Genomic DNA, 41,466 nt, shown 5'->3' with positions numbered 1-41,466 from the left:
CCCTCGACCCGAGTGGAGCTATGGGGATTCGAACCCCAGACCTCCTCCATGCCATGGAGGCGCGCTACCAACTGCGCCATAGCCCCGTGAGACGTGGATAAGCATATAGGAGTCAGGGGGTCGGTGATGCCATTGATGCGTTCCGCGTCGGCTCGGCTACGGCGGGCGACAGGCTTGGATACTTTGCCTGCTCATGAATGCTGTTGCGGCTCGGCCGTTGACTGGGCGGTGTTCGGGGATCTTCGAGGGTCGCGAGCATGCTTTGTTCGGGGTGAGCGCGTTGAACGGTTTTTTCAGTCGGGGGGCGGTGACGGCTTTGTTGGGGTGGGGGTTGTCGGTGTTCGGGCGGGTGGATGTGTTGGTGCCGGGGGCGGGTGAGTTGGCGGGAACGTTGGTGGCGAGGGGGTGGGATCCGGTGAGGGCGTCGGCTAAGGCGAGGGCTGCGGCGGGTAACACCCGTAATCGGGTGGGTCGAGCGTTGTCGGATCTCGGGGTGGGGGCGGGGGATGTCACGGTGTTCTCGTGGGACGACTTGGCAGGGAATGTCGGCTACGAGCGGCTCCGGGGCGAGGTGGAGTCGCTGTACACGGGTGATCGCCAGTTCGGTGAGGAGTGCATGCTGGCGGTGGCGGCGGTCGTCGGCGGCGCCGAGGCGGACAGGTCTCGGCGCGAGGCGGCGCTGCCGTTCCTCTTCGCGGAGCTACCGCTGGTCTTGGATACTCCCGCGATCCTCGGGGTGGGGTCGTCGCTGTTCTGTTATCCGCGCCCCATGCCCATGGTCGATCGTCTCTACGCGGGCACGCTTCCGGTGGCTCCTTCCCCCCGACAGGGGTTCCTCGTCACTCGTTTGACATAGCGAGTCACACACCGCGACCATTGGGCGTCGAGGGGGTAGACGATGGCTTCGGCGACTGATCCTTTCGTCGCACAGCTGGCGCGCAATGCGGGCAGCGCGTTCGACACCAGCGACATGGACCACGACGGCTATCTTGATCATCACGATATGAGCGTGGCGGCCGAGGCACTGTGTGATCGTCTCGGGCTGGCCGATCCCTCTCCGCAGCGTGATCTGGTGCTTTCGGCCTATGAGCGGTCGTGGCGCAGCGCCGCCGAGGTGATCGATTTCGATGGCGACGGCCGGATCAGCCGGGATGACTACATCCAGCACGTGCATTCGCCCCATCTTGACCGCACGGCCTTTGTGGCGCAGGTGGTGTGGCCGATCACGGACGCACTGTGGGATGCGCTTGACGCCGACGGCGACGAGAAGCTCAACCGACCTGAATATCTCAGGCTGTGGGCGGCTTTCGACGTGGAAGGCCCTTCGGCTCGCGAGGCGTTCGAGATGCTCGACGCCAATCGCGATGGGCGTCTCTCGAAGGACGAGTTCGCCCAGGCTATGTACGACTTCTACTACAAACCCGAGAGAGCCACCGTCCCCATCCTCGGCAGGCCCTGACGCGCGCAACCGCCGACGAACCCCCGTCACCGATGAACACCGGACCCACGGCCGATCACACGCGCCGGCCGTACGCCGCCGCGCGGCGGCGGCTCTCCAGGGGCTACGCCCGCCAGGCGGGGTCGCGTCCGCTGAGCGCGAGGGCACGCTCGAAGGTGCCGGCATGCGGCGAAGCGGGCACTTCATCGCCGAAGACCCCCGTCTGGCGGCCTTGAGGGGCCATCATGGCGACGAGGTCCATAGTCAGATGGGCGGTCTCCTCGTCGACCCGGTGGTCCTGGCCGGTGGCGACGGCGAGGTCCCAACCGTGGATGACGAAGTCGAACAGCACCATTTTGGCGACGACGTCCATCGGCAGGCCGAAGGACGGGCTGGTCCCCTCGTAGGCTTCCGGGGCACGCCAGGCTTCGACCAGTTCGGCGAGGCGCGCGTCGAACACCTCAGGCGTCCAGTCGTCGCCGAGATAGTCGCCGTCGGCGGGCATGTCGGCCTTCTTGGCGAGCGCCGTGAACATCACCGTGACATAGTTAAGGTGGTTGATCAGCTCGCGCACGGTGTAGGCGGCGCAAGGGGTGGGGTCGCCGAACCGATCGGCCCGCATCCCTTGTAGAAGCCGGGCCACCTCGCCGCCGGCGTGCGATATCCGCTCATGCAATTCGATCATAGGTTCGACACTATCAGGAGTTAACACCACCTCGGGATCTTCCAATGCGTTCCACATCATGAGTTGAAACTCCGAGCACCGTAGAAAGTCGTCCTGCCCACAGGCCAGGATGTGCTCGATGACCTGCATGGACTCCTGAAGCGCACACACCAGCTCCGCCAGGTCCGCGTGGTGGCGCGCGAGCAGTTCGCCGTGCGCCCGAGTCGTCGCCCCGGAGATCACGGTCAGCCCGTAGGAGGCTGGACTACTCCCCCGTGTCGTTTAGCAGCCGCCGTCGCCACGCCGGGGCAGGCGATCGGCGGAGCCCTCGGCATCGCGGACTCACCGCACGCCTGACCATGATTGCGCCATGGGCCTTCGTAAGAGCGATCCCGCCGTGTCCCCTCTCCGCGGGGGCGCCCGCCAAGGTTCGACGGGCCCACCGGGTCACCTGGTGAACGCGTCGGCCGTACTCGCGGTCATCGGGGTGTTCTGGCTGCCGCCGGCCGTCGACGCGGCCGACGCCTGGCGGTCGGCCGCCGGGCTGGTGTCGGCCGTCCTCGCGGCGGCGGGGATGCTGTCGCGGTGGCGGCTGCCCGTCGCCTCGACGGTGACCGCCGGCGCCGCGACGGTCGGCGCGAGTGTGCTGGGCGTGTGCCAGGATCCGATGCTCGCCGCCGCGTGGTGCCTGTATCCGCTGGCTCTCACCCGCGCGGCGCGGACGCGGATGCCGCTGCTCGTCGCCGTCGGCACCGTCGCCGCGCTCGCCATGGTGACCGGTGTCCCCGCCGAGGACGTGGGCGGGTCGGGTCAGCGTCTCGTGCTCGCCGTCACGGCACTGAGCGTCGCGTGGCTACTGGGAGCCGCGGTCGGAAGGCAGGTCGAGACCGCTCGGGAGGCGGAGCGCGCCCGCGCCGCCGAGCGTACGACCCGCGTGCAGCTCGACGTCGCCCGCGATGTCCACGACGTCGTCGGCCACGCCCTCGGCGTGATCAGCGCCGAAGCCGGCGTGACCCGCGGCCTCTCCGACGCCACCGAGCAGGAGCTGCGCGACACACTCGCCGACATCGAACAGCACGCCAGGAGCGCCCTGGAGGACATTCAGGCACTCGTCCGCTCCCTGCGCACCGGAGACGGCTCCGACTCCCCCGGCCTCTCCGCGCTGCCCCCGCTCATCGCCGCCACCCGCGCCGCCGGACTGCGCATCGACACCCGGATCTCGCTGCCCGACGGCCTCCCCCCCAAGGTCGGCGCCACCGCCTTCCGCATCGTCCAGGAGTCCCTGGCCAACGCCGTACGGCACGCGCCCGGCGCCGCCTGCACCGTAGACCTCCACACCGACCACGACACCCTCGTCATCCGCATACGCGATGAAGGCCCCGGCATGCGCCCCGGGAATCACTCCTCCGGCTTCGGCCTGCGAGGCATGCGTGAACGCGCCCGCCTCATCGGCGGCACCGTAACCTGGCGCGACACCCCCGGCCATGGCTTCGAAGTCGAAGCCCGACTCCCCCTAGACCGTCGGGGTGGGAGGCCACGATGAAGGCGGCCGGGTTGCGGCAGCACGCAATCGGGCGCAGAGGAGCCTCTTCGCGGGAGCATAAATCGCAGGTCAGGGATAATTCGGTGGCTCATCCCGCAATCCCTGGCGGTACATCGGTCACCAACTAAAAAGACATCCGTACGTGCCTAACGGCAGGTGTGGCGGCCTTCTCCTGCACCCCAGGGTGAGGGCATGTCATTGATCAACATCACTCCCGCGTCGGTTCACCACAACGCCTGGTTTCCCGGGCGCTTCCTCGGAGGTGTCGCCCTGGTGCTCGGGCCGCTCCTGTGGCTCGCCGGGCTGACGCTGCGCCGCCTGGCGGGAAGCACGGCGGAGTTCACGCCGGAGCAGTACTTCGCCACGCAGCCCGACTCGGGGTGGCCCAGTTCGCCTCACTCGGCTTCCACCCCCACCAAAACCAACCGGCACCCCCAAACAAAGCACCTTCCACCCCAACCCGAACCAGCAAGCACCCCCAAACAAAGCACCTTCCACCCCAACCCGAACCAGCGAGCAACCACAACCAAGGGGGTGCGGGTGGCGAAGCCCCCGCAAAGCGAGCGAAGCGAGCACAACACGACGAGGGCGACGCGGCCAGCGCATCCTGCGCGGCACACGTCGCCCTCGACCCGAGTGGAGCTATGGGGATTCGAACCCCAGACCTCCTCCATGCCATGGAGGCGCGCTACCAACTGCGCCATAGCCCCGTGAGACGTCCGTCAGTGTATCGGAGTTGGACTGGCCGGGGGTAATGGAGGGTGTTGCCGCCGCCTCGTAGGCTCGTCGGGTGGTTTTTTTCGTGGTCGTGTTTGGTTTGACGTGGTGGCTCGGCCTCTATGTGGTTTTGCGGGGTTGGGGTGTGCCAGGGGCGTTGCGCGCGGGTTTGGGGATTGTGGTGTTCGCGCTGGCGTTGGCGGTGGATGCGCTGCGTGTGGGGTTGCCGGGTGATGTGGTGTGGCTGGGCAGGGTTGAGTCGGTGTTGATTGGTGTGCCGCTGTTGTTGTGGTCGGGGGCCTGCGTCCGTCTGGTGGGGGCTGGGGACCGGCTGGATTGGTTGTGGCGGTTCGGTGTGCTGCCTGTGGGGGTGGTGGGTCTCGCGGGTGTAGTGCTTTCTGGGGGTTTGTTCGAGGGGTGGCATCCTGCCCATCTGGGCCTGGCGGTGGTTTTGGTGGCGCCGTTGCTGGGCTTGGCCGTACTTTTGGCGCGGGTTTCGGCGGGGTGGCTGGTGGTGTTGGCGACGTTGTTCGCGGGTCTCGGCGGGGCGTTGTTCTTGCTGCCGATGCGTGTCCCGGGCTGGATGCTGTTGGGGTCGCTCGCGGTGGACATGGCGATGCTGGGTGTGGCGGTGTCGAGGTCGAGTGCTTTTCTCGCCGGCGAGGTGCTGTGGCGGGACATGTTCAGGTCGCTGCTCGGCGCTGTGGCCGCGGGGGTGTTGTTCGGCAGCCAGGTGCTGCTGCTCGGGGTCGGTGAACCGTCGGCGCTGCCTGTGGTGTTCGGGGTGGTGGCGACTGCGGTGACCGTGTTCACGCTGGCGGATCCTGTGCATCGGCTGCTGGATCGGCTGGCGTTCGCGGGGGACGGTGTCATGCGCCGGGAGCTAGCGGAGTTGCGTGATTCCGCGGCGGCGCTGCCTCGGCTGGCGGAGGCGGTGCCGGTGGACGACGAGGAGTTCGTACGGCTGACGCGCCGCGCTCTGGCCGCGTACGGCGATTTGGCGAAGTTGACGAGCAGCCCGCTTGTGCACATGCCGGTGGTCGAGCGGCGGGTGAGGGAGCGGGGCGCGGGGCAGCCTCTCGATCGGGCCGCGGAGTTGAAGCAGCTGCTGTTGGAGAGCATCACGCGGTTGAAGCCCCGTGACGGGGAGTTCGGGACGAGTGAGGAGTGGCGTTATTTCAACGTGCTCTACTTCCCGTACGTGGTGGGGTTGAGGCCGTACCGGCGGGGTGCGACGCATCACGGGTTGTCCGGCGATGAGCGCCGGGCTTTCGAGTGGTTCGTCACTCAAGTCCCCGAACGTACGCTCTATAACTGGCAGAAGACCGCCGCGAAACTCATCGCCGACGACCTGAGACGCGGGAATCGGCAGTAAATGGCAGTGGAATGTCTGCAGGTGGCACTGCTGTCCGGGGTCGGATGAGCGTGTTGGAAGGAGACACCTCATGCTCACCCGAGTACTGAAGTCAGACATGCTGCTGTGCGCCGTCAGCGGCCTGCTGCTGGCGCTGGCCGCGGATCCGCTCGGCGACCTGTTCGCGCTCCCCGCCCCGCTGCTGCGCTGGGCGGGCATCGTTCTGCTGCCGGTCGCCGCGTTTATCGGCTATGTGGTCAGCAGGACGCCGCACCCGACAGGGGCCGTCTGGGCGATCATGACCCTCAACAGCCTGTGGGTTGTCGACAGCGTGATCCTGCTGTTCACCGGCTGGGTCGACCCGAACGCGCTCGGCATCGCCTTCATCATCGCCCAAGCGCTCGTGGTGGTGGTCTTCGTCGAGCTGCAATACATCGCCCTGCGCCGCCTGCGCCGTGCGCCCCACGCCATGGCGGCGTAGGACGCGCACGCGCCTAGTACGGCTTGCGCCGCCCCCCAGTGGCGCAAGCCGTACTAGCGCTGGTCTTCCACAAAGGCGTGTCGGCCGGCGTAGAAGCCGGCGACGATCATCACCGTGACGTCGATCAGCAGGACGACGAACGGCAGGTCCCATCCGCCGGTGAACTCGTAGAGGATGCCGACGACGAGGGGGCCGATGCCGGCGATGAGGTAGCCGACGCTCTGGGCGAAGGCCGACAGGGCTGCGGTGGCGTGAGCGGTGCGGGTGCGCAGCGCGAGCAGCGTGAGGGCCAGCGGGAACGAGCCCATGGCGACGCCGAGGAGGATCACCCAGAGCCAGGCGGCGTCGGGGGCGAGCCACAGGCCGGGAAAGCCGATCAGGTAGAGGGCGCCGCACGCCGCCACAAGGCCGCGCTGGTGCAGGAGGCGTGAGGCGAGCGGGGGGACGATGAGGGCGACGGGAATGCCGAGCCCGGTGAAGACGGCGAGCATCAGACCGGATTGGCCGGAGCTGTAGCCGCCGTCGATGAGGATCTGGGGAAGCCATCCGAACAGCGCGTAGGCGATGAGCGACTGGGTGCCGAAGTAGACGGCGACCGCCCAGGCGAGGGGGTTGCGGACCAGGGCCCCGATGGCCACGGCTTCGCCGTTGCCGCGCCGGTCGCGGTCGTCGCGGAGCATCGCGAACCACGGCACCGCGGCGATCGCGGCGAGGGTGGCCCAGATGCCGATGCCCAGCCGCCAGTTTCCGCCGCCGAGGTCTTGGATGGGCACCGTGAACGCGGCCGCGATCATCGTGCCCACGGCGAGCGCGGTCGAGTAGACCGTCATCATGGGGCCCGCGCGGTGCAGGAAGTGCTGCTTGACCAGGGCGGGCACCAGCACGTTGCCGATGGCGCTACCGGCGAGGGCGAGCGTGCTCGCGCCGAGGAACAGCCAGGCCGAGTCGGCGACCGCGCGGATCAGCAGGCCGGTGCCCATGGCGAGGATCGCCGCCAGGAACAGCGTGTGTTGGCCCACTCGTCGGCTGACAGCGGGGGTGAAAACGCCGAATACGGCGAAGCAGAGGACGGGGAGGGTCGTCAGCAGGCCCAACGTGGCGCCGGACATGTGGAGTTCTGTGCCGATGCGGTCGAGCACGGGGCCGATGCTGGTGACTGCGGTCCGGAGGTTGAGTGCGGCGAGCACAATGCCCACGACGACAAGCCAGGCGGGAGACCCCTTACGGGTCCCGCTCGGCGTGTGCGCCACTGCGGTCATGGTCAACCCGACCCTCCCCAATCATGGAATCATAGGATGTTTAACTCGACTACCATAGCAATCCTTCCCAGACCACACACACCTACCTACGCGAATGCCATAGCCAGAACAATCCCACCGCTGGCAGGACAAGCGGGATGAACATGTATCCGCCGCCGAAGTTCGACCAAACAGTCTGGTCGGGGAACGAATCCGGCACCAGCCTGCTCACCAGCCCGACGACCAGTACGCCCACCATCTCGATGCCGCAGGCCACCAGAGCCGTACGGTGCGCCGAACGCGCAAGCGCGACCGTGGCCACGACGTACACCACCGCTGCGAAGGCCGAGAGCAGGTAGGCGACTGGAGCCTCGGCGAACCGCGTGGCGATCTGCACCCCCGCCCGCGCGCCGGCGGCGAGGGCGAAAACGCCGTAGATCGCGACGAGTACCCGGCCCGGGCCCGTGCCGAGGGACGCGCGCGTGGCGGTCACGCGGCCCCCTGCCAGATCTGCAGCAGCCGTCCGGTCATGGCCGCCACCGTGAACGCGCCCACCACGATCACACCCGACCCCCACCGGCTGCGCTCGGCCAGACCGAGGAAGGCCGCTCCCGGGGGGATGATGACGATGGTCGCGAGATAACCGATCAGAGTGACCTTGTCGGCCGGCCCCTCCCCGCCGATCAGTCCGACCACGACCAGCGCGGTCTGGATGAGGATCACGAGCTCGACGACACCAAGACCGACGAGGACGAAGCTCCCCATCGCACGATCGCGAATCGTGTTGATCAAGCTGACAAGCGCGAGAACCACCGCGCCGGTGATCACGATCGCGGCCAGCGCACCGTTCATCGGCCGTTACCGCGCGGGGAGTGGAACATGCACGTCAGGCTACCGCCCTGGCACGCCGCCTCCTGCCTCAGTATGGCCACGCATCGACCATCGGCCGGCCGGTGTGCCAGGTGCAGTAGACCGCCGTGCCGTGCCCTTCCCCGTCCACCAGGTCCACCCTGATCCAGAACTCCACACTGACGATCTGGGACTTGAACCCCGCCTTGGGCGAAGCCGAGATGAAGCTGCACTTGTCGTTCGCCATGTCGAAGGCGACCTCCCCGCCCTTGGCGGTGACGACCTTGACCTGGCTCCCGTCCGACCGCACCGGCAGGGAGGAGGGCACACCAGCGGGTGTTCCGCTGGGGTCCGGTGAGCCGTAGGGAAGGGCTTTCACCGTGGTGTCAGGGGACAAGACCCGCTCCGACGGCTTGCCGCTCGGCTCGGGACGGCGAGGGGGCGAGGGAGTAGAGGGAGTGGAAGGAGTGGAGGCCGTAGGGGTGTGCGGCGTAAGCCCGCGAGGTGGTTTGGGTGACTTGGGGGGTGTGGTGGATGGAGTGGCCGATGGCTGGACGGTGGGGGGCGGGGAGGTGTCCGCCAGGGCGGACTCCATATATACGTCGTCGAAGGACTCGGCCTTCAAGACGTCCCGGACACCGAACCAGGCTACGGAAACCGCCAGTGCGGTGGCACCGCACCAGATCGCACCATAACCCAGCGCTCTCCGCATGCTTGAATTATGGAGTATTGCCCCAGAAGTCGCTTCCGTTACTACGGTTATGTGACATGGCGACGGTGCTCGTGGTGGAGGACGATGACTTCGTCCGCTCAGCCATGATTCAAGAACTCAAACGGCGACACCACGCGGTGCGGAGTGCTGGGTGCGCCCTCGACGCACTGCGGGAGATCTCGCAACAGCCCCCCGACGCGGTCATCCTCGACCTCGGCCTCCCCGACCTGGACGGAGCCGAGGCGCTGAAGATGGTCCGAGGCATCTCCGACGTACCTGTGATCATCGCGACGGCACGCGACGACGAGGCCGAGATCGTCCGGCTGCTTCAAGCAGGAGCGGACGACTATCTGGTCAAACCGTTCTCCGGAGACCACCTCAACGCCCGGCTTGAGGCCGTACTCCGCCGTTCACGGGCGGTCGCGCCTCCCCGCGTGGTGCGCGTGGGCGGGCTCAACCTGGACATGGACCGCAGGGAGGCACAACTGGACGACGCCCCCCTCGCCCTGACCCGGCGGGAGTTCGACCTCCTGGCCTACCTCGCGGCCAGGGCCGACCGGGTCGTGTCCAAGCGTGAGCTGCTGGCCGAAGTGTGGCGACAGTCGTACGGCGACGACCAGACCATCGACGTGCACCTCTCCTGGTTGCGCCGCAAACTGGGTGAGAGTGCCTCCGCCCCCCGATACCTCCACACCGTGCGCGGTGTCGGAGTGATGCTCGCGACCCCGCGGTGAGGCGCACACTGGTCCTGCTGGCGGTGGCGATCACCTCCATGGTGACGCTCGCCTTCCTGATACCGCTCGCGCTGGTCGTCAGGGAGACGGCGTACGGCCGTGCCGTGGCCGAGGCCGAGCGGCAGTCCTCGGCGCTGGTCCCGGTGCTCGCCATCACGTGGCAGCCCGAGAACCTCATGTTCGCCATCAACCGCAGCGAGTCCGCCGCGGGCGGGCAGATCGCCGTACACCTGCCGGACGGCACCAGCCTCGGGCAGCCGCACGCCCCGGAGGAGGAGGTGGCCGCCGCCTTCGAACAGGCCAAGTCGATCGAGCTGGAGACCGACGACGACTACATCCTGCTGCGCCCGGCGACCTTCGACCGCAACCGGATGGCGGTCATCGAAGTGCGTCTTCCGGCCTCGGAGCTGACCCGCGGCGTCGCAAGCTCATGGGCCGTGCTGACCGGGGTGGCGACCGTACTGGTCCTCGGCTCGGTCTTCGTCGGCGACCGGCTCGGCGCGCGGGTCGTGCTCGCCTCTCAGCGGCTCAGCCAGGCAGCCACCCAGCTCGGCTCCGGTGACCTCAGCGTCCGCATCCGGCCCGCGGGACCGCACGAGCTGGTAGCCGTCGGTCTGGCCTTCAACCAGATGGCCGACCGGGTCAACCAGTTGCTCTCTGCCGAACGCGAGATGGCCGCCGACCTCTCCCACCGGCTGCGCACCCCCCTCACCGCGCTCCGCCTCACCCTCGACCACCTCGGCCCCGCGGCCGAACAGAGCATCGCGGCGCTCGGCCGCCTGGAGCACGAAGTCGACATGATCATCTCCGCGGCCCGGCGCCCGTCCCGAACCATGGGCTTCGAACACTGCGACGCGGCCGAGGCCCTCCGGGAGCGCATGGCCTTCTGGTCGGCGCTGGCCGAGGACCAGCACCGGCCGTGGGAACTGATCGGCGCGACGGGGAGCGTGCGCGCGCCCGTTCCCGCCACCGACCTGAGCGCCGTCGTGGACGCCCTGCTCGGCAACGTCTTCCGGCACACCGCCGAAGGCACGGCCTTCACCATCACCCTCCACGAGGGCTCGGACGTGATCGGCATCCTGGTGGCCGACGCCGGCCCGGGTATCCCCGACCCCGAGACCGCCCTCGAACGCGGCGCCAGCGGGTCGGGCTCCACCGGACTCGGCCTCGACATCGCACGCCGCCTCGCCGAGTCCTCCGGCGGGACGCTGCGCATCGGCACCTCGTCGCTGGGCGGCGCCCAGGTCCAACTATGGCTGCGGACCCGCAAGCAGCTCCTCCCTCCGGAGGAACGCCGCCTCGTACGGCGAAAGCGAGGCTGACCTGGGCGCACGCCAGGTTCAGCGGCCCTCCGTACACCTCCCCCGAAAGTGGATCATGGTGAAGTGGCACATAAATAGAGCTTAAGTGCGACTAAAACAGGTGATCTCAGGTTTTCTGACCCGGCAGAGTAAGCGCCATGGGAATCGCCTCATCTCCCCGTCGAAGAGCCATGGCCGCCGCTGCCGTCGCCGTGCCGTCCGTGCAGGCGATGACGCTGGTGCCGAGCTCGGCGTATGCCCACGGCACGATGAACAACCCGCCGAGCAGAACGTGGGTCTGCTTCAACGAAGGCCCTGAGCACCCCAAGACCGCCGCGTGCAAGCAGGCGGTCGCGATCGAAGGAACCCTCTGCGGCGGAGACGCGGTCAAGAGCATCAGCTCCCGCGCCTTCAACCCCCAGCGCGTGAACGCGCCCAGCGCGACGGCCCCGAACTGGTACCCCACCTTCAACGCCGTCCGCAAAGGCACCCACACCGTCACCGTCACATGTGCCGGTGGAGGGCTTGCCCGCACAGTGCTCACCGTGAGCTGAGCCCCCTGAGCCGAGAGGGCCGGGCGTCCGAGTCGCCCGGTCCTCTCACCTTTTCCAGCGAGCCGCACCAGGCGCCCTTCGCAACCTGCCGATGCCCGGACGGCATCCGCCCTTCCACGCAGTGCCGTTCATAACCGTCCCGCGTTCGCCAGCGGCCTAGCCGTATACCCGCACCGGTCAGCTGACGCCCTGGACGAGGTTGTCCATCAAGGTCTCGGCGCCAAAGCCGGCGAGCCCCCAAAACAGGGCACCTTCCACCCCAACCCACACAAGGCAAGCACCCCAAAACAGGGCACCTTCCACCCCAACCCGAACCAACGAGCAACCACAACCAAGGGGCACCTTCCACCCCAACCCACACAAGGCAAGCACCCCAAAACAGGGCACCTTCCCCCCAGCCCGAACCAACGAGCAACCACAACCAAGGGGGTGCGGGTGGCGAAGCCCCCGCAAAGCGAGCGAAGCGAGCACAACACGACGAGGGCGACGCGGCCAGCGCATCCTGCGCGGCACACGTCGCCCTCGACCCGAGTGGAGCTATGGGGATTCGAACCCCAGACCTCCTCCATGCCATGGAGGCGCGCTACCAACTGCGCCATAGCCCCTTGTCGCCGCTCGGAGTGTTCTCTTTACGGCGCTCGCAGAGCATATAGCGACCTTGAGGGGTTCGCATAATCGGTGTTGGTGTCGTGTTCGTCCTGGCTTAACCGGCGGGTTCGTCTTGGCGTGACCGGCAGCGGGAGGCGGGTGTTGCTGCTTTCGCGGTTTCGGCCGGGCCGACTGTGCCACACAAAGCCATACAAAGCCCCAGGAAGCCACACAAAGCCCCCCAAGGTCCACAGGGTCCCGTAAAGCCCTCAGGAACCAGCCAGGGAACCCATGAGACAAAGGGGGGCGAGCCGCCCTTCTAGGCGGCTCGCCGAGGGGTGGTCAGTGGGCGACTTCGGGGGCGTCGTCGCTGCGGACGGGCTCAGGCAGAGTGCCCGCGTTGTGTTCGAGGAGCCGCCAGCCCTTGCGGCCCTGTTCGATGACCGACCACGAGCAGTTCGACAGTCCGCCCAACGCGTGCCACAGCTCCTCGGGGAGGCCGAGGAGACGGGCGAGTCCGAGCCGGATCGCCGCGCCGTGGGAGGCGACGACGAGAAGGCCGTCCTCGTCGATCTTCTCCGCCCATCGGGTGATGGACGTGGCGACGCGGTCGGCGACCGCGGCCATGGGCTCGCCGTCGGGCGCCTCCCAGTTTTCGAACTGTTCCGGCCACCGCTGAGCGATCTCGGGCCGGGTCAGCCCCTCCCAGGCTCCGCCGCCGCGTTCGCGCAGCTCGGGGTCGACGGAGACGCCGAGGCCGGTGACACGACCGAGAGCCGACGCCGTGTGGTGGGCTCTCTGAAGGTCCGACGAGACGATCATGCTGGGGTTGAGCGAGGCGAGCAGGGAGGCGGCTCGGGCCGCCTGCCGTACGCCTGTCTCGTCCAACGGGATGTCAGAGTGGCCTTGGAAACGCTGTTCGACGTTCCACAGCGTACGGCCGTGGCGCCAGCAGACGACCCTGCGGCTCATGAGGTCTCCCTGGGGCCGCAGGTGGTGATCACGTGTGCGCGTGCCGGAGCGCCGCGCCGTGTGCGGCGCTCAGTCACCTGCCGTCCCGCGCCTGGCCCGCTGGGTCGCGGCCTGGGTGACGGCGTCCGGCAGGGAGATGGAGGGGCAGTCCTTCCACAGGCGTTCGAGCGCGTAGAACGTGCGATCGTCCTCGTGTTGCACGTGAACCACGATGTCGATGTAGTCGAGGAGGACCCAGCGGCCTTCCCTCTCGCCTTCGCGGCGGACGGGTTTGGCGTCGGCCTCGATGCGCAGGCGGTCTTCGATCTCGTCGACGATGGCCCGCACCTGGCGGTCGTTGGCGGCGGAGCAGAGCAGGAAGGCGTCGGTGATGACGAGCTGATCGCTCACGTCATAGGCGAGAATGTCATCGGCCAGCTTGTCGGCGGCGGCCTCGGCCGCGACCTGGATGAGCTGGACGGCTCTTTCTGATGCGGTCACGGTGTGAGTTTGTCCTCCAGTGTTCGGCACCTGTCAGGTCTGAGCCTGCCCGTTGTGGCCGGAGTTTAGTGATGACCTAGGCAAGACACTACCGGCAGCGGCCGGCATCGGCAGGCACCATTCCTCTGGTCCCCTGGCCCGCGTGACCGACCCGCACAACGTCAACAACCCCCCATGCCCTCGGATTCCCTGGGACGGTAGAGTCCGCGCTTGTTGATGTACTGCACGATGCCGTCGGGAACGAGATACCAGATCGGTTCTCCCGCGCCCACCCGTGCGCGGCACTCCGACGAGGAGATCGCCAACGCGGGGATCTCGATCAGGCTGACCTTGCCCTCGGGCAGTCCGGGGTCGTGGAGCACGTGTCCGGGCCGGGTGCAGCCGACGAAGTGGGCGATCTTAAAGAGTTCATCCACATCGCGCCAAGTCAGGATGTGGGCCAGGGCGTCGGCGCCCGTGATGAAGTAGATCTCGGTCTCGTGGCCGTAGATCTGTGACACGTCGCGCAGAGTGTCGATGGTGAAGGTCGGCCCCGGCCTGTCGATGTCCACCCTGCTGACGGAGAACCGCGGGTTCGACGCGGTCGCTATCACGGTCATGAGGTATCGGTCTTCGGGGGCGGACACCGCCTGCTCCGCCTTCTGCCAGGGCCTGCCGGTGGGCACGAACACCACTTCGTCGAGCTGGAAGTGGTGTGCGACCTCGCTCGCGGCCACGAGATGTCCGTGGTGGATGGGGTCGAAAGTCCCACCCATCACGCCCAGTCGCCGCTTTCCCCCGCGGGTCACCGCGTTCATCATGAGATGGACCATACGGCCAGCTCGCAGCTCACTTCACAGCCGGGGTCCACAGCACGGTCAAGGACCGCGCGCGACTCCCAGGACGGACGTAGCATGCCGGGCATGACGACCACCCCGGATCGCACCCGAGTCCCGCTGCCCGGCATCAGCTCTCGTGCGTACGAACATCCCGCTGACCGGTCCGCGCTGGTCGCGATGCGTTCGCTCAGCGGGTTCGACACCGTGCTCAAGCAGATGTCCGGCTTGATCAGCGAGCGACGCCTCAGACTCATCCGCCTGGCCTCGGCGGTGCGCACCGGCGACACGCAGTTCCGCGCGCTGCACGACATGGGCCGCGACAGCGCCTACATCCTCGATCTTCCGAGGGCGCCGGAGATCTACGTCCAGCAGGACCCCAAAGCCAACGCGATGGCCATCGGGTTCGACGACCCGTTCATCGTGATCACCACGGGTCTGCTGGATCTGCTCGACGAGGAGGAACTGCGCTTCGTCGTCGGCCACGAGACCGCCCACATCCTGTCGGGCCACGCGGTCTACCGCACGATGCTGCTGATCCTCACCCGTCTGGCCTCCCGGGTCGCCTGGATTCCGCTGGGCTACATCGGCCTGCGGGCGATCGTGGCCGGGCTTGAGGAGTGGTTCCGCAAGTCCGAGCTGTCCGCCGACCGCGGTGGGCTGCTGTGCGGCCAGGACCCTGACGCCGCGCTTCGCGCGCTCATGAAGCTCGCGGGCGGCTCCCGGCTCCACGAGATGAACGTCGAGGCGTTCCTCGACCAGGCCCGCGAGTACGACACCGCCGGCGACCTCCGCGACGGTGTGCTCAAGGTCCTCAACCTGCTCGGCACGACCCACCCGTTCGCCGTGGTCCGGGTCGCCGAGCTCGACAAGTGGCGGCGCTCAGGCGCGTACGACGTCGTCCTCGCCGGCGACTACCCGCGCCGCGCCGACGATGCCCACGCCAAGATCACCGAGGAGGTCAAGGCCGCGGCCGACTCCTACCGCGAGTCCTGGTCGCAGTCCCAGGACCCGTTCATCGGGGTCCTGCGCGATGTGGCCGAGGGCGCGGTCAACGCCGGCGAACGGATCTTCAACAGGTTCGCCCGTAGGGACAACTGAGGGCGACCGATGCGAGTGGGCGACCCGATCGCGCCGACGGGTCGCCATCCGCCCCTGGAGCGAGCAGCTCTCAGAGCAGAAGCGCCACAACGCGCACTGCAACCGCACAGACAGCAACAAATCCCCCCAGTACGGCAAGAGCCCGGAGCCCCTCCTTACGGAGTTCGGGCAACTGGGGGCTGACCCGCTCAAGCTCACGGCCGATGGTGGCGCCGAAGACGACGCCGAACACCACCCCGGCGATGGTGACGGGCACCGGGTTTCCCGTCCACCAGGCGGAGTCGAGCAAGGTGCCCGAGATGGCCCAGAGGGTGCCGCCCGCCGCGACGGCCGCCGGCACACCGGGCCAGGCGATCGTGGCGACGAGAGCCCCGGCCAGCGAGGCGGGAAAGCACACGATGCGCAGCGCGGCCCGCACCCTCGCGGATCTTCGTTTCCGCACCATCCAGTGGCCCATCCAGACGGCCCTGGTGATCACGCCGAAGGCGGCGGTGACGGCGAAGGTCGCGAGCGGCCAGACGACCATCGCCACCACACAGGGGACGGCCATGACGGCCAGGGTGGCCAGTGTCGCGTTCCCGGCCGGAAGTGCCCCCACGGGAGAGGCCACCGACTCCTCCTCGGCGCCGCGGCGCCTGCCCGACCGGGAAGCGGCTCCCCCGACGGCCCGTGAACGTCTCTTGGCGGGCTTGCCGGGATTGCCGGGCTGTGCCGTACTCGTTGGGCGCTGCGCGGGTTTGGGTCTACGCCCCCTCGGCGCCTCGACCGCGCGGGCCAGCCTGGCGAGGCGGTCGGCCAGGATGGCGGCGGTGGGCCGCTTGACGGGCTCCCTGTTGAGCGCCGCCCGGAGCAGGGGGAGCAGGGACGCCGGCACGCCGTCGAGGTCGGCTTTGCCGTTCACAACGGCGTACATCTGGGCCTCGACCGTGCCCCCGCCGAAGGTGGGCCGCCCGGTGGCGGCGAAGGCGACGGTGGCCGCCCAGGCGTGCACGTCGGCCGGTTCCGCCACGGATTCGTCGGCGAAGAGCTCCGGCGCGGAGTAGCCGGGGGTGCCGAGGAAGGTGCCCGTCATGGTGAGCCGGGTCGCATCCACGACCTGGGCGATGCCGAAGTCGATGAGAACCGGCCCCTCGGCCCCGATCAGCACGTTGGCCGGTTTCAGATCCCGGTGTACGACTCCGGCGGCGTGCACGATCGCGAGGGCGGTCGCGATGCCGTGGGCCAGCGCCACGAGCTCGGGGCCTTCGATCGGCCCGCGCTTTTTGACGGCGTCGAGAAGGGTGTCGCCCTTGATGTGCTCCATGACCAGATAGGGGCGGTCACCGTCGAGATCGGCGTCGAGCACACACGCCACATAAGGGCTTTCGACCCTGCGCAGTGCGGTGACCTCACGCCGGAGCCTTAATCGCGCGTCGGGGTCGTCGTCGAGCGGATCGCGCAGCATCTTGAGCGCCACTCGATCGCCCCGCTTGCCCTGGGCGAGGTAGACCTCGCCCATGCCGCCTCGGCCAAGGCGCTCCAGCAGCGTATAGGGCCCGACCCGGCCGAGCTTGCTCACGCTCCCCCTTGCCAGGTGCCTTGCGGTGCCAGGCGCACCCGTTGGGCACACAACCCTAGCGGGCAAGCACCCCCGGCACCGGACGGCACGCCGTAGGGAATTGAGTTATCTTGTCCCGGATCCCGAGTCGTGGGCGGCTGACGTCCCCTGATTCTCCTCAGGCCCGGAGGACGGCGGCCTGTCGATCGGCTGCGTGTCCCCCGGCCGCACCGCCGTCGGCGGGGTGTACGGCACAGCCGCCTCCTCCGCCCGGCGACGCTCGGCCCTGCGGCCGAAGATCAGATGGTCGAGGCTGAAGCGTCCGCCGCCGGCCGCAGCCAGCAGCAGCGCCCCCACCCCGAGTGTGGCGACCAGTTCGAAGCCCTGCTCGGAGACGAAGATCCCATGGCGTCCATGGACGAAGAGGAACGCACCCAGCATGACCACGAACAGCAGCAGCCCCGCGAGCGGGGTGAACAGCCCGAGGATCAACAGGACGCCCGCCACCACTTCGACGATCATCGCGAAGCCGGCCGAGAACCCGGGCAGCGGAATGCCCGACGCCTGGAACATCTGCGACACGGCGCCATAGCCCTTGGACACCTTCTGCCAGCCGTGGGCGACCATGATGACGCCGATCGCGACGCGCGCGATCAGGGCGGCGACGTCGTAGAACGTCCGTCTCATCGCCGGCCTCACGACCCGCGCGAGGCGTCGGCGAACAGGGTGTCGAGCTCAGCGCGGGGGGCGGCCGACAGGTCGTGCCGCCCCCGGCGCCGCCAGCGCAGGTGTCCGTGACGCTCCAGCCAGAGCATCAGCCGGTCGGCCCCGAACAGCACTGCGGCGACCGAGAGGAAGATGACCGTAATCTCCATGCCACCCAGTGAAACCCGGTGCGCCATGGCCACGCTGCGTAGCCGATGGGAACAGGGAGTAATATTCCCCTCTATCTTGCGCCAGGTATGGCTCAGCTTCCCGCCGGCGCGATCACTGTGCCGGTAGATGTCCGCAAATGCCCCTCGCCGGTGTAGACCCACTTCGTTGAGGTCAGCTCGGGAAGTCCCATCGGCCCCCGGGCGTGAAGCTTCTGCGTGGAGATGCCGATCTCCGCCCCGAAGCCGAACTCCCCGCCGTCGGTGAACCGCGTCGAGGCGTTGACCGCCACGGCGGCCGAATCCACGAGCGCGACGAAACGCCGGGCGGCACCCTGCGAGCGGGTGACGATCGCGTCGGTGTGGCCCGAGCCGTACGCCCGGATGTGCGCCACCGCCTCGTCCAGCGAGTCGACCACGGCGGCGGCGATGTCCAGCGAGACGTATTCGGTGCGGTAGTCCTCCTCGTCGGCGGGCACCACCGCGTCGGAGAGGGCGGCCACGCGCGCGTCGCCGTGCACGGTCACGCCCGCCTCCGCCAGCGCCGCGAGCGCCCGCGGCAAGAACGCGTCGGCCACCGAGGCGTGCACCAGCAGGGTCTCGGCCGCGTTGCACACCGAGGGACGCTGCACCTTGGCGTTGAGCAGGATGTGCAGGGCCATGTCGAGGTCGGCGTCGGCGTCGACGTAGACGTGGCAGTTGCCGACCCCCGTCTCGATCACCGGCACCGTCGACTCCTCGACCACCGACTGGATCAGCGACGCGCCGCCCCGCGGGATGAGCACGTCCACGAGCCCGCGCGCCTTCAGGAGATGCTTGACCGAGTCGCGGGTGATCCCCGGCACGAGCTGTACGGCTCCCGCCGGCACCTGCGTGTCCGCCAGCGCGTCGCGCATCACCCGGACGAGCGCCGTGTTGGACTCGAACGCGCTGGACGAGCCGCGCAGCAGCACCGCGTTGCCGCTCTTGAGGCAGAGCGCCGCGCCGTCCACGGTGACGTTGGGGCGGCCCTCGTAGATGATGCCGACAACCCCCAGGGGCACCCTGAGCTGACGCAGCTCCAGGCCGTTCGGCAGGGTGCCGCCCCGGACCACCTCACCCACCGGGTCGGGCAGCTCGGCCACCTCGCGCACAGCGGCCGCGATCGCGCGGACCCTGTCCTCGTTGAGGCTCAGCCGGTCGATCATGGTCTCGGGGGTGCCGTTCTCCCGGGCCCGGTCGACGTCGAGCGCGTTGGCCGCGATGATCTCGGCGGACCGCTCGACGAGGGCGTCCGCGACCATCCGGAGGGCGGCGTCCTTGGGGGCGCGCGGGAGCGGGCCGAGCAGCGCGGCGGCGTCGCGCGCCTCCCTGGCGACCTTCAGAAAGTCATCGGCTTCAGACATGGCCCCGCTCCTCGGTGCTCCCCGCCGCCGGACGGGCGGCGGGGACGGTCAGACGGTCAATGATGTGACTCAAGTATGACGATGTCGTCTCTGTGGATCAGCTCCCGCTCGTATTCCGGACCGAGGGCGCTGGCGAGCTCCCGCGTGGACCGGCCGAGCAGCTCGGGGATCTCCCCCGCGTCGAAGTTGACGAGCCCCCTCGCGACGACGGCGCCGACCGGCGCGCAGAGGTCGACGGGGTCGCCCGCCGCGAACTCGCCCTCCACCGCGGTCACACCCGCGGGCAGCAGCGACTTGCGCCGTGTCACGACAGCGTCCACGGCCCCGTCGTCCAGGTGCAGCCGCCCCCGCCCGGTGGTGGCGTGGGCGAGCCAGAGCAGCCTCGTGCCGGGGTGGCGGCCACCGGGGTGGAAGTAGGTGCCGATGTCGGCTCCGGCGAGCGCCTGGGCGGCGTGGGCCGCCCCCGTCAGCACCACGGGGACGCCTGCCCCGGTGGCGATGCGCGCCGCCTGCACCTTGGTGATCATGCCTCCGGTGCCCACCGCGCCGGACCTGCCGAGCTCCACCCCGACGAGATCGTCGGAGCCGCGGATCTCGGCGAGCCGCCGCGACTCGGGCTTGCGCGGGTCGCCGCTGTAGAGCGCGTCGACGTCGGACAGCAGAACCAGGGCGTCCGCGTGCGTCAGATGGGCCACCAGGGCGGCCAGCCGGTCGTTGTCGCCGAACCGGATCTCGTCGGTCGCCACCGTGTCGTTCTCGTTGACGACCGGCACGATGCCGAGCTCCAGCAGGCGCGTGAGAGTGCGCTGGGCGTTCCTGTGGTGGGAGCGGCGCATCATGTCGTCGGCGGTGAGCAGCACCTGTCCGACGCGCAGCCCGTAGCGTGCGAACGAGGAGGTGTATCTCGCGACCAGCACCCCCTGCCCCACCGACGCGGCCGCCTGCTGCGTGGCGAGGTCGCGGGGCCGCGCCGCCAGGCCGAGCGGACCGAGCCCGGCCGCGATCGCCCCCGAGGAGACCAGCACGATCTGCGTGCCGGTACGGCGGCGCGCGGCCAGCACGTCGACCAAGGCGTCGACGCGATCGACGTCGATCACTCCGTTCGGCGTCGTCAACGACGACGAGCCGACCTTGACGACGAGGCGTGACGCCGTACGGACACGGTCCCGGGGTGTCACCTGCGTCATCCGATCCTGTTGTCCGTCCCGCGCGGCCCGACGCGGTGGGCCTCGGCGTTGAGGGTGGGGGCCCAGTCGAAGAGGTAGCCGCCGTCCATCGGGCCGATGACCACCTCGGCGCCGGCCGTCGCCCCGGCCTTGGTCAGGGCCTCCTCGACGCCCAGCCGTTCGAGGCGGTCGGCGAGATAGCCCACGGCCTCGTCGTTGCTGAAGTCGGTCTGCCTGATCCAGCGCTCGGGCTTCTCGCCGGTCACCTGGAAGCTGTTCTCACCCGTACGGCGCACCTCGAAGTCCGCCGCGCCGAGCTGCTTGGGCCGGATCACGAGCCGGGTCGGCTCCTCGACCGGGGCGGTCTCGCGGTGGGCGGCCACCATGGCGCCCATCGCGAAGGACAGCTCGCGCAGGCCCTCGTGGCTGGCGGCCGAGATCGTGAAGACCCGCATGCCGCGCTCCTCCAGCATGGGGGTGACCAGCTCGGCCAGCTCGCGGGCGTCGGGGACATCGGCCTTGTTGAGCACGACCAGCCGCGGGCGCTCGGAAAAGTCGCCATATGCCGCGAGCTCCGACTCGATCACCTCGACGTCGCTGACGGGGTCGCGGCCCGGCTCCAGCGTCGCGCAGTCGAGCACGTGGACGATCGTGGAGCACCGCTCGACGTGGCGGAGGAACTCGTGGCCGAGGCCCTTGCCCTCGGAGGCGCCGGGGATGAGGCCGGGCACGTCGGCCACCGTGAAGACGGTGTCACCGGCGGTCACCACCCCGAGATTGGGGATGAGGGTGGTGAACGGGTAGTCGGCGATCTTGGGCCGGGCCGCGCTCAGCGCCGCGACCAGGGAGGATTTCCCGGCGTTGGGGAAGCCGACGAGCGCCACGTCGGCGACGGTCTTCAGTTCGAGGACCACGTCGAGCGCGTGGCCCGGCTCGCCCAGCAGCGCGAACCCGGGGGCCTTGCGCCGGGTGGAGGCGAGCGCGGCGTTGCCGAGCCCGCCGTGGCCGCCCTCGGCCACGACATAGCGGGTGCCGACCCCGACGAGGTCGACGAGCACCTCTCCGGTGTGGGCGTCCTTCACCACCGTGCCGTTGGGGACGGACAGCACGATGTCGGCGCCGCCTGCGCCGTCGCGGTTGCCGCCCTGCCCCTGCTTGCCGTTGTCGGCCTTGCGGTGCGGACGCCGGTGGTAGTCGAGCAGCGTGGACGTGCTCGGATCGACCTCCAGGATCACGTCGCCGCCGCGGCCACCGTTGCCGCCGTCGGGCCCCCCGAGCGGTTTGAACTTCTCCCGGTGGACGGACGCGCAGCCGTGACCGCCGTCACCGGCCTTGATGTGCAAGACCACTTGATCGACGAAGTCCGCCACCAGGTCCCCCTCTCATAGACGAACAGGGGTGGATCGCCGTCGGCGATCCACCCCTGTCGAAGAACGTCTCTCGGCGCGAACGCGGTCCTAGTTGGACACGGTCTCCGCGACGGGAACGATGCTCACCGCGCGACGACCGCGCTTGCGGCCGAACTCGACGTGGCCTGCAGCGAGCGCGAACAGCGTGTCGTCTCCACCGCGGCCGACGTTGTCGCCCGGGTGGAAGTGCGTGCCGCGCTGGCGGACGATGATCTCGCCGGCCTTGACGAGCTGACCACCGAACCGCTTGACACCAAGGCGCTGAGCGTTGGAGTCACGGCCGTTCCGGGTGGACGATGCGCCCTTTTTGTGTGCCATCTCAAAAACTCCCGATCAGGCCTGGTTGATGCCGGTGATCTTCACCTGGGTGTAACGCTGACGGTGACCCTGGCGCTTCTTGTAACCGGTCTTGTTCTTGTACTTGAGAATGCGGATCTTGGGGCCCTTGGTCTCACCGAGAATCTCGGCGGTGACCGAGAACCGGCCGGCCTCCGTGGTCACGTCGCCACCGTCGACGACGAGCAACGTGGGCAGCGAAACCGAGGAACCGACCTCGCCGGCGACCCTGTCCACCTCAAGGACGTCACCGACGGAGACCTTCTGCTGCCTGCCGCCGCAACGAACGATCGCGTACACCGCGGAACCCTTCTTCTGCCTTTGTGCTCGCTGGATGCTGCGCCCCGCATCCGGCTGCTGTCTCATTCAAGAACCGACGAACCGGGCAGACGCGCGAACGGGCACGCCACCAGACGCACCGATTGACCAGGGTACCGGATTACGGATGCCCAGGCGAACCGGACGGATCATCGGCTGTCAGCCCTAATCGACCGACTTAGCTCGGCGGGAGCGTCGCCGCCCCCTGCCTGAGATCTGTTCGGCCCGGGAGTCCTCATCTGAGACATCGCCGAGCGCGCCTGTCACGGTATCACGTCCACCCTGGTCGGTCGCCGCGGACACCTTTTCCGAGACCGCCTTCTCGACGGCCATCTTGCCCTGGGTGCCCCGAGGCTCCGGCTTGCCCTCGACCGGCTCGGTCGACAGGATCAGGCCGCGCCCGTTGCAGCACTCACAGGCCGTCGAGAACGCCTCAAGCAGCCCCTGGCCGACCCGCTTGCGGGTCATCTGCACGAGCCCCAGCGAGGTGACCTCCGCCACCTGGTGCTTGGTCCGGTCGCGCGCCAGGCATTCCAGGAGCCTGCGCAGCACGAGGTCCCGGTTGCTCTCCAGCACCATGTCGATGAAGTCGATCACGATGATGCCGCCGATGTCGCGCAACCTGAGCTGGCGGACGATCTCCTCGGCCGCCTCCAGGTTGTTGCGCGTCACCGTCTCCTCGAGGTTTCCGCCCTGGCCGGTGAACTTGCCGGTGTTGACGTCCACCACGGTCATGGCCTCGGTACGGTCGATGACCAGCGAACCGCCACTCGGCAGCCACACCTTGCGCTCCAGCGCCTTGGCGATCTGCTCGTCCACGCGGTAAGCGGCGAAGACGTCTCCGTCGTCCTCCCACCGCGTCAGGCGATCGGCCAGATGCGGAGCGACATAGCGCACATACTCATCCACCGTCGCCCACGCCTCGGAGCCTTGGACCACCAGCGAGGAGAAGTCCTCGTTGAAGACGTCCCGGACCACCCGAACGGTCAGGTCCGGCTCGGAGTAGAGCAGCTCGGGCGGACTCGCCGACCTGGTCTTGCGCTGGATGTTCTCCCACTGCGCTGACAGGCGCGCCACGTCGCGGCTGAGCTCCTCCTCCGAGGCGCCCTCGGCGGCCGTGCGCACGATCACACCGGCGTTCTCCGGCATGACCTTGCGCAGGATGCTCTTGAGCCGCGTGCGCTCCTTGTCGGGCAGCTTGCGGCTGATACCGGTCATCGAGCCGTCGGGCACGTAGACCAGGTAGCGGCCCGGCAGGCTGATCTGACTGGTCAGACGCGCACCCTTGTGCCCCATCGGATCCTTGGTGACCTGCACCAGCACCGACTGCCCCGACTTCAGAGCCGACTCGATGCGCTTGGGCTGGCCCTCCAGGCCCGCTGTGTCGAAGTTCACCTCACCGGCGTAGAGCACGGCGTTGCGGCCCTTGCCGATGTCGATGAAGGCCGCCTCCATGGAGGGCAGCACGTTCTGCACCTTGCCCAGGTAGACGTTGCCCACATACGACTGGCTCGACTCGCGGTCGACGTAGTGCTCGACGAGCACGCCGTCCTCAAGGACGGCGATCTGGGTGCGTCCGCCGTACCTCCGCACGACCATGACGCGCTCGACCGACTCGCGGCGGGCCAGGAACTCCGACTCCGTGATGATCGGCGGGCGCCTGCGGCCCAGCTCGCGGCCTTCGCGGCGGCGCTGCTTCTTGGCCTCCAGGCGCGTCGAGCCCCGCACGCTCTGCACCTCGTCCACCGAGGTGACACGGCCCACGCGGGGAGCGCGGATGCGCACGACGGTGTTCGGCGGATCGTCGGCGGCCGGTTCGAGACCGTCGTCGCCGCCCCTGCGGCGGCGGCGCCTGCGGCGGCGCGAACCCACGGCCTCCTGCTCGGACTCATCGGTCTCGTCCTCGCCCTCGGCCTCTTCGGCCTCGCCCGCGGAAGCCTCCTGAGCCGCGACCGGCTCGGACTCCTCGTCGAGCTCGTCCTCGGCGGCCTCGTCGCGGTCACGTGCGCGCCCGCGGCCACGGCCGCCCCTGCGGCGGCGGCGGCGACGGCTACCGTATTCCTCGCCCTCGCCGTCGGCCTCGTGGTCGTCCTCGTCGAGTTCCTCGGCCGCCTCCGGCTCGGGCTCGCGCAGGACCACCTGCGGACGCTCCTCCCGGGCGGGGCGCGACGGCTCGGCGCGGAACGGGTCCGGCGGCTGGAACAACGGTGTGAACACCGACGACGACGCCTGGAACAGCGGCGCGGGCGCCGCGAGGCTCTCACTCGCCGCGAAACCGAACGGGTCGGACAGCAGCCTCGGCCGCTCGGTAAGATCGCTGTCGAGCTCGTCGTCCTCGTCGAGGTCCTCGCCGGGCGACTCGCCGTCGAGCGGCTCGTCCCTGAGCTCGTCGATCTCCTCGGCCGACGGCGGGGCGACGGCCTCCTCGGGCTCCTGCTCGCTGGAGCGTTCCTCGGCCGTCCTGCGCCGCGTCCGGCGGCGCGCCGTCGGCTTGTCCAGCTGCTCCGGCGCCTCGGGCGGTGCCGCGGCGCCGCTCTCGCCCGCCTCGTCCACGGCGGCGGCCGGTTCCGGCGGGGTCGGCGCGGCCTCCTCCGCTGCGGCCTTGGTCGTCCTGGTGGTGCGGGTCGTCCGCGTGGCGCGCGTCGAACGCGTCGAACGCGCGGGGGTGGTCACCGCGACCGTCTCGGCGGCCTCCACCGACGCCTCCGGCGTGCCGACGCCCTCCCCGACCTCGGCCTCACGTCCGGTTTCAAGCGACGCGCCGGCGTCTGGTACGGCGGGAGCCCCCTCAGGCACGGCGACCGCGCCCTCGGCCGGCTCGCCGGCGAGGGCGGGCTCAGGCTCGGGCTCGGTCTTCTTGGCGCGGCTGCGCCGAGCGGTGGTCGTGGCCGTCGAGGTCGTGGCCCGGCGGCGGGTGGTCTTCTTGGGCTTCTCCTCCGGCTGGACGTCGGCCTCCCCGCCGACGACATGGCCGGTGTCTCCCGCGCCGACTCCCGCGTCGCCCCCGGCCGCGCCGACCGGTGCGGTCACCGTGTCGGACGCCGTATCGGGCCTCACGTCGGCCGCGGGGGTGGTCTTCTCGTCCGTGGTCTCGTCCAGCGCCGCCGAGCCGGCGGCGCGGGTCGAACGGGTCGAACGGGTCACACGGGTGGTGGCGGCCCTGACGTAGCTCCCGGCTGAGCCCGCCGTGCGCGTGGCCGGGGGCACCGCGGCCGTCGCGCCCTCCTCAGGGGGAGGTCCGGCCGGGCGGCTGGCGGCACCGCGTCTAGGCGATGTCGCGACCTTGCCGGTGGCCCCTCCCTGCTTGACCGATGTGGCGATCTGTGTCTGTTCTGTGTCCCCGCCGGAACCTTCTGCCCCGGCGATGGGCTCGTTGTCGAGCATGCGGGCGCTCTCCCGTCAGCTCCCGGGCGCGTCGCCGCGCCGCGCAGGAGCCATCGTCTCTCTCATTGTCCGCCCGCCCCTCGATCGGAGGTCACGGGCGCCAAGTCCTATAGGTCGCCGCCGACGCGCTCGCCCACCGGCACCGCTTCGCCGCCGCGCTTCGTGTCGCGGTCAAGGTCGAACGGGTCGCTGGGTTCCCCGGTGTCCGCGTCCAGCGGCCCCTGCGCCAGCCTGGTCACCTCGGGGGGCGACGGCGGCGCGAAGTCGGCTAGAAGACGCAGACCAGTGAGAACGTCGTCGGGTCGAACGGCAGGAGTCACGTGCCGTACAACCATGCGAAGTATGACACACGGTTGAGTCGGCGTCTGACCTGCTGCTCTCCCATCTGTCCCCTCGGACACCACCAACCCCAGCACCGCCTCACGGGCGTCGAAGCGGCGCATGCCCTTCTTGGTCATGCGCTCGACCTCGACCCGCTCGGCGGCGAGGAAGCATCTGACCGCCTCGGAGACGGTCTCGACGGGTGTCCCGGGCAACCGCAGCTCCCAGGACGATCCTTCCAGCCTGTCGGCCAGACTTCCCTGTCTCGCCTCAACGACGTCGACGACGTCGAGACCGTGGGGCAACGAGGCGTCGAGCGCGTCCCGGAGCCGGTCCGGCTCGCAGGGGCGCGTCACACCGATCTCCAGGTATTCGGCTTCGCTGGCGACACCTGTAGGCGCTGCTCCGGCATAAGAGATCTTGGGGTGTGGGGAGAAGCCCGCGCTGTATGCCACCGGGATGCCTGCGCGCCGAACAGCGCGTTCGACGGCTCGCGAGATGTCACGGTGACTGGTGAAACGCAGGCGGCCGCGCTTGGCATAGCGCACACGAAGGCGCTGCGCCACCGGCGCGGGCGGGGGCCCGTCGGGAACAGGTTTCGTCAGTGCTGTTTCCTTCCCATGTGGCGCGGACCCATCCCCATGCGGTGCGGTCGAAGATCGCCAAGCCCATCAGGAGGGATCACGCTCAAGTATGTCGTCGTCACTTCAGGATAAGGCCGCTCCGGAGCCGACTCCTCCCAGGCGGCATCGCATATCTTTCAAACCCCGCCGTATCAACGGGCCTCTCGCACCGGCCGACCTGCCAACCCCGCCGTCGCCACGGGATATGCGCGGGCACCGCCCGCCACGTGCGAGAGCTTTCGTTAGACAACCGTGAGCGGAAGCAACTTCTTCCCGGTGGGTCCGATCTGAATCTCGGTGCCCATCGTGGGGCACACCCCGCAGTCGTAGCACGGAGTCCACCGGCAGTCCTCGACCTCGCCGCCCACCTCGGCGTTCTGCGCCTCCTGCCAGTCCTGCCAGAGCCACTCGCGGTCGAGCCCCGCGTCGAGGTGATCCCACGGAAGGACCTCGTTCTCCTCCCGCTCACGCGTCGTATACCAGTCGACGTCGACCCCGGCGGCCTCGGCGCCTTTCATCCAGCGCTCGTAGGAGAAGTGCTCGCTCCAGCCGTCGAAACGGCCGCCCTCCTCCCACACGGCCTTGATCACGCGGCCCACCCTGCGGTCGCCGCGGGACAGCAACCCCTCCACGATCGAAGGCTTGCCGTCGTGGTAGCGGTAGCCGATGGCTCTGCCGTATTCCTTGTCCTTGCGCAGCGCGTCGCGCAGGGCGCGCAGCCGGTTGTCCACCGTCTCGTGGTCGCACTGGGCGGCCCACTGGAACGGCGTGTGCGGCTTGGGCACGAACCCGCCGATGGACACCGTGCAGCGGATGTCCCGCGACCCGGTGATCTCGCGGCCCGCCTTGATGACCTTCTTGGCGAGATCGGCGATGCCGAGCACGTCCTCATCGGTCTCGGTGGGGAGACCGCACATGAAGTAGAGCTTCACCTGCCGCCAGCCCTGGCCGTAGGCGGTGGTGACGGTGCGGATGAGGTCTTCCTCGGTGACCATCTTGTTGATCACCTTGCGCATGCGCTCGGATCCGCCCTCGGGGGCGAACGTGAGGCCCGACCTGCGGCCGCCCCGGGAGAACTCGTTGGCGAGGTCGATGTTGAAGGCGTCGACCCGGGTGGAGGGCAGCGACAGGCTGACGTTGCTGCCCTCGTAGTTGTCGGCCAGGCCCTTGGCCACGTCGGCGATCTCGGAGTGGTCGGCGCTCGACAGCGACAGCAGGCCCACCTCGTTGAAACCGGACTCCCTGACCCCGGTCTCGACCATGGCGCCGATCGTGGTGATCGAACGCTCGCGCACCGGCCGCGTGATCATGCCGGCCTGGCAGAAGCGGCAGCCGCGCGTGCAGCCGCGGAAGATCTCCACGCTGAAACGCTCGTGGACGGTCTCAGCCAGCGGCACCAGCGGCTTCTTCGGATAGGGCCACTCGTCGAGGTCCATCACCGTGTGCTTGTGGATGCGCCAGGGCACGCCAGCGCGGTTGGGCGCGACCCGCTGGATGCGGCCGTCGGCGTGGTAGTCGACGTCGTAGAACCTCGGCACGTAGACCCCGCCGGACTCGGCCAGCCGCATGAGCAGCTCGTCACGCCCGCCCGGGCTGCCCTCGCCCTTCCACTCCCGGATGACCTCGCTGATCGCGATGGCGATCTGCTCGCCGTCGCCGAGCACGGCCGCGTCGAGGAAGTCGGCGATCGGCTCGGGGTTGAAGGCGGCGTGGCCGCCGGCCAGCACGATGGGGTCGTCGTCGGTGCGGTCGGCCGCCTCAAGCGGGATGCCCGCGAGGCTGAGGGCGGTCAGCAGGTTCGTGTATCCGAGCTCGGTGCTGAAGGACACGCCGAACACGTCGAACGCCCGCACCGGCCGGTGCGCGTCGACGGTGAACTGCGGCACGCCGTGCTCACGCATGAGCGCCTCAAGGTCGGGCCAGACCGCGTAGGTGCGCTCGGCCAGCGTCTCGGGCAGCTCGTTGAGGATCTCGTAGAGGATCTGCACGCCCTGGTTGGGCAGCCCCACCTCGTAGGCGTCGGGATACATCAGCGCCCAGCGGACAACCGCCTCGTCCCACTCCTTGACGGTCGAGTTCAGCTCACCCCCGACATACTGGATCGGCTTCTGCACTCTGGGCAGGAGCGGTTCCAGGCGGGGAAAGACAGACTCGACAGACATGGGGTTCAGGGTATCCGGTCCCGCGCACTCCCCGTCCGCGATCTCGGACCCACCGCCTTCTAAAACGCCCGTTCGCTCCGGCGATGACCCCTGATGTGGATCGCCTGCAGGATGCCGACCGCCGCCATGTTGGCGAACGTCGCGGTCCCGCCGTACGACACGAACGGCAGCGGCAGGCCCGTGATCGGCATGATGCCCACGGTCATGCCGATGTTGATGAAGCTCTGAAACGCGAGCCAGCACACGATGGTCCCGGCCACCAGCGTGCCGAACCTGTCCTCGCAGTCGCGCGCGATGCGAACGCCCCGCAGCAGCACCGCGCCGATGAGCGCCACCACCGTCACCGACCCCAGGAAGCCGAACTCCTCACCCGCCACCGTGAAGATGAAGTCGGTGTGCTGTTCGGGCACGAACCGGCCAGTGGTCTGACCACCCTCGAACAGCCCCTTCCCGAACAGCTCCCCGGAGCCGATCGCGATCATGGACTGTGTGCTGTTGTATCCGACTCCCCGGGGATCGGTGGAAGGGTCGAGAAACGCCGTGAACCGCGCGATCTGATAGGGCTCAAGCAGATCGAGGAACCACACGGCCGCCGCACCCGCCGCGGCCAGCAGGACGAGACCCGCGATCCACCGCTTGCGCACCCCGCCGAGGACCAGCGCCCCCATCAGGATCACCCCGAGCACCAGCGTGGTGCCGAGGTCCGGCTGGAGCATGACGAGCCCCATCATGAGCACCGCCGCGAGCAGCGCGAACACCACGTCCAGCGGCCTCGGCCGATCGGTGCCCTCGGCGGGCCTGGCGAAGAGCATCGCCAGGATCAGCACCAGCCCCAGCTTGGCGAACTCCGACGGCTGTACGGCGAAGCCGCCGCCCAGCATGATCCACGAATGAGAGCCGTTGATGGTCGAGCCGAGCGGTGTGATCACGACTACCAGACCGAGCAGGGTCACCAGGTAGATCAGCGGAGCATACGCCCGCAGCAGCCGGTGGTCCATCATCGCCACCAGGGCGAACAGCGCCCACCCGATGGCCAGGTTGAGCACGTGCTTCTTCACCAGCCCCGTCGCGCCGGGGGCCCACGTCCTGGTGGACGACCACACCAGCAGGGTGCCGATGACCGTCAGCGCGGCGACGGCGACCAGCAGCACGCCGTCGATCCGCCATACGGCCTCGGCGCGGTCGGCCAGAGTGCGCCTCTTGGCGAGCGCGGTGCGGTCGACCGCTCCGGCCGCGGGCCTGCTCACCGCGCCACCCTCCCGTCGGCCCCGATCACGGGGAGGACGTCGGCCGGCCGGCCCGCGGGCAGTGCCGCCTCATCGCGCGGCCCCTCCTGGCCCTGCCCGGGCCCGGCGGACGCGCCTGGGCCGGGGGTGGGGGTCGCCTTCGCAGTGATCCCGTAGATGCCCTCGTAGATCTCCCGGACCGCCGGAGCGGCGGTCGAACCGCCCATGCCGCCCTGGGACACCATGACCACCACCACGAAGCGCGGCTTCTCCGTGGGGGCGAAGGAGGCGAACCACGAGGTGTCCTGCTTGCCGTACACCTCAGCGGTGCCGGTCTTGCCTCCGATGCGCACCTGGTCCATGGGCCAGCCGCTGAACGCTCCGGCCGCCGTACCGTCGGAGGCGACCTCGCTCAGCGCCCGCCGAATGTAGGTGCGCTGCTCCACGGTGATCGGCAGTTTGCCGATCACGGGCGGGACGATCTCCTTCACCCGGGTGCCGTCGGGCCGGACCAGGGCCCAGCCGACCCTCGGGCTGCGCAGTTTGCCGTCGCCCGCGAGCGCCGCGTAGGCCGAGGCCAACTGGAGGGGGGTCACGAGCACGTCGCCCTGGCCGATGGAGAAGTTCGCCGCGTCACCGGGACGCAGCTGAAAGCCCTCCAGGCAGTTCTCGTAGGCCAGCCGCTTGAGGAAGGCGCCCCGGGTCGCGTCCTTCTTGGCCACCTCGGGATAGCCGGTCTTGGACCTCTTGCAGTTCTCGTCCTTGGTCGCTGCCCAGATCTGCCGCTTCCACTCACGGTCCGGGATGCGCCCGGCCGACTCCCCCGGCAGGTCGATGCCGGTGGGACGGCCGAACCCGAACGCCCGCGCGGTGTTGGCCATCGGCTCCTTCGTGCGCCCCTTCGGATTCAGGCCGCCGTCGCGCAGCCACTGCTCGTAGGCCGCCCGGTAGAAGATCGTGTCGCAGGATTTGACCAGCGCCGTGTGCAAGGTGAGCGTGCCCAGGCCGATGCCGCGGAAGTTGTTGAACGGACGGTCGCCCACCATGAACGACCCCGGGCACGAATACTGCCCTTTCAGCGGATAGCCGTCGCCGAGCATGGCCGCGACCGACGACACCTTGAACGTCGACCCCGGAGCGAACTCGCCCTTGATCGCGCGGGAGACCAGCGGCTTGCCCGACTTCTCCGACAGCAACCCCTGGTATTCCAGCTCTGAGATCCCGCCGCTCCAGATAGACGGGTCGTAACTCGGCGCGCTCGCCAGCGCCACCACCCGCCCGGTGCGCGCGTCCAGCACCACGCCCGCCGCGCCGTCGGCCTTCGGAGCGCGTTTCATCGCCCCCGCGAGGGCCTTCTCCACCACATGCTGCACCTTGGCGTCGATGCTGGTGATCAGCGTGTGGCCGCTGACCGAGGCCACCTGCTGCTCCACCCCGATGACCTTGCCGAGCCGGTCGACCTGCACGCGCCGTACGCCCGGTTTGCCCCGCAGTTCCTCGTCGTAGACGTATTCCAGCCCGTCCCTGCCCACAAGGTCCACACCCGAGAACGTGGACTTGAGGCCGTGCCGCTTATCGAGCTCCTCCTTGGTGACCGGCTGAAGGTAACCGAGCACCTGGGACGCCTCATGCTTGCCGGGATACTCGCGTACGGCCTGCACCTCCGCCGTCACCCCCGGAAACTCCTCCTGCCGCTCCAGGATCTGCAGCGCCTGCCGCGTCGTGACCGTCGCGTCGATGGGGATCGCCTGATAAGGCGACCCCGGCCAGCAGGGCCGCGTCACACCGGGACCGCAGGCGCGGATCCGCTGCTTCAACTCCGCCACCGGCTGACCGAGCACCCCCGACAGCTTCTTCAGCACCGCGGCCCCGCCGTCGCGCATCCGCACCAGCGCCGTCGGCTCCACCGACACCACAAGCGCCGTATGGTTGCGCACCAGCGGACGCCCCGCCGAGTCGAGGATCTGCCCGCGCACCGCCGGCACCATCACGTCGCGGGTGCGCGTCTCGGTCGCGGCGTTCACGAACTCGGCCCCGCGCACCACCTGCACCTGCCACAGCCTGACCGCGAGCACCGCCAGCATGGCCAGCACCAGCACATGCAGGATGAGCAACCTGCCCCACGCGCGCCTCATATACGGCTCCGCAGCGGCAGCGGGGCGGCACGCCCCTCGCGCACGGGCCGCGCACCGAGCATCCGCCGTACGACCCAGACCAGCAACGGCGCCGCGAGCAGCGTGTAGACGACGGTGAGGGGCAGCGTGGCCTCCAACCCTCCGAGCGACACCCTCGGGTCGCCGAGCAGGCCGCCCACCGCCGCCGCGATCAAGGGCCCCCCGACGACACAGGCCACCACGACGGGCACTCCCGCGCGCGGTGACCGTTCACTCAGACGGCCCGCTACGAACCCAACCAGACACATCACCAGCGCGTATTGCCCCACAGGATGGACAACCGGCGGAAGAAGGTCACTCAGCAATCCGGCGCAGAAACCGATCACCGCGCCGCTCGCCGCCCCCCGCACCATCGCGGCCGCCACCACGACCAGCAGCACCAGATCGGGTGCCGCACCTCCGGGAAGCGGCAGCAGGTTGATGACGGTGAGCTGCATCAGCAACGCCGTCAACAGTGCCACCGCGATCACAGAAGACCCCCCTCTCACCATGACCGGGACCCCGCTTCACCTCTTGCGATCGCGTTCGGCGGGCGCCGCCCCACGCGGATCCCGCTTCGGCGCCTCGACCACCACGCCGACGACGTTCAAAGCCGTCAGATCGGCATATGGCTTGGCGTATCCGATGCGTGTCAACTCCCCCGGGGTCGCCTCCACCCGCTCGATCACGCCGATCGGCACGCCGGGAATGTAAGGAGCCCCCCGATGCGACCCGAAGCTCACCACCCGGTCTCCGGGAGCCAGCGTCGCGGTCGCGTCCAGCAGTTTGAAGCGGACCAGACGCCCCTGCTCACCCACTCCTTGCACCACACCGATCTCGTTGCCCCGCTCCAGCCTCGCCCCCGCGGCCGACGCGGGGTCGCTCAACAGCACCACCGTGGACGTGCCCGAACCAGCCTGAACCACCCGGCCGACCAGGCCCTCGCCGTTCACCACCGTCATCTCCGGCCGCACGCCGTCCCGCGTGCCGACGTCGAGCTCCACGGCGTCCTCGAACCCCGGCAGCCCACGCCTGGCGATCACTTGCGCGGGAACCACCCGGTATCCCGCCGTTCCCGCGGTGCCTAGCAAACGCCGCAACTCCTCCGAACGGCCGCGGTCCAGCCTGTTGCCCGACAACTCCGTACGAAGCTTGGCGTTCTCCTCGCTGAGCCGTTCGATGCGCTCATGAGCCGACGGCGCGGAGGTCACCATGGAGACGAAATCACCGATGGGACGCACGACATGCGACATCGCAGTCTGAACGCCGCCGAAGGCCCACGAACCGATCTCGCGAAGCGTCGTGAGCGGCGATCCACCACGAGCGCGGTGGTCGACGGTGACGAGCACCAGCGCGGCGGCGAGCAGCAGCCCGAGAATCAGCCGTGCCCGGCGCGTGTCCCTCATCAGTGCCGCGGTTCCGGAACCAGCACCTGCTGCAGCGCCTCGAACTCCTCGACGCACTTGCCCGAGCCGAGCGCCACCGAGTCAAGGGCGTTGTCGACCAGATGGACGGGCATGCCCGTCTCATTGCGCAGCCGCTCGTCCATCCCCTTGAGCAGTGCGCCGCCGCCGGTCAGCGCGATGCCGCGGTCCATGAGGTCGCCCGACAGCTCGGGCGGGCACTTGTCGAGCGTGGTCTTGACCGCGTCGACGATCGCGTTGACCGGCTCCTCCGTCGCCTTGCGTATCTCATGGGCCGAGATCACGATCGTCTTCGGCAGGCCGCTCACCAGGTCACGCCCGCGGATCTCCGCGTGTGCCTCCTCCTCAAGCGGGCACGCCGAACCGATGGCCATCTTGATCTCCTCGGCCGTGCGCTCGCCCAGCATCAGGGAGTATTCCTTCTTGGCGAAGGAGATCACCGCTTGGTCGAGCTCGTCGCCTCCGACCCGCAACGACTGGCTCGTCACCACGCCGCCCATCGAGATGATGGCCACCTCGGTCGTGCCGCCGCCGATGTCCACCACCATGTTCCCGGTCGGTTCGTGCACCGGCAGGCCCGCGCCGATGGCGGCGGCCATCGGCTCCTCCACGATGTAAACCTTGCGGGCACCCGCCTGGTAGCCGGCCTCCTTCACCGCGCGTTGCTCCACACCGGTGATTCCACTGGGAACAGCGATGATGATGCGAGGTTTGGCGAAATGGCGGCGTTTATGCACTCGCTGTATGAAATAGCGGAGCATGCGTTCAGTGACGTCGAAATCGGCGATCACGCCGTCCTTGAGCGGACGCACGGCCACGATGTTGCCGGGAGTCCGGCCTATCATGCGCTTGGCCTCGATGCCCACCGCGACGATCTTGCCGGTCGCCGTGTTGATCGCCACGACGGACGGCTCGTTGAGCACGATTCCGCGCCCACGCACGTAGACCAACGTGTTGGCGGTACCGAGATCGACCGCCATGTCGCGGCCGAGAAAAGCGAGCTTGCTGCCCATGGGGAAGGAGGCCTTCCGTAACGTCGTTGGCGAATGATTACGGATCGCATCCGAATCGTAACGTGACGTACCCACCGATGAGCACAATGAGCCCTGCCGGTCGGGGAAAAACTTGTCGTCTCTCCCTCAACTCCTGTTTGCCCGGAATGCGGAGAGCCCCGTCATTCGACCATGACGGGGCTCAACATGCCAGGCGCCACACCGAGCGCCTCCACCCTCCGCAGGTGAAACCCAGGAGAGCGACGCGCTCAGAAGCGGTCCGGGAAGAAGATCTTGATCTCGCGCGCGGCCGAATCGGGCGAGTCGGAACCGTGGACGACGTTCTCGCCGATCTCCAGCGCGTGGTCGCCGCGGATCGTGCCGGGAGCGGCCTTCACGGGGTCGGTCGCACCCGCGAGAGCGCGGAACGCCTCGATGGCCCGCGGGCCCTCAAGCACCATCGCCACCAGCGGTCCCGACGTGATGAAGTCGACCAGCTCGCCGAAGAACGGCTTCTCGGCGTGCTCGGCGTAGTGCGCCTTGGCCGTCTCGGCGTCCAGCGTGCGCAGCTCCAGGGCCACGACCAAAAGCCCCTTGCGCTCGATGCGGGAGATCACGTCGCCGACGAGGCCGCGCTTCACACCATCGGGCTTGACCAGGACAAGAGTGCGCTCGGACACGGGAGGTTCTCCTTTTGAACAAGACGGAGCCGCGGAATGCGGTAAAGGACGCGCGAAGTTTACCGCCCCTGACCCGGCCCACCCTCCTTCTCCGCCGAGAGCCCCGGCTGACCGGTCCCCGCCGAGCTCCCGGGAACGCCCCCGGGAAGCGTGGGGCCGGCGGGTGCGGCACCGGGAAGCACGGCACCAGGGGGTACGGCACCGCCTCCCGCACCCGCAACCCCCGCTGAACCCGGGCCGCCGCTCGCGAAAAGGATGTCACGCTCGGTCAGACGCTCCGTCGAATCCGTGGCGGGACGCCCCCGCCTGTGTCCCTGCCTGTGTCCCTGTTCGTGTCCCTGCCCGTTCAGCGCCTCGAACGCCGCGCTGGGACCGCCGGCCACCAGGATGTCCTGCCCGGAACGCTCCCCAGCGCGCCGCGCCGACGCCTCCAGAGGCGCCGCGGTGGCCAGGTCGCGATTGACGAGCCGATCAGATGGGATGCCGTGACGTGCCGGGCTGTTGCCGACCAGCCCGTCCCGTTCCGCCCCGCCTGTCGCCGGAGACCATGCTCCACCGGCGCCGGGCAACGGGTTGAGGGGGGCCTGCGCCGGCTCATGCCGTACGGCGGGCGGGGCGGTCTGCGACGCGGTTTGCGGGGCGGTCTGCGATGCCGCGACCGGTGCGGGCAGCATGCCGTCAGGCACCGCAGGGGTGCCTGCCTCGCCGGCGAACGGTGCGCCTGACGCGGAGCGGCGGGACAGCGACGCGCCCAGGATGACGACCGCGATCACCAGGAAGCCCGCGACGAGCGCCCAGAGATGCACGGCTCCCACCAAGGCATCGACGATGCCCTGGGTGGACACGACATCGCGCAGGTGCGCCAGTTGAATGCCCGTGCCGAGCATGTAACCCGCGAGAAGCGAAGGGAAGCACAGGGAAAGCGCCCAGAGAGCCGACTGCAGGCCGACCACCCGCAAGGACGCCATCAAGGCGAGCGCCGCGCCGGCCGCGACCAGGGTCAGCGGCACCGTCATCGGCAGGCCGTCCTCCGCCGGAACCATGACCCGGACGGAGACGAGGCCCGCCACCAGCAGGAGCAGCCCGGACCATACGAGAGCGGGTGCGCGGTCCGCGGTGAGGCGGATGGCCACCACCGCCGCGACGACCGCGGCGGCCACGGCCACGGCGAAGGACATCCATAGCCCCGAGAGGCCGGGACCGCCGAGCCCTCGAAGCTCGACGCTCGTGACCTGGGCGGTCGTGGGCAGGATCACCGCTCCCACGGCGACCATGAGAAAAGCGGCCTGTCGGCGGTCGGCCAAGGAGGCCAGCACCAGGAACGCCACCAGCGACAGACCCGCCGTCACCAGAACGAGGTTCGCGGACCACCCGTAGGTCGTGCCGACCGCGAGACCTCCCACTGCCAGGGCGGGAAGCACGGCGACCAGCGGTCGCCCGCTCTTCGCGGTCTCAGCGGTCGCGGCCTCGGTCACTGCCTCGGTCGCGGGCCCGGCCTCGTCATCGGCTTGATCGGTGGCCGCCCGGCGGGGGCTCCGGAGCCACAGGATCAGATGAACCGCCGCCAAGGCGAGCGCCACCCCGGTGACCAGCGGATACGGCTGAAGAGTGACACGCCAGGAGGTGACGGCGTCGATCGGCCAGAGCGCCAACGCCTGCGCCGACACCAGACCGGTCGAAAGCGCAGCCACCCACACGACCTTCACGTAACCGGCGCACCCCCAGGCGGCGACGAGGCTCGCCGGGACCAGGAGGCCGGCCCCGAGCCCGTGGAGACCCCTCACGAGGCCCACAAGCAGGGTCGAGTCGGCGAATCCGCCCGCCGCGTCGGCCAGCGCCATCAGCGCCAGCCCGACCACCATGATCGGAGCTGGGCTCACCGCGCGCATCAGTGCGGCGACCAGCGGCACGGTCACGGCCATCACAGGCAGCGCGAGCCCATGGGCACGTAGCAGGGCGACACGCTCCACACCAGGCGGGAGCAGGGCGCTGACGAAAGATGCGGTGTTGGGGACTGTGACGATCGCCAGGGGCAGAGCAAGTGCGATGAGCAGCACCAGCACGACGTTGCTCACCGAGGAGGGAAGCACGCGCGATGGGCCCACAGCAGAAACAGCGACTGCCTGGCGCCGCTCGATTGGGGGGACGGCCATGTAGGCCGACTTTAGCGGGAAGTTACGCTCTCGACACGGCGAGCGACGATAATCGCAGTGATCCATAGAGCTGCGAAGATCGCTCCGAGAAAGAACATCGTCGAAACCAGGAATCCCGTCGCGATCGCCAGCACCTGGATCAAACTCCCCAAGACATAGGCGAAACGCCGCTTCAGCAGGCCCGCCGTGAGAACGCAGAGTACGGCGAGGCCGATGCCCACCGTCACCGCGAGCGCCGGCTCCACCCCACCGACGGAGATCGCCACCGGCGTGATGAGCCCCACGACGATCGCCTCCATCCCGAGCACGGAGGCACACAGGCGCCGCATACCGGGCGTGACGTCAAACTTCATCAAGCATCCGCTTTCAGCAGCATGCGGGCGTCGCCCGCGGTGACCACGGAACCGGTGATCAACAGCCCGGCCCCGCTGAACTCCCCGGCCTCGTCCACCAGCCCGATGCCCATGTCGATCGCATCGTCCAGCCGATCCGCCTTGCGCACCCGGTCGGCCCCGAAGACACCCTCCGCGATCGCGGCGAGCTCATCTGGATCCATCGACCTCGGTGAGGAGTTCCGCGTCACCACGATCTCCTCCACCATCGGTTCAAGCAGCTCGACCATAGTGGCGACGTCCTTGTCCGCCATCACGGCGAGAACGGCGACCAACCTGGTGAAACCAAAGGAATCCTGCACCGCCTCCAGCGACGCCTCCATGCCACCGGGGTTGTGCGCGGCGTCCACCAACACCGTCGGCCCCCGCCGTACGACCTCAAGGCGGCCCGGCGACGCCACCTCGGCGAAAGCGGACCGCACAAGCTCCTCGTCCAACGGCTCGTCCCCGCCCGTCAGCGCCTCCACAGCCGCCAGGGCACAGGCCGCGTTCGCCGCCTGGTGCGCGCCGTAGAGCGGGAGGAAAACCTCGTCGTAGACGCCCTTGAGCCCCTTCAGGTGCATCAGCTGGCCGCCGACCGCGAGCTCGAGGCCCAGCACCCCGAACTCGATGCCCTCCCGCGCCACCACGGCCCCCGTCTCGGCGGCCTTGTGCACCAGCACCTGCGCCGCGGGCAGCGGCTGCTGCGCCAGCACCACCGTCGCCCCCGGCTTGACGATGCCCGCCTTCTCCCCCGCGATCGTCTCCACGTCGGATCCGAGGTAATCCGTGTGATCGAGCGAGATCGGCGTCACCACCGCGACCAGGCCGTCGGCCACATTCGTCGCGTCCCAGGTGCCGCCCATCCCGGTCTCCACCACCGCGACGTCCACCGGAGCGTCGGCGAACGCCGCGAAGGCCATCGCGGTCAGGACCTCGAAGAAGGACAGCCGCACCCCGGCGGGGTCGGCGGCATCCGCCATCTCCACATATGGCTGGATGTCACGAAAGATCTCGACGAACCGCTCCTCCGAGATCGGAACGCCGTCGACACAGATCCGCTCACGCAGGCTCGCGAACTCAGGGCTCGTATAACGCCCCGTCCTCAGCCCCCGGGCCCGAAGCAGGGCCTCGACCATGCGGGCCGTACTCGACTTGCCATTCGTCCCGGCGATATGCACCACAGGGTAAGCCCGCTGTGGATCCGCCAGGATGTTCATGAGTCGGGTGATCCTATCGAGAGTGGGATCGATGTCCCACTCCACACCACGGCCTCTGATCTCTGCCTCGACAGCCGCGAGCTCCTGCACTGACATCACCAGAACAGCCTAGTGCGGTAGCAACCCGCCCCCACCCGGCCCTCCACGGACCGACGACCGGCGGCCCCCCAGCCCTCTCCTAACCCGACGATAGGCTCAATCGGTGACATTGGACCCAGTGTTCTTCGACGAGTGGCAGTCTCGCGCCGCAGGCGAACCCCGTAGCCAAGACCGCGCCCGCGCGCTGATCAAAGCCCTCGAACTCGACGCGGCAAGCACTCCGGTCCTCAGCGTGGTCGGCTCCAAAGGCAAAGGCACCACCGCGACATACGCCTCCGCCGTGCTCGCCGCCGCCGGCCTACGCGTCGTCACCATCACAAGCCCCGCCTTCCGCAGCAACCGCGAACGCATCCGCGTCAACGGCGCCGCCATCGACCACAGCACCTACGCAGCCCTCGCCCGGCACCTCGACGACGCCCGCCGCGCCCTCCCCGACCACACAAAAGAGTCCGGCTATCTCGCCCCGTCGGGCCTTTTCACCGTCGCCGGAGCTCTCCACGCCCAGCACATCCACGCCGATGCCCTCGTCATCGAAGCCGGCATGGGCGGCCGATCAGACGAGATCTTCCTTTTCCCTCCCACCATCGTCGCCATCACCGAGATCTTCGGTGAACACCTCGGCATACTCGGCGACAGCATCATCGAGATAGCCGAAGAAAAGGCCGGGATAATCGCCCCCCGCACCCAGGCCGTCATCACCGCCCCCCAAACCCCCGCCGTATTCAACGCCATCAAAGACACCGCCGACCAGTACGGCACCGCCACCCTCGACATGTTCACCCCCTGGGCCTCATCCCCCACCGGGCCGACATCCGGCCCCTCTGCCTTCCCTCCCTCGCCGGCGCACGACGCCCCAGCATTTCCCCCCGACCTCCTCCCACGTGGCTTCAGTCGCCTCAACGCCCTCCTGGGCCACGCAGCGGCCCTACGCCTCCTTACCCACCTTCATCTGCCGCCGCCCGAACCCAGCCGACTGGACAGCACACTCCGGACCGTGCGCCTCCCCGGACGCCTGTCCCTCCACGCCCTCGCCCCATCGCCCCCCGTCGGCACCGCGACCACGCACCTCCTCATCGACTCCGCCATCAACGAAGCCGGTGCCCTCTCCGCCCGCGGACACGCCCTGACCCAGTGGCCCGGCATCGACCACGTCCTCGTCTGCATGCCCGACCACAAAGACCTCGACGGAGTCATCTCCGCCCTCCACGGGCTCTCCGTCACCTACGTACGGCTGCCTTACAACCGCCTCCGCTTCACCCGGCCCCTGCCCCACAACTGGCAAACCATCGATGCAGCCGACCTCACCGTCGACCACATCGCCTCCCTCGGCCCCCACGTGCTCGCCCTGGGCACCGTCTACTTCGCCGGCACACTCCTCGACACCATCAACGCCCCCACCGAAGAACTCTTCACCCCACCCCGAACAACCCCCTGAACAACCCCCGCAGACAATAAGCGGCATCCCTTTCCTTGCCCCTGGAAGGCAGCACGCCCTGCTTGCATGCCCACCAAAAAGCGGCCCTATATCACCAGCATCGTCACACCAGAACAGTCGGCCAACATCTCCAAAACCAAAAAGACGGCCCAAAGCCACCCATCAACAAGAAACCCCGGAAACCAACCACCGCACAAACAAAAAAGGGGGCCACCCGGCCCCCACAAAACAAAACCAGAACCCCCCACACCCCGCCGGCAACCCCACACCCCACCGACAACACCAAAACAACAAAAAAAGGGGGGCCGCCCCACCCCGGGCAACCCCCCAAAACAAGAAAAGGGCCACCCCACACAGGATGGCCCCTCTCATATAAAATTGTCCGGCGGCGACCTACTCTCCCACACCCTCCCGAGTGCAGTACCATCGGCGCTGGAGACCTTAACTTCCGGGTTCGGAAAGTAACCGGGTGTTTCCCCTCCGCAAAAACCGCCGTAACCCCAACGACAACAACCAAAAGATTGCCGCCTCAGAATCACACAGTGGACGCGAGCAAAAACGCACAGCACACAGACTGCACAAAACCTTGCGGTCAAGTCCTCGGCCTATTAGTACCGGTCAGCTCCACACCTTACAATGCTTCCACACCCGGCCTATCA

38 protein-coding genes, 3 tRNA genes and 1 rRNA gene are annotated in these 41,466 nt (G+C 68.9%); 10 read left to right on the top strand and 32 right to left on the bottom strand.

The genetic code is table 11. The features are described from left to right. Positions 1–13: 13 nt before the first annotated feature. Positions 14–86, bottom strand: a tRNA-Ala gene (locus tag BLQ73_RS28050). Positions 87–193: 107 nt separating this feature from the next. On the opposite strand from BLQ73_RS28050, the gene BLQ73_RS28045 reads away from it, so the two are divergent. Next, entirely contained in the window at positions 194–856 is a 663-nt protein-coding gene (locus tag BLQ73_RS28045; protein ID WP_093175229.1) for a tRNA-dependent cyclodipeptide synthase, read from the top strand. A 42-nt stretch (positions 857–898) separates the two neighbouring features. Next, positions 899–1,459, top strand: coding sequence for an EF-hand domain-containing protein (locus BLQ73_RS28040; RefSeq protein ID WP_093175226.1), 561 nt, complete (start codon positions 899–901; stop codon positions 1,457–1,459). 103 nt (positions 1,460–1,562) lie between these two features. Here the strand turns inward: BLQ73_RS28040 and BLQ73_RS28035 are convergent, their stop codons facing one another. Beyond that, positions 1,563–2,252 carry a TIGR03086 family metal-binding protein gene (locus tag BLQ73_RS28035; protein WP_218126055.1) on the bottom strand — a complete coding sequence of 230 codons (690 nt, stop codon included), beginning with the start codon at positions 2,250–2,252 and terminating at the stop codon, positions 1,563–1,565. 220 nt (positions 2,253–2,472) lie between these two features. On the opposite strand from BLQ73_RS28035, the gene BLQ73_RS28030 reads away from it, so the two are divergent. After that, positions 2,473–3,645: a sensor histidine kinase gene (locus BLQ73_RS28030; protein WP_093175221.1), complete on the top strand. Its 1,173-nt coding sequence runs from the start codon at positions 2,473–2,475 to the stop codon at positions 3,643–3,645. Positions 3,646–4,282: 637 nt separating this feature from the next. On the opposite strand, the gene BLQ73_RS28020 is transcribed toward BLQ73_RS28030, so the two are convergent. Beyond that, positions 4,283–4,355: transfer RNA gene (locus tag BLQ73_RS28020), tRNA-Ala, on the bottom strand. 80 nt (positions 4,356–4,435) lie between these two features. Here BLQ73_RS28020 and BLQ73_RS28015 point away from each other — a divergent pair. Further along, positions 4,436–5,737: a hypothetical protein gene (locus BLQ73_RS28015; RefSeq protein WP_093175218.1), complete on the top strand. Its 1,302-nt coding sequence runs from the start codon at positions 4,436–4,438 to the stop codon at positions 5,735–5,737. A gap of 70 nt (positions 5,738–5,807) precedes the next feature. Further along, positions 5,808–6,197, top strand: coding sequence for a hypothetical protein (locus tag BLQ73_RS28010; RefSeq protein WP_093175216.1), 390 nt, complete (start codon positions 5,808–5,810; stop codon positions 6,195–6,197). Between the two features lie 53 nt (positions 6,198–6,250). Here BLQ73_RS28010 and BLQ73_RS28005 read toward each other — a convergent pair whose 3' ends face one another. The 4 genes from BLQ73_RS28005 to BLQ73_RS27990 all read right to left on the bottom strand — a co-directional run bounded on the left by BLQ73_RS28005 (position 6,251) and on the right by BLQ73_RS27990 (position 8,681). Continuing rightward, on the bottom strand, positions 6,251–7,456 hold the full coding sequence (locus BLQ73_RS28005; protein WP_093175242.1) for a CynX/NimT family MFS transporter: 1,206 nt from the start codon (positions 7,454–7,456) through the stop codon (positions 6,251–6,253). Between the two features lie 82 nt (positions 7,457–7,538). Continuing rightward, the gene (locus BLQ73_RS28000) at positions 7,539–7,928 is read right to left on the bottom strand and encodes a hypothetical protein (RefSeq protein ID WP_093175214.1); all 390 of its coding nucleotides are present in this window, start codon (positions 7,926–7,928) and stop codon (positions 7,539–7,541) included. Further along, the gene (locus BLQ73_RS27995; protein WP_093175212.1) at positions 7,925–8,287 is read right to left on the bottom strand and encodes a hypothetical protein; all 363 of its coding nucleotides are present in this window, start codon (positions 8,285–8,287) and stop codon (positions 7,925–7,927) included. The genes BLQ73_RS28000 and BLQ73_RS27995 overlap by 4 nt, the downstream gene beginning before the upstream one ends. A 67-nt stretch (positions 8,288–8,354) precedes the next feature. After that, positions 8,355–8,681, bottom strand: coding sequence for a hypothetical protein (locus tag BLQ73_RS27990; protein ID WP_143020479.1), 327 nt, complete (start codon positions 8,679–8,681; stop codon positions 8,355–8,357). 371 nt (positions 8,682–9,052) lie between these two features. On the opposite strand from BLQ73_RS27990, the gene BLQ73_RS27985 reads away from it, so the two are divergent. The 3 genes from BLQ73_RS27985 to BLQ73_RS27975 all read left to right on the top strand — a co-directional run bounded on the left by BLQ73_RS27985 (position 9,053) and on the right by BLQ73_RS27975 (position 11,585). Then, on the top strand, positions 9,053–9,730 hold the full coding sequence (locus BLQ73_RS27985; RefSeq protein WP_093175207.1) for a response regulator transcription factor: 678 nt from the start codon (positions 9,053–9,055) through the stop codon (positions 9,728–9,730). After that, a complete protein-coding gene (locus BLQ73_RS27980) occupies positions 9,727–11,052 on the top strand; it encodes an ATP-binding protein (protein ID WP_093175205.1) in 1,326 nt (441 codons plus the stop codon). Before BLQ73_RS27985 ends, BLQ73_RS27980 begins: the two co-directional genes overlap by 4 nt. A gap of 137 nt (positions 11,053–11,189) precedes the next feature. Beyond that, the gene (locus tag BLQ73_RS27975) at positions 11,190–11,585 is read left to right on the top strand and encodes a lytic polysaccharide monooxygenase (RefSeq protein ID WP_143020478.1); all 396 of its coding nucleotides are present in this window, start codon (positions 11,190–11,192) and stop codon (positions 11,583–11,585) included. 532 nt (positions 11,586–12,117) lie between these two features. On the opposite strand, the gene BLQ73_RS27970 is transcribed toward BLQ73_RS27975, so the two are convergent. From BLQ73_RS27970 to nadD, 4 genes are all read right to left on the bottom strand, one after another. After that, positions 12,118–12,190: transfer RNA gene (locus BLQ73_RS27970), tRNA-Ala, on the bottom strand. Positions 12,191–12,515: 325 nt separating this feature from the next. After that, positions 12,516–13,145 (bottom strand): histidine phosphatase family protein, encoded by a 630-nt coding sequence (locus BLQ73_RS27965; RefSeq protein WP_093175201.1) that lies wholly within the window; start codon positions 13,143–13,145, stop codon positions 12,516–12,518. 69 nt (positions 13,146–13,214) lie between these two features. Continuing rightward, positions 13,215–13,625, bottom strand: coding sequence for a ribosome silencing factor (gene rsfS / locus BLQ73_RS27960; protein ID WP_093175198.1), 411 nt, complete (start codon positions 13,623–13,625; stop codon positions 13,215–13,217). A 161-nt stretch (positions 13,626–13,786) separates the two neighbouring features. Next, the gene (gene nadD, locus BLQ73_RS27955; protein ID WP_176955728.1) at positions 13,787–14,425 is read right to left on the bottom strand and encodes a nicotinate-nucleotide adenylyltransferase; all 639 of its coding nucleotides are present in this window, start codon (positions 14,423–14,425) and stop codon (positions 13,787–13,789) included. A gap of 93 nt (positions 14,426–14,518) precedes the next feature. On the opposite strand from nadD, the gene BLQ73_RS27950 reads away from it, so the two are divergent. Next, a complete protein-coding gene (locus BLQ73_RS27950) occupies positions 14,519–15,541 on the top strand; it encodes a M48 family metallopeptidase (protein WP_176955727.1) in 1,023 nt (340 codons plus the stop codon). 70 nt (positions 15,542–15,611) lie between these two features. Here BLQ73_RS27950 and BLQ73_RS27945 read toward each other — a convergent pair whose 3' ends face one another. The 20 genes from BLQ73_RS27945 to BLQ73_RS27850 form a co-directional block, all read right to left on the bottom strand. Further along, a complete protein-coding gene (locus BLQ73_RS27945; RefSeq protein ID WP_093175196.1) occupies positions 15,612–17,099 on the bottom strand; it encodes a serine/threonine-protein kinase in 1,488 nt (495 codons plus the stop codon). Positions 17,100–17,204: 105 nt separating this feature from the next. After that, positions 17,205–17,765 (bottom strand): DoxX family protein, encoded by a 561-nt coding sequence (locus tag BLQ73_RS27940; RefSeq protein ID WP_093175193.1) that lies wholly within the window; start codon positions 17,763–17,765, stop codon positions 17,205–17,207. A gap of 8 nt (positions 17,766–17,773) precedes the next feature. After that, a complete protein-coding gene (locus BLQ73_RS27935) occupies positions 17,774–17,953 on the bottom strand; it encodes a hypothetical protein (protein WP_093175190.1) in 180 nt (59 codons plus the stop codon). Positions 17,954–18,045: 92 nt separating this feature from the next. Beyond that, positions 18,046–19,335 (bottom strand): glutamate-5-semialdehyde dehydrogenase, encoded by a 1,290-nt coding sequence (locus tag BLQ73_RS27930; protein WP_093175188.1) that lies wholly within the window; start codon positions 19,333–19,335, stop codon positions 18,046–18,048. A 56-nt stretch (positions 19,336–19,391) separates the two neighbouring features. Beyond that, a complete protein-coding gene (gene proB, locus BLQ73_RS27925; protein ID WP_093175185.1) occupies positions 19,392–20,522 on the bottom strand; it encodes a glutamate 5-kinase in 1,131 nt (376 codons plus the stop codon). Further along, entirely contained in the window at positions 20,519–21,871 is a 1,353-nt protein-coding gene (gene obgE, locus BLQ73_RS27920; protein ID WP_093175183.1) for a GTPase ObgE, read from the bottom strand. The genes proB and obgE overlap by 4 nt, the downstream gene beginning before the upstream one ends. Positions 21,872–21,958: 87 nt before the next feature. Beyond that, entirely contained in the window at positions 21,959–22,228 is a 270-nt protein-coding gene (rpmA, locus tag BLQ73_RS27915; protein WP_093175180.1) for a 50S ribosomal protein L27, read from the bottom strand. A 15-nt stretch (positions 22,229–22,243) separates the two neighbouring features. Then, positions 22,244–22,546, bottom strand: coding sequence for a 50S ribosomal protein L21 (gene rplU, locus BLQ73_RS27910; RefSeq protein ID WP_093175178.1), 303 nt, complete (start codon positions 22,544–22,546; stop codon positions 22,244–22,246). A gap of 183 nt (positions 22,547–22,729) precedes the next feature. Further along, positions 22,730–25,948 (bottom strand): ribonuclease E/G, encoded by a 3,219-nt coding sequence (locus tag BLQ73_RS27905; protein ID WP_338056664.1) that lies wholly within the window; start codon positions 25,946–25,948, stop codon positions 22,730–22,732. Between the two features lie 107 nt (positions 25,949–26,055). Then, positions 26,056–26,835 carry a TIGR03936 family radical SAM-associated protein gene (locus tag BLQ73_RS27900; RefSeq protein WP_093175175.1) on the bottom strand — a complete coding sequence of 260 codons (780 nt, stop codon included), beginning with the start codon at positions 26,833–26,835 and terminating at the stop codon, positions 26,056–26,058. Positions 26,836–27,134: 299 nt separating this feature from the next. Continuing rightward, positions 27,135–29,054, bottom strand: coding sequence for a TIGR03960 family B12-binding radical SAM protein (locus tag BLQ73_RS27895; RefSeq protein WP_093175173.1), 1,920 nt, complete (start codon positions 29,052–29,054; stop codon positions 27,135–27,137). 59 nt (positions 29,055–29,113) lie between these two features. Next, positions 29,114–30,301 (bottom strand): rod shape-determining protein RodA, encoded by a 1,188-nt coding sequence (rodA, locus tag BLQ73_RS27890; RefSeq protein WP_338056663.1) that lies wholly within the window; start codon positions 30,299–30,301, stop codon positions 29,114–29,116. Further along, positions 30,298–32,415 carry a penicillin-binding protein 2 gene (gene mrdA / locus BLQ73_RS27885; RefSeq protein WP_093175170.1) on the bottom strand — a complete coding sequence of 706 codons (2,118 nt, stop codon included), beginning with the start codon at positions 32,413–32,415 and terminating at the stop codon, positions 30,298–30,300. Before mrdA ends, rodA begins: the two co-directional genes overlap by 4 nt. Continuing rightward, positions 32,412–32,924 (bottom strand): rod shape-determining protein MreD, encoded by a 513-nt coding sequence (gene mreD, locus BLQ73_RS27880; protein WP_245691500.1) that lies wholly within the window; start codon positions 32,922–32,924, stop codon positions 32,412–32,414. Before mreD ends, mrdA begins: the two co-directional genes overlap by 4 nt. A gap of 36 nt (positions 32,925–32,960) precedes the next feature. After that, positions 32,961–33,839 (bottom strand): rod shape-determining protein MreC, encoded by an 879-nt coding sequence (gene mreC, locus BLQ73_RS27875; RefSeq protein WP_093175165.1) that lies wholly within the window; start codon positions 33,837–33,839, stop codon positions 32,961–32,963. Beyond that, a complete protein-coding gene (locus BLQ73_RS27870) occupies positions 33,839–34,870 on the bottom strand; it encodes a rod shape-determining protein (RefSeq protein ID WP_093175163.1) in 1,032 nt (343 codons plus the stop codon). The genes mreC and BLQ73_RS27870 overlap by 1 nt, the downstream gene beginning before the upstream one ends. A gap of 248 nt (positions 34,871–35,118) precedes the next feature. Then, entirely contained in the window at positions 35,119–35,529 is a 411-nt protein-coding gene (gene ndk / locus BLQ73_RS27865; RefSeq protein ID WP_093175160.1) for a nucleoside-diphosphate kinase, read from the bottom strand. A gap of 59 nt (positions 35,530–35,588) precedes the next feature. Next, positions 35,589–37,682 carry a hypothetical protein gene (locus BLQ73_RS27860; protein ID WP_143020477.1) on the bottom strand — a complete coding sequence of 698 codons (2,094 nt, stop codon included), beginning with the start codon at positions 37,680–37,682 and terminating at the stop codon, positions 35,589–35,591. Positions 37,683–37,693: 11 nt separating this feature from the next. After that, positions 37,694–38,035, bottom strand: coding sequence for a DUF4233 domain-containing protein (locus BLQ73_RS27855; protein WP_093175155.1), 342 nt, complete (start codon positions 38,033–38,035; stop codon positions 37,694–37,696). Continuing rightward, entirely contained in the window at positions 38,035–39,369 is a 1,335-nt protein-coding gene (locus BLQ73_RS27850) for a bifunctional folylpolyglutamate synthase/dihydrofolate synthase (protein ID WP_093175153.1), read from the bottom strand. The genes BLQ73_RS27855 and BLQ73_RS27850 overlap by 1 nt, the downstream gene beginning before the upstream one ends. Before the next feature lie 106 nt (positions 39,370–39,475). On the opposite strand from BLQ73_RS27850, the gene BLQ73_RS27845 reads away from it, so the two are divergent. Beyond that, a complete protein-coding gene (locus tag BLQ73_RS27845) occupies positions 39,476–40,807 on the top strand; it encodes a folylpolyglutamate synthase/dihydrofolate synthase family protein (RefSeq protein ID WP_093175150.1) in 1,332 nt (443 codons plus the stop codon). Positions 40,808–41,187: 380 nt separating this feature from the next. On the opposite strand, the gene rrf is transcribed toward BLQ73_RS27845, so the two are convergent. After that, positions 41,188–41,304, bottom strand: a 5S ribosomal RNA gene (gene rrf / locus BLQ73_RS27840). Positions 41,305–41,466: the final 162 nt, after the last annotated feature.

The organism is Sinosporangium album, assembly GCF_900100605.1.
Taxonomy (GTDB): Bacteria; Actinomycetota; Actinomycetes; order Streptosporangiales; family Streptosporangiaceae; genus Sinosporangium; species Sinosporangium album.
Note: the sequence above shows the minus strand (reverse complement) of the source record. Positions and strands in the feature narration are given on the sequence as shown.

What these genes read in the sequence shown, in the direction of transcription:
- BLQ73_RS28045 (WP_093175229.1), top strand. Translation starts at nt 194, where the DNA reads ATGAATGCTGTTGCGGCTCGGCCGTTGACTGGGCGGTGTTCGGGGATC.
- BLQ73_RS28040 (WP_093175226.1), top strand. Translation starts at nt 899, where the DNA reads ATGGCTTCGGCGACTGATCCTTTCGTCGCACAGCTGGCGCGCAATGCG.
- BLQ73_RS28035 (WP_218126055.1), bottom strand. Translation starts at nt 2,252, where the DNA reads ATGCAGGTCATCGAGCACATCCTGGCCTGTGGGCAGGACGACTTTCTA.
- BLQ73_RS28030 (WP_093175221.1), top strand. Translation starts at nt 2,473, where the DNA reads ATGGGCCTTCGTAAGAGCGATCCCGCCGTGTCCCCTCTCCGCGGGGGC.
- BLQ73_RS28010 (WP_093175216.1), top strand. Translation starts at nt 5,808, where the DNA reads ATGCTCACCCGAGTACTGAAGTCAGACATGCTGCTGTGCGCCGTCAGC.
- BLQ73_RS28005 (WP_093175242.1), bottom strand. Translation starts at nt 7,456, where the DNA reads ATGACCGCAGTGGCGCACACGCCGAGCGGGACCCGTAAGGGGTCTCCC.
- BLQ73_RS27995 (WP_093175212.1), bottom strand. Translation starts at nt 8,287, where the DNA reads ATGAACGGTGCGCTGGCCGCGATCGTGATCACCGGCGCGGTGGTTCTC.
- BLQ73_RS27985 (WP_093175207.1), top strand. Translation starts at nt 9,053, where the DNA reads ATGGCGACGGTGCTCGTGGTGGAGGACGATGACTTCGTCCGCTCAGCC.
- BLQ73_RS27975 (WP_143020478.1), top strand. Translation starts at nt 11,190, where the DNA reads ATGGGAATCGCCTCATCTCCCCGTCGAAGAGCCATGGCCGCCGCTGCC.
- BLQ73_RS27965 (WP_093175201.1), bottom strand. Translation starts at nt 13,145, where the DNA reads ATGAGCCGCAGGGTCGTCTGCTGGCGCCACGGCCGTACGCTGTGGAAC.
- nadD (WP_176955728.1), bottom strand. Translation starts at nt 14,425, where the DNA reads ATGATGAACGCGGTGACCCGCGGGGGAAAGCGGCGACTGGGCGTGATG.
- BLQ73_RS27950 (WP_176955727.1), top strand. Translation starts at nt 14,519, where the DNA reads ATGCCGGGCATGACGACCACCCCGGATCGCACCCGAGTCCCGCTGCCC.
- BLQ73_RS27940 (WP_093175193.1), bottom strand. Translation starts at nt 17,765, where the DNA reads ATGAGACGGACGTTCTACGACGTCGCCGCCCTGATCGCGCGCGTCGCG.
- BLQ73_RS27935 (WP_093175190.1), bottom strand. Translation starts at nt 17,953, where the DNA reads ATGGAGATTACGGTCATCTTCCTCTCGGTCGCCGCAGTGCTGTTCGGG.
- BLQ73_RS27930 (WP_093175188.1), bottom strand. Translation starts at nt 19,335, where the DNA reads ATGTCTGAAGCCGATGACTTTCTGAAGGTCGCCAGGGAGGCGCGCGAC.
- proB (WP_093175185.1), bottom strand. Translation starts at nt 20,522, where the DNA reads ATGACGCAGGTGACACCCCGGGACCGTGTCCGTACGGCGTCACGCCTC.
- rpmA (WP_093175180.1), bottom strand. Translation starts at nt 22,228, where the DNA reads ATGGCACACAAAAAGGGCGCATCGTCCACCCGGAACGGCCGTGACTCC.
- BLQ73_RS27905 (WP_338056664.1), bottom strand. Translation starts at nt 25,948, where the DNA reads ATGCTCGACAACGAGCCCATCGCCGGGGCAGAAGGTTCCGGCGGGGAC.
- BLQ73_RS27895 (WP_093175173.1), bottom strand. Translation starts at nt 29,054, where the DNA reads ATGTCTGTCGAGTCTGTCTTTCCCCGCCTGGAACCGCTCCTGCCCAGA.
- mrdA (WP_093175170.1), bottom strand. Translation starts at nt 32,415, where the DNA reads ATGAGGCGCGCGTGGGGCAGGTTGCTCATCCTGCATGTGCTGGTGCTG.
- mreC (WP_093175165.1), bottom strand. Translation starts at nt 33,839, where the DNA reads ATGAGGGACACGCGCCGGGCACGGCTGATTCTCGGGCTGCTGCTCGCC.
- BLQ73_RS27870 (WP_093175163.1), bottom strand. Translation starts at nt 34,870, where the DNA reads ATGGGCAGCAAGCTCGCTTTTCTCGGCCGCGACATGGCGGTCGATCTC.
- BLQ73_RS27860 (WP_143020477.1), bottom strand. Translation starts at nt 37,682, where the DNA reads ATGGCCGTCCCCCCAATCGAGCGGCGCCAGGCAGTCGCTGTTTCTGCT.
- BLQ73_RS27855 (WP_093175155.1), bottom strand. Translation starts at nt 38,035, where the DNA reads ATGAAGTTTGACGTCACGCCCGGTATGCGGCGCCTGTGTGCCTCCGTG.
- BLQ73_RS27850 (WP_093175153.1), bottom strand. Translation starts at nt 39,369, where the DNA reads ATGTCAGTGCAGGAGCTCGCGGCTGTCGAGGCAGAGATCAGAGGCCGT.